Consider the following 50,980-nt stretch of genomic DNA (forward strand, 5'->3'; position numbering starts at 1 on the left):
CTCCGCAGCCCCGCCCGCGGAGGCTGCGCTTCTTTGCGACCGCCCCGCCCCGGCACTGCCGCACGGAACCCGCATGGCGCGCAATTCGCCGAAAACGTCCGCTTCGGGAGGGGCCGCTTCGGCACAGCCCGCACCGCGGCGGCTCTGCGCACGGCCTATCGGAAACGGCCTCCCGACATACGTTTTGCGCGGAATTTGCAGGCGGAGGATTCGAAAACGGCGGCGGAACCTCCGCACACGACATGCAGCGGCGGATGTTTTCCCCGCCTTCGGCTCCGCCTCAGGAGCTCGCACCCGACAAAATGCAAATGAATTTGCTTTTGCCCCCGACTTATTCGTACCTTTGTCCCGCAATGATTACCTACGAACGACATCAGCTCGCCAACGGCCTCACGGTCGTGGCCAACCGCGACCGCACCTCGCAGCTCGCGGCGGTGAACCTGCTCTACAAGGTCGGAGCCCGCAACGAGAATCCCGAACGCACGGGCTTCGCCCACCTTTTCGAACACCTCATGTTCCGCGGCACGCGGCGCATCCCCGACTTCGACCGCCCCGTGCAGATGGCCTGCGGCGACAACAACGCCTTCACCAACAACGACTACACGGACTACTACATCACCCTGCCGGCCGTCAACGTCGAGACGGCCCTCTGGCTCGAAAGCGACCGTATGACGGGACTCGACATCTCGGCGCGCAAACTCGCGCTCGAAAAACGGGTGGTGGTCGAAGAGTTCCGCCAGCGCTATCTCAACCAACCCTACGGCGACCAGACGATGCTCCTCCGCGCGCTCGCCTACCGCGAACATCCCTACCGCTGGGCCACGATCGGCCTCGCACCCGAACACATCGAGGAGGCCACGCTCGACGACGTGCGGGCCTTCTACCGGCGCTGGTACCGCCCCTCGAACGCCATTCTCTCCCTCTCGGGCGATCTGCCCGAGGAACGGATGTTCGCGCTGGCGGAGAAGTGGTTCGGGGGAATCGAAAATCCGGCGGACACGCCTTCGGCCGCTCCGCTGCCCGCGGAACCCGAGCAACGCGAACCGCGACGCATGGAGGTCGTGCGCGACGTGCCGGCCACGGCGATCTCCATCGCCTTCCACATCGGCGGCCGCACCTCGCGGAGTTTCTTCGCGGGCGATCTGACGAGCGACCTGCTGGCCGGCGGCGACTCGGGGAGGCTCTACCAGACACTCGTGAAGGAGCGGCGGCTCTTCGCTTCGGCGAACGCCTACGTTTCGGGCGACGTCGATCCGGGGCTCTTCGTCTTCACGGGGCATCTGCTTCCCACGACCGCGCCCGAACAGGCCGAAGCCGCCATCTGGGACGAAATCGACCGCCTCAAGAACGATCCCGTGCCTGCGCGCGAAACCGAGAAGGTGAAGAACAAGTTCGAGGCGAACACCCTCTTCGGCGAACTGAACGTGATGAACAAAGCCCTGAACCTCGGGTTTTACGAGATGCTGGGCGACCTCTCGCTCGTCGACCGCGAAGTGGAGCTCTACCGGTCGATCGGCGCGGAAGAGATCATGGAGTTCGCGCGCAGGGTCTTCCGCCCCGAGAACAGCAGTACGTTACTTTACACAGCCAAGCGATGAAACAGCCGCCTTTACAGATTCCCGACACCATCGACCTGCCGGCCGCCGAGCGCGTAGCGCTCCCCAACGGCACGGCGCTCTACCTGCTGCCTGCCGACGAGTTCGAGGTGCTGCGCGTAACGTTCGTCTTCCGCGCGGGCACCGTCCACCAGCGCGTACCCTTCGCCGCATCGGCCACGGCCAACCTGCTCGCCGAGGGCAGCGACCGTCTCACGGCCCGCGAAATCGCCGAGCAGCTGGACTACTACGGCTCCTATTACGACGTCTCGGTCGACCGCGACTTCGTCTACCTGAGTTTCGCCACCCTCTCGCGCTACTTCCGCGAAACGCTCGCGACCGCCGCCGAGATCCTCCTGCATCCCGCCTTCCCCGAACCCGAGCTGCGCACCTACTGCGCCAAGCGGCGGCAGGAACTCGCCATCGAACGCACGAAAGTCGAGACGGAAGCCCGCGAAGCCTTCGCCCGCTGTCTCTTCGGCGCGAACCATCCCTACGGCGTTTCGAGCCCGGCCGAGGCTTACGACACCCTCGCGCGCAGCGACGTCGAAGCCCACTACCGGAGGCTCTACACGGCCGAGAACTGCTTCGTCGTATGCAGCGGCCGCATCGGCGACGCCGAACGCGCGGCCGTAGCCGCACTGGCCGGACGGCTGCCCCGCGGCACACGGGCCGAAGTCCTATTTCCCGCCCCGGAAACGACGCACGAAGCGCGCATCGCGCATGCGGGCGCCGTGCAGTCTTCGATCCGCATCGGACGGCTGCTCTTCCCGCGGCAGCACCCCGATTTCCTCGGCATGCAGGTCGTGGCGGCCGCACTCGGAGGCTACTTCGGCTCGCGCCTGATGCGCACGCTGCGCGAAGAGCACGGCTACACCTACGGCGTCTCGGCCGCCATGGTCAACTTCGAACGCGAAGGGTACTTCGCGCTCGCCACGCAGGTCGGGACCGAAGTTACGGAGGACGCCCTGAAGCTGATCTACGAGCAGATCGAACGGCTCCGCACCGAGCAGATGGAGGAGGCGGAACTCGCGCTGGTGCAAAATATCCTCGCAGGCGAGATGATGCGTATCCTCGACGGTCCGTTCGGGATCGCCGACGCGACGATCGAAAACATCCTCTGCGGTACGGACAACTCGGCGATCGCCGAAAACCTGCGCCGCATCCGGGCCGTCGCCCCCGCCGACGTGCAGCGTCTCGCGGCCCGCTACCTGCGGCGCGAGGATCTGGTAACGGCAGTCGCCGGAGAGCTGTCCGGCAAATAGCGCATGCGCCGCCCGGCCCGGCAGACCGCTCAGCGCCCTACGCCGGGACGGAAAGAAGGGGCTGCGACCGGACCGCACCTCCGGCTTGCGGACAAAGGCGTTCGCGGCGACGGAATGCCGCCCCGACCGCCCCCCCGAACCGGCGCGGCCGGCAGGCAGAGCTCCGAACTCCCCGATAGCTCGGGCAACCGGAGTCGCAAGACGATGTATCGGCCGGATGCGACGGAAGCCGACGAGAGGCTGTTTTCACAAAGCCGGACCTCGCACGTGTACCCCGCACGAACAGTCCGCACCGAGGCATTCCCCTACTCCCGCGGCCCCGACGGCATACTGCCGCGCGGCGTATTTCCGTTCTATATCCGGTAAAAATACCTATCTTTGTAAAATGGATTTCAAACTCGCATCGGATTACGCGCCGATGGGCGACCAGCCCGAAGCCATCGCCCAACTGGTCGGCTCCATCGAACACGGATCGAAACACAATACCCTGCTGGGCGTTACGGGTTCGGGCAAGACCTTCACGGTGGCCAACGTCATCGCGCAGGTGAACCGTCCCACGCTCGTGCTGAGCCACAACAAGACCCTCGCGGCGCAGCTCTACGGAGAGTTCAAGAACTTCTTTCCGGAGAATGCCGTGGAGTACTTCGTCTCCTACTACGACTACTACCAGCCCGAAGCCTACCTCCCCTCCACGGACACCTACATCGAAAAGGATCTTTCGATCAATGCCGAGATCGAAAAGATGCGCCTGAACACCGTCGCCACCCTGCTGTCGGGCCGGCGCGACGTGATCGTCGTATCGAGCGTATCGTGTCTCTACGGCTGCGGCAATCCCGCGGATTTCCACGCCACGGCCATCACGGTGAAGGTCGGGCAGATCGTCAGCTACAAACACTTTCTCTACAAACTGGTCGAGGCTCTCTACACCCGCACGGAACGCGACCTCGAACCCTCGACCTTCCGCGTGAACGGCGACACGATCGACATCATGGCCGCCTTCGGCGAGTTCGGAAGCCAGTGCTTCCGCGTGATGTTCTACGACAACGAGATCGAGGCGATCTGGATCGTCGATCCCGCCACGGGCCAGCGCATCCAGTCGCTCGACACGCTCACGATCTACCCCACCAACCTCTTCGTTACCACGCGCGAACGGATCAACGACGCCGTGCAGCAGATCTATCTCGACCTCGGCCGGCAGGTCGAATGCTTCGAGCGGGAAGGACGGATGCTGGAGGCGCAGCGGCTCAAGCAGCGGGTGGAATACGATCTGGAGATGATCAAGGAGCTGGGCTACTGTTCCGGAATCGAGAACTACTCGCGCTACTTCGACGGACGTCCCGAGGGGTCGCGGCCTTTCTGCCTGATCGACTACTTCCCGAAGGACTACCTGCTCGTCGTGGACGAAAGCCACGTTACGCTGCCGCAGGTGCATGCCATGTACGGCGGCGACCGCGCCCGCAAAGAGAACCTCGTGGAGTACGGATTCCGCCTGCCGGCGGCCAAGGACAACCGCCCGCTGACCTTCGCGGAGTTCGAACAGTTGCAGGGCACCTCGATCTACGTGAGCGCCACGCCTGCGGACTGGGAGCTGATGAAGAGCGAAGGCGTAGTCGTCGAACAGCTGATCCGCCCGACGGGACTGGTCGATCCGCCGCTGGAGGTGCGCGTAACCCTCAACCAGATCGACGATCTGATCGAGGAAATAGACAAGCGGGTGAAGAACGACGACAAGGTGCTCGTAACGACCATCACCAAACGGATGGCCGAAGAGCTGTCGAAATATTTCGACCGCGTGGGTATCCGCAACCGCTACATCCACTCGGACGTGGACACGCTCGAACGCATCCAGATTCTCGAAGACCTCCGCAACGGGCTTTTCGACGTGCTGGTGGGCGTCAACCTCCTGCGCGAGGGGCTCGACCTGCCGGAGGTGGCGCTGGTGGCCATCCTCGATGCCGACAAGGAGGGATTCCTGCGCAACGTGCGTTCGATCACGCAGATCGCAGGCCGTGCGGCCCGCCATTCGCAGGGAAATGTGATTCTCTACGGCGACACCTGCACCGATTCGATGCGCTTCGCCATCGAACAGAGCAACCGCCGGCGCGAGAAACAGGTCCGTTACAACATCGAGCACGAAATGCTGCCGCGCCGTGCGCAGAAAAGCGGCACGGGGCAGAGCACCCTGCTCGCCGGCAAAACGGATACGCCGCAGATCGACATGAACGTCTACGGCACGGAGATCGACCAAGCCTCACTGCCGATAGCGGCCGACGTGCAGAAGGGGTATGCCGCAGGCGGGAACCTCGACGCACTGATCGCCCGGGCTAAAGAGGATATGGAGCGGGCGGCCAAGTCGCTCGACTTCCTCGCGGCGGCCAAATTCCGAGACCGCATGTACGAGCTGCAAAAACTGCGGGACGAGAACGGGAAATAACCGTCTTTGTTTTCCCGTACCTTAATTATATTCGGAGGCACGCAAGATGAATTTCACGTTTTGCAGACTGTTTTCGAAGAGAAAGCCGCCGGCGCCGGCCGAGGGCCGGCAGGTGTTCCGGACGGTTGCCGCCCGCTGCGGCGGACGGCAACGAACTTCCGACATCGCCTCCGCAACGACGAAGAACGAAACGTGAAAAAGGGAAAATACGTCTTTCCGAATCCCCCCTAACCATTGAAGATACCGAACCCGATCGGAAAGCAGGAAGCCGCGGGGACAACCGCCGGGCGAGCCGAAACGGACGGCTTCGCGGATCTGCGAACGAGCGCAGCAACAGGCGCCTGTTGCGGACGGTCCGCTCTTCGCCGAACCGCCTGCCCGCAAAGAGAGAAAAGCGACCGTCTCGGTGTCGGGCCGGCGAGGATCGGACGCTCCGACATTCGGCCGCTTTTCGGGCACCGTCAGGCGGAGCAAAAGCCGCAGCCGCGAAAACGCGGCCTTTATTCCTTCGGGCAGCAAAAGACGGAATCGCAGTCTCGGGGCCCCGCCGAAGAGAACGGACAGCAGGCTCCGGCAGCAAACGGCACGCACGGTTCCCACGAGACGGAATCCGAAGAACGGCGAAGATCGCATACCGTATTCTCATCAAACCGGGCACTCCGGAATTCCGTCCGACCTTCGCCGAGGCGGGAAAGGATCGAATGATTTGCAACCTTCCCGTTAAGCCGAAAACGATCCGGGTTTTGCCCGAAGAGTGCCGAAGCGAGCAAACGACTGCCCCGAAGCGGGCGTTTCCGGCAAACCGGCGCAGAGCAAAACCCTGCTCAAAAGTCGCCTCGCCGAAAAGACGACGGCTGAAAACAGACGCCCGCCGCCCGGAGCAGACGCGGCGCCTCATTCCACGGCGTGGCGGAATGTAAAATATTTAGCCGTGAGATAGCTGTAAATCACCGTAATGACGTTCGTAAGAGCCTTCGACGGCGTCGGCCAGATGCCGCAAAGTTCGACCAGAAGTTTCATGCATCCATAAGTCAGCAGAATCGAACCCACGACCGAAAGTCCGTATCGCCAGAGCTGCGTACCGGCCGCGAGCGGCGAAGTCCGGAACGCGACATGGCGGTTGAGCCAGAATCCCGTGAAAAACGTGATCGGGAAAACCAGAAACAAGGCGGCGATATGGGGCGAGAGAACGATCGGGCCGAGGCTGAAATCGACGCGGTCGAAGACGAAATTGTAAAACAGCGCATACCACACGGCATCGAGCCCCAGCGTCATCAGACCGCACGCCGCATAACGAAAGGTCTGACGCGGCAGCAGAACGGCGACGGGACGGACGTAGAAAAAATCGAGCGCCCGTATTATCGGCTCCGCAAGACGCATCACTTGGCCCGATAAGTCCACAGATCGGGGTAACGGTCCGCATAGGCACGCACGAAGGCGATGCTCTGTTCGGATGTTTCGGACGAGAACATGGAGACCATGTACTTGGGACCGTAAAGGTAGATTCGTCCATGCAGGGCAGGTTCGCGCCGCTCCAGCTCCCGCAGTGCCCGACGGGCGTTTTCCAGCGAACTGTATACCCCTTGCACCACGTAGGTGTGCCCCGAAACGAGCCGGGCGGCCTGCATCGGGTCGGACGAAACGGCTTCGGACGAAGAACGGCCGGTACTCGGACGGCCTGCGGCCGGAACACCGGCGGACGAAGCACCCGCACCGGGGCCCGGGGCACCCGCAGCATGCCGATCCGAATGCGCAGATTTTCCGGACGGCGTCGCACCGGCGAAGGATTCCGACGCACGGACCGCACCGGCGGCATCCGCACCGACGTTTCCTGCAAGGAGGGAACGGTCGGCTCCGGCACCTGCCGAGGCGGCGGAAGCTGCCGCCCCCCCACTCTTCATAGCGCCTCCGCTGCGGGCCCGCTTCTCCGTTCCGGCATCAACGGCGGCGGAAGAGCGGTCTGCCCCACCCGATGCGGATACCGCCGCCAGCCGGTTATCGGCCGACGCCTCGTCTGCCGGTGCGAAACCGGAAGATCCGCCGCCGGTCCTTCTCTCCGAAGAAACGCCGGATATTTCGTCAAGGCCCGCGGAGGAATTCAGACGGTCGTAAAGAATCCAGCCACAGGCGCCCAGACCGCAGAAGATGGCGAAGGCAGCGACGGTCCACAAGAGCCAATGTCCGCGGGCGCCGCGAAGTTTCAGGGGTTCGTGCCCCTGCGGATTGAGCAGTTTGTCGAACGCCGCGTCCATCGTAAAACTCTTCTCCCGCAGGATGCCGACCCCTCCGATCGTAAGCACCTCCTCCGTGCGTACCTGTGCGAGCCAACGCCCGCAAATCTCCGCAGCCCGCCCCTCGTCGCATCCGGCGGCGCGGGCGACGGCCGCCGCAAGCGAGGTGCCGACAGGCTGGGAGGTGAACTCCACCATGCGGCAGGGCGGGACGATTTTGCGGGACGATATTCGACGGGCCCCGTGCCGCACGACGCGGAGCGATCCCGCACCGGGGATGCAGACCGCCCCTTCGGCGATCAGCAGGTTGGCGACGATCTTGTCGACCTCTCGGATCATGGGGCTTGCGTTCATCGTTTCGAATATTTGGTTTTACGTCGTCCGGATACGTTCACGACCTCGGCCGCCTTCCTCTGCGGCGATGCGTTCGCCGCAACGGCAGGGCGTTTCAGCCCCCGCCGGATCATACAGACGCCCAGCACGATAAACGGGATGCTGAGCCACTGCCCCATGTCGAGCAGCATGTCCTTTTCGAAGGCTTCCTGTTCGGTCTTGATGAACTCGATGAAAAAGCGCGTGAGGAAGACGCCGATCAGACCGACGCCGAAGAGAATGCCGGGACGGCGTCGGGCCGTATCCTTTTTATAATAGAGCCAGCAAAGCAGGCCGAAGGTCGCCAGATAGCACAGCGCTTCGTAAATCTGCGTCGGATGCACGGCGGCGGGAGCGAATTCGTAGCGCCATTTGTTCGAACGGACGAACTCGAACCCCCATGGCAGAGCGGTCGCCGTACCGAAAATCTCCGAGTTGAAGAGGTTGCCCAGACGCACCAGCGCACCGCCGATACCGACGGGGATCATAATGCGGTCGAGCGACCAGATATAGGGAAGTTTGTTCTTGCGCGAGAAGAGCCACAGACCGATCAGAAGGCCGATGGCTGCACCGTGGCTGGCCAGACCGCCGTCGCGGAATCCCGTGATGATCGTCCAAGGTTCGCGCAGATAGTCCATCGTGTCGTAGAAGAGACAATGCCCCAACCGGGCGCCGACGATCGTGGCTACGGTGCCGTACCAGAAGATCGAATCGGCGACTTTCGGCGGCAGGCCCTCGCGTTTGCAGAAACGGTCGAAAAAGATGGCGCCGATGAGGATGGCCAGCATCCACATCAGGCCGTAGTAACGGATGTCCAAGCCGAAAATCCGCAGAAAGACGGGATCGAAATCCCACGTTATTGTCAGTAAATGCATCATTCGTACGTGTTTGTCCGCCGACTGCATCCTGCGTCGCGGCACCGGAGGTTAAACATTCTGTTTTCGGGTCCTTTATCGTCTCGGCAACACCCCGAACGAACTCGGACGACACACGGCTCAGCGAAAATGGGTCCGTGTTACGGCTCCTTCGGAGCCGCGCGGTCCGAAGCCCCGCCGCCGGAGGCCCCCTCGGCGCGGACGTGTTCCGCATGTTGCGGTCCGCCCTTTTCGCAGCCGGAAGAGCTCCGAAAAAATCCGCGAAACGTCCGCCTCTCCATCTTCATCCACCTGCGGCATCGACATTGCAAAATCCGATGTCGGCAGCCGACCGCCGCGCCGATGCGGCGGACCGCACGCCGCCCAATGTCGCGCCGCCCTTCTGCCGCAGGCATCGAAGAGCGAACGCCTTCGCTACGGACGGAGAAGAACTCCGAATTCCGTCCGCCCTTTCCCGTCCCGGCAGAGCTCGAACGGGGGTCGGCTCCGCCGGCCGGAGCGGCGGAACGGCTCTATTTCACGTCCTGCAAGTTCACCTTTTTGAGCGTGAACGAGAAGGTGGTACCCGCCCCGACCTCGCTGCGCACGGAGATATGTTCGCCGTGAGCCTCGATGATGTGCTTGACGATGGCCAGCCCGAGACCCGTGCCGCCCTGCTCGCGCGAACGTCCTTTATCCGTTCGATAGAAGCGCTCGAAGATGCGGGGAATATCCTCCTTGCCGATTCCCTGACCGTTGTCCTCCACCTCGACGAGGATCTTATCGAGCATGTCGCGGAACTTGATACGGGTCTGTCCGCCCTCCTTGCCGTAGTGGATCGAATTGATGATCAGATTGACCATCACCTGACCGATGTAGTGTTTGTCGGCGTAGACCCAGAAGGGCGAAGGCAGATTGTCGGCCCCCTTGACGACGATCCGGATCCGTTTGCGGCCCGCCTCCATCTCGGCCTGCTCGGCGATCTCCTTGGTAAGAGCCACGATATCGAATCGCTCCATGTCGAGACGGTTCATATTGCTCTCCAGCTTGGAGATGGTGTCCAGATCGTTGACGATGTTGATGAGGCGGTCGATGCTCTTTTCGGCCCGTTCGAGGTACTGACGGTTGATCAGATCGTCCTCCAATCCGCCGTCCAGCAAGGTCGAAATATAACCCTGAACATTGAATATCGGGGTCTTCAGCTCATGGGCCACGTTGCCCAAATACTGCTTGCGGAAACGCTCCGTCTCCTTCAGGCGGGCGATCTCCTTGTCGTTGGTATCGGCCCACGCCGTCAGTTCGTCGCCGATATTTTCGACATGCTTGTCCTTCAGTTCGTCGAGGATTTCGTCCGTGCGCACATTGCGCGAAAAGACGATCGAGTAGATCGGTTTCAGCTTATAGGCCACATACTTGCGGATGATGAACAGCGCAGCGAACAGTACGACGCAGAATGTGCCGAGCACGATTGCGGCCGCCGCAGCCCAGCGCAGACCGCCCGTCATGTCGCCGAATGTCAAAACGACGACGGCGACGATCGCGGCCGCCAGCAGGGCGATGCGAAGCGACGCACCCTCCTTGGTTTTGATTGCCAACATCGTCCGTCTATTTATAATTTTCCATCAACCGGGCGATGTACTTGCCCACGATGTCGAATTCGAGATTCACGACCGATCCCACACCGATGCGGCGGAAATTGGTGTGCTCGTACGTATAAGGGATGATCGCCACGCGGAAACTGCCCGGCTTCGAGTCGCAGACCGTGAGGCTCACGCCGTTCACGGCTACGGACCCCTTCTCCACGGTGCACAGTCCGCCGCCCTGCGGTTCGTACTCGAAGGTGAAATACCAGCTTCCGCCGGCATCCTCCACGGCGGTGCAGACTGCCGTCTGGTCCACGTGGCCCTGAACGATATGACCGTCGAGCAGCGCATCGGGTTTCATCGAACGTTCGAGATTCACCAGATCGCCCACGGCGAGCGAACCGAGATTGCTGCGGTCGAGCGTCTCTTTCATAGCCGTTACGGTGTAGGTGTCGGCCGCGATGTCCACTACCGTCAAACATACGCCGTTATGTGCTATACTCTGGTCGATCCTGAGCTCGCCGCAGAAGTCCGCCCGGAGCACGAAATCCTTATTTTGGCGGTCGCTGCGGATTTCCACGACCTCCCCCGTTCGTTCCACGATACCCGAAAACATAGGTCTATTGCATTAAAATCAGTTTGCCGACGACCTTGTACACAGCTTCTATATCATTGGCACCGAGCACAATATCATCGAATTTCGTATTGTCGGCCGCCGCCAGACGCCAGCGTTTGCCGTCCGTTGCGGGGAAAACCGTACGCAAAGTTACTATTTTTCGGCTGACAATCACATATTCCGCCCCGGGAATCATCATCTCTTTTTCGGCGGCGGCAAGCAATACGATGGTGCCGGGCGGAAGGGCTTCGCCCATTTCGCTCCCGTCGTAGCGCATGGCGAAATCGCACTGCGAAAGACCCGGAATGATGAAGTTCCATGCCGGCACCAGCCGCTCGCGCAAGAGCATCCCCTGTCCCACTTCGATATTATAATAAGGTATCTGCGCTCCGCGAAGCTCGGTAGATGCGAACATCTGCCCCTCGCCCGTGAGCACCCAGAGTTTGTCGATCTGGGGAAATTTGGCGACGATGCGGTTGGCCACGTCGCGGGAGATGCCGTTGTTGCCGCGCTTGATCTGGTAGAGGTTTTCACCGCGCGGAAGGCCGATGTAACGTGCAAAATAATTGGTAGACATGTTCGCCCACTTTATTATGCTCTCGATTCTTTGCCAATTATCTTGTTTTTCTCGCATATTTCAAAATTTTTTGTATCTTTGTGCCCGAGGTCCCGTAGTTCAATGGATAGAATTTAAGATTCCGGTTCTTACGATGAAGGTTCGAATCCTTCCGGGACTACTCGAATGGGTACACTATTCAACGGTAGTATACCCATATTTTATTTTTCGAATCAGTAGCATTTTCGGCAATTCACCATAGCATTTTTCGCATCCGGAATAGCTCATCCGGACACCTTCGTCGAACAAAAATAGTAACAAATTTTGATTGTACAATAAAAAAAACGGTATATTCGAGCGGCCGAATAGCATATTCGGACACACCGCACCGCATCAATAGTTGAATCGCAAACCGATGCGAAGATCGAGAGCTGCCGCCGAATCGGTATAGGCCGTTCGTAACGAGGTGTGGGTCAGATAACGGGTAACCGAAGGTTCGAAATAGAGGCCGACCGAACGTCCCAGCAGGTATTGCGCGCCCACAACACCCGACAGCGACCACAGCACGCGGCGCTCGGTCATCTTTTCGGCACCGAAGCGTGCGCTGACGCATTTTTCGGCCATGCCGCCCGCCCCGACATACATCGAAAAACGTCCCGCGTGCAGGAACTGCCAGTCGACCCGCAGAGGAACTCCCACCAAATGAAGTTGCTGCCGAATCTCCCGTACCTTACCCGTAACGCCCACATCCGAGCGGAGCAGCGTATAGTTGAGGCCCGTTTCGAGCGAAAGCCCATATCCGAACTCCTTGCGGAAAGTGAGACCGAAGCTGAGCGGCTGCTTGTGTTCGAAAGAATAGCTCTCATATGCATCGCTGATGTGCACCACCTGCTTCTTTTCGACCAGCACAGCGCTGTACGACGGCCCCTCCGGACTCCTTCCGCTTCCCGCACCGGCAATGATTCCGGCGACGAATACCCCGGCCGCCCCTCTGCGTTTACGCACCGCAGGGGCGGCATCCGCAAAAAGACCGTCGTAGTCGTCCGTCCGGTAGCGGGACACGCCGCTCTTTCCGGAAGTTTCACGGTCCGGCGCACCGCCGGAGTGCGCCCCGAAAGGCGCCGGCGAGGGCATCCCGGCCCACTCCACGCTCTGCAATTCCGCAAGCAGTTCACGACCGGCACGGCCCGCATACAAGCCGTCGCTCCTCTTGCGGATGCCGAACGCATCCGCTGCCGTCGTTCCCGGCATCCCGCACGGAGCGGTCTTCGCATCGGGAAATCCGGCGCCTGCCGTCCGGCTGAGGTATTCCCCCGCCGACAGGATGTCTTCCGCATCGTTTCCGCTGCCGGGCGGATGTCCGGCAGCGGCACGAAGACCGGCGGACGCCGCACGATCCCGCGAGGACCGTCCGATATGCGAAGAGGGTCCCGGAACACTTAGCGTTCCGGTTCCCTCTTCAGACCCGCCGGCAGCCGCTCCGGATACCGAAACAACCCCATTATTCATCACATTATGATTCATTCGCAGAACTTGCACTCCGATCGAAACACAAATCAGCACCGAAGCGGCTGCGGCGGCATATCCTATCCATCTTCTTTTCCGGGCCTGCGCCGACAGAGAAAACCGGATATCCGCTTCCCGTTCGAGGCGTCGCCAGCCTCCGGACGGCAACGCCTCCTCCTCCGCTTCGCGCAACGAGTTTCCCACGACCTCCGTCCACTCCGCCTCATCTTTCCGTCTCATGCCCTGTTCTTTTCCAAATACTCCTTTATCTTCGCCGCTAAAGCCGCCTTGGCCCTCGTCAACTGCGACGAAGACGATTTTTCGTTGATACCCAGCATGCGGGCTATTTCCCGATGGGAAAATCCTTCCACGCAAAAAAGGTTGAACACCGTCCTGTACCCTGCGGGAAGTTCGCCGACCATACGCATCAACTCCGCGACAGGCACCTGCACCGCCTCTTCGCCGGACGGTTCGTCGTAATCCGGCAGCGGTCTGCGCTCGTCGAGCGGCGAGAGCCTCATCCGCGCCCGGGAACGCAGGTATTCGACGGAAGTGTTGACCGCAATCCGTTCGAGCCATGCCCGAAGCGACCCCTTGCCTCTGTAAACGAACTTCCCGATCGCACCGTAAGCCTTGATGAACGTATCGTGCAGCAGATCCTCCGCCGCAGCACGGTCGCCCGTATATCGTTTGCAGATCGACAGAAGGCGTCCGGCATAGAGTTCGTAGAGCATCCTCCGGGCCGTATTGTCCCCCTGCCTGCACCTTTCGGCCAGTGTCGGTTCATCCATGCCTGTCGTTCCGTTCATTCAACAAACGGCCGCGATCGTGAAATACTGCATACGGCCGCAGATATTATTTTTCCGTTCCGGTGCAGTAAATCCGCATCCGATACGTTTTTGATAGCGCATAATGAAAATTACCGGAAAGCAAAACGAAACGAATATACGACAAAAAAATGAAAAAACAATACCTGCTGCTGTCGCTTCTCTGCCTCGCTGCTTTCATCCCGGCTTGCGACAAGGACGAAAGCGACTATCCTTCCTATATTTCTTTCGCCACGGTGGCGGTTCCGGCCCAATCCTCCCGGAATTACTATTTCGTTCTGGACGACGGAGCGACGGTCTACCCCTCGGACAAGGATCGGATCATGTACAATGCCAACGGCAAGAACGGCAACCGCGCCGTCATCTACTACAATTTCCTCGCAAGTTCCGTCCCGGGTTTCGATCACAATATCGCACTTTACGACGTTGTGGACATCACCAGCAAAGAGATCGTGATGGCCGACAACGCAGGCTCGCTGCTCACCTTGGGCGACTCTCCCGTCGGCATCGACGAAGCCCGCATCAGCGGCGACTGGCTCGACATCTGCTGCTACTATCCCGCGCAGAACGCCACTTCGTCCGCCGAAAACAGAATTTCGCTCGTCGACAACCGCACCGTCCAGCCGCCCACGGAGATGCCCCAAGGCTACACCTATCTCGAACTGCGCCTCAAAACCAACGGAGAAACCTCTCCGCTCAACATCCGCCGAAGCTGCATTTCCTACCGTCTCGGCGAGTACGGCTCCGCATCGACAGGCGGCAAAGGGCTTTACCTCAAGGTCGTGCCGCCCGACGGGGAGCCGACCTATCTGCAACTCGACTACGACCTCAAGACGGAATAGAAATCCTCAACCGCAGCAAATGCCTCCGGGCCTTTCGGGCAAAGGACACTCGGAACGGGTTTTCGCAGCCGCTTCATACGACCGCCGGATTCGGTCCGACCGGACGGCAACCGGAAATTTCCGAATGAATGCGCCTCAGTCCCGCACCTGATGCGATTTTCGCCCCCATCCCCGGCTGGCGGCGCCTCGGCAAAATACGAGTAAACTTGTTTTGCACTCGGCTTGCACTACTTTGGCTTCGCCTTAGATAGGCGGCGCCTCGGCAAAATACAAGTAAACTTGTTTTTGCGCTCGGCTTGCACTATCTTTGTCTCGTTATGTCCATCGTACGAAATACCGAAAGCGATCTCGAATTCGAGAATAAGATACGCCCGCAACAGCTGGGCGCCTTTGCCGGACAGGAGAAGATCGCGGAGAATCTGCGCATCTTCATCCAAGCCGCACTGATGCGGGGCGATTCCCTCGACCACGTATTGCTGCACGGCCCTCCCGGGCTGGGAAAGACCACGCTGGCGAACATCATCGCCAACGAAATGCACTCGCAGCTCAAAGTAACCTCAGGTCCCGTGCTGGACAAGCCGGGCGATCTGGCGGGGCTGCTGACGAGCCTCAATCCGGGCGACGTGCTTTTCATCGACGAGATCCATCGCCTCAGCCCCATCGTCGAAGAGTATCTCTATTCGGCGATGGAGGACTACAAGATCGACATCGTGCTCGACAAGGGACCATCGGCCCGCTCGATCCAGATCGAACTGGCTCCCTTCACGCTCATCGGCGCCACCACGCGCAGCGGACTGCTGACTTCGCCCCTGCGGGCGCGGTTCGGTATACAGTGCCATCTGGAGTACTACGACGCACAAGTGCTGGCGGGCATCGTCGCACGTTCGGCCCGCATCCTCGACGTTTCGATCGACGACGACGCGGCCCGCGAAGTGGCGCTCCGCTCGCGCGGCACGCCCCGCATCGCCAATGCCCTGCTGCGCCGCGTGCGCGACTTCGCACAGGTCAAGGGCGAGGGACACATCGACCTCGCCATCACGAAGGTGGCGCTCGCGGCCCTCAACATCGACGCGCGCGGGCTCGACCGCATGGACAACCGCATTCTCGGTACGATCATCGAGAAGTTCAAGGGCGGCCCCGTGGGACTGAACACCATCGCCACGGCCGTGGGCGAGGAGGCCGGCACGATCGAAGAGGTCTACGAGCCGTTCCTCATCAAGGAGGGCTTCCTCAAGCGCACGCCCCGCGGCCGCGAAGCGACCGAGCTGGCCTACCGGCATTTGGGCTTCACGGCCCCGAACGACAGCGGGACGCTGTTCTGATCCGGCATCGGACCATACGCAGAGCTCCCGTTTCCGATACCCACGGAATATCTACGAAGAACGCCCGACACTTCCGGCAGGAGCCGAAAACGGAACCGGGACGCCGCACGAACGATCGGACGGTTCTCCGGCCCCACACCGCTCTGCACATCGGCCCGAGACCCGGAACCTGCACCGCTTAATTTTTGATGACGCCTCCGATTCGGGCCGTTACGGACTCGACCGCCGTACCGAATCCGTTTCCGAAGAGGATGCAGTCGCTTCCCGGCTCCGCCGCTGCCGCCGGCCGGCGCAGCGACATCCGTCGCACGACCGAGCCCGCATGGACGGAAATTTGCTGCGGAAGTACATCCGACAACATCGAGACGGAGCTCTGCAACCGTCGAATCCCATCGGCCGGAGATCGAGACGCAGACACCGACACAGCTCGGAAAAAAGGACATAAAAAACCGACATCATGACTTTCACACTCGAAATCGACGCCGCGACCTGCATTCGGTGCGGCAAATGCGCGAAGGTATGCCCTTCGCAGGTCATCGTACAGCAGGAGCCCGGCGGCCCCGTCTCGGTGCCGCGGCCCGCGGACTGCATCCGGTGCGGCCACTGCGTAGCCGTATGCCCCACCGCATCGGTGCGGCACGGTCTCTTTCCGCCCGAAACGGTCCATCCCGCCGACCGCACGCTGCTCCCGTCGCCCGAAGCGCTGATGCTCCTCTGCCGCACCCGCCGTTCGAACCGGGCCTTCAGCCGCAAACCCGTGCCGCACGAAAAGCTGCTGCAAATCCTCGAAGCCGCCCACCGGGCACCGACGGCCAGCAACCGCCAGCAGGTCGCATTCACGCTCGTAACCGATCCCGCGAAACTGCGTTTCGTGAGCCGTTTCACGCTCGACACCTTCGCCGCAGTGGCCCGCAAGCTGGAAAATCCGCTGCTGCGGCCTCTGCTCCGGCGGATCGCACCCGATGCTTACCGATACCTGCCCTCCTTCCACCGGATGCAGCGCGAATACGAACGCGGAAACGACATGATCCTGCGCGGCGCCACAGCCCTCATCCTGATCCATACGCCGCGCGACAATGCTTTCGGCACGATCGACTCGAACCTCGCCTACCAGAACGGATCGTTGATGGCCGAGGCGCTCGGCGTCAGCCAGTTCTGGACGGGTTTCGTCTACATGGCCCTGCGCCACGGCAAAGCGGAACGCTTCCGCCGCGAGCTGGGCATCGACGGGATCGTCCATGCAGGCATGGCGCTCGGCATGCCGCAGTTTCTCTATCCGAACTACATCGACCGCCGGCCGATCGACCTGCAAGAGGAGTAACCGCATCCGGCGGCGGCCGTCGCCGACCGCCCCTTTCCCTTCTGAGGGGCTGTTCCGCAGAAGGAGCGGTTATCCGGCCGCAAACCTCCCGTCGGACCGTCCCGCCGATGCCGTGCCCCGAAATCGAGGGAAAGGCTGAATCCGTATCGAAAAACATAGCAGGAAAGGCGTGAATTTTGTATCTTTACGGCGCAAACAGAAACACACGATGGAAAAAGATTATAAACAGCAGGCCCTCGCCTATCACAGCGAGGGTCGCCCCGGTAAGATAGAGGTCGCACCGACCAAACCCTACGCCACGCAATACGACCTATCGCTCGCCTACTCGCCCGGCGTGGCGGCTCCCTGCGTGGAGATCGCCCGCGATCCGAACCTGAGCTACACCTACACCGCCAAAGGCAACCTCGTGGCCGTGATCTCGAACGGTACGGCCGTGCTCGGCCTCGGCAATATCGGAGCCGCGGCCTCGAAACCCGTGATGGAGGGCAAGAGCATGCTCTTCAAGACATTCGCCGACATCGACGCTTTCGACATCGAGATCTCGGCGACCGATCCCGACACCTTCGTCGAGACGGTGAAAAACATCGCCCCCACTTTCGGAGGCATCAACCTCGAAGACATCAAGGCTCCCGAATGCTTCGAAATCGAAGCCCGCCTGCGCGAAGAGCTGGACATTCCCGTGATGCACGACGACCAGCACGGCACCGCCGTCATCACCTCGGCGGCGCTGATCAACGCACTCTACATCACCGGCAAGAAGATCGAAGAGCTGGAAGTGGTCGTCAACGGCGCCGGCGCAGCAGCCATCGCCTGCGCACGGCTCTTCCGCTCGCTCGGCGTACGCCGCGACCGCATGGTGCTGTGCGACAGCCGCGGCGTGGTGAGCACGCGGCGCGACGACCTCAATTCCCTGAAACGGGAGTTCGCCACGGACCGTCCGGCCGCAACGCTGGCCGAAGCGATCCGCGGAGCCGACGTCTTCCTCGGTGTCTCGAAAGCCGGAGCCCTCACCGCCGAGATGGTCCGGTCCATGGCCGACAACCCGCTCATCATGGCGCTGGCGAACCCCGTCCCCGAAATCGACCCTGCCGAAGCCCGAGCCGCACGGCCCGACGCCATCGTCTGCACGGGACGTTCGGACACCCCCAATCAGGTGAACAACGTACTCGGATTCCCCTATATTTTCCGCGGTGCGCTCGACGTGAGAGCCACGACGATCAACGATTCGATGAAACTCGCCGCCGCGGAAGCCATCGCCGAACTGGCACGCACGCCCGTGCCGGACGAAGTGCTGGCGGCCTACGGTCTCACCTCGCTGGAATTCGGACGCGACTACCTCATCCCGAAGGCGCTGGACCACCGGCTGTTGTGGAACGTGGCGCCCGCCGTGGCGCAGGCCGCCGTAGCCACCGGCGCGGCACGCCGCACCCTGCCGGACTGGAACGGGTACCTGATGGCGCTGCGCGAACGGATCTGACCCCTCAGGGTTCAGCCGCAGAACGCGACGCCGGAGCGGGACAACCAAGGCGAAAAGCGAAGGGTTCCTCTTCACGCGGCACGGCACATCAGCGCAAAGGGCAGACCATCACATACTCCTCGTCCGTTTCGGCGACGACCGAAAAACCCTCGCGCCGATAGAGATTCACGGCCGGATTCGCTTTCTGCACCGAAAGCGAAATCCGGTCGTATCTTTCACAGCGTAACCGCCGCAGCATTCCGCGCAGCAGCGCGGTGCCGATCCCCCGGCCGCGATAACCGTCATAAACGGCCAGCACACACTCCGGCACCCCGTCGGCAATGTGGCCGAAACCGCGGATACACCGCACCCACACGGCACCGACGACACAGCCGCCGGCCTCGGCCACGAGGCAGCGATCGTCCGGCCGGCTGCCGAATCCGGCCACATATCGCCACAGCGCAGGCTGCTGAAGCACCGTCCGCGGCACGGGCGGCTGCCCCGCCCCGCGCCATATAGCTTCGTATAGAAATTCGGTCAGCAAGGGCTCTTCGCCCTTCCGCAGCGGACGAACGATCGGATCCGGCACAGGATTCTCCCTCCCGCAAGCGTCCGACGGACCGCAGCGAAAATCCGACACGGCCGCCGGACGGGCCTCAGCACCGACAGCGCTCCCGAGAACGGCACGGACGGCACCGCATAAAGTAGCACCGCCCGGAACATATATTCCCCTGTCCGAAGCACAAGCGGCAGAATCGGCTGCAATCACTGCCACAGAGCCATCCGACCGGCCGGAATCCGAAACGGACACGGCCGCCGGACGGGCCTCAGCACCGACAGGCATCGAAGCATCCTGCTGCGCCGCGTCTCCGGCGACAGCCTCTGCACGGACGTCCGCAGGCAATCCCCGCACGCAATCCTCCCGTTCCGCTCCTTCATGCGCCGCCCCGGCCCCGACGGCTCCCATGAGCGCCCGGAACTCCCCGAGCGGCATATCGCACACCGTACACGAACCGATACCGGTCGGCAGCACCACGTGCAACGTCCCGCCCTCGCGTTTCTTGTCCGCAGCGACAGCCTCCAGCATCCGATCCATCGACACGGGCGGCGTCAGTCGGAATCCGAGCCGCCCGAGCGCTCCCGCAATCCGGCGGCACTCCGTCTCCGCGAGCATCCCCAGCCGCACGGCGGCCCGGGCCATGAGCACCGTCCCGACGGCAACGGCCTCGCCGTGGTTCATCCGTCCGGACGTACGTTCGATGGCATGGGCCAGCGTATGGCCCAGATTGAGTTTGCGGCGCTCGCCCGCCTCGCGTTCGTCGCGTGCGACGACGGCGACCTTCACTCCCACGGCACGCCCGACCACCCGTCGCAACAATGCCTGATCGCTCCGCAGCTCCCCGAAATCCGCCTCCTCGATCGCCGCGAACAGCTCTTCGTCGGCGATGATGCCCGCCTTGACCGCCTCGGCCAGCCCCGCGCGGAACTCGCGGTCGGGAAGCGTCCGGAGCAGCGCCGGATCGCAGACGACGAACTGCGGCTGGGCGAAGGTGCCCGCCATATTCTTATATCCGTCGATATTGACCCCGTTCTTGCCGCCCACAGCGGCATCGACCTGTCCCAAGAGGGTCGTCGGCACGAATCCGAAGGGCACGCCGCGCATGTAGGTCGAAGCCGCGAAACCCGCAATGTCGGTAACGATGCCGCCGCCGACCCCCAGTATGAACGTCTTGCGGTCGGCGCCCGCAGCGATCAGACGCCGATGGATATTTTCCACGGTGGAGAGGGTCTTGATCCGCTCGCCCCGACCGATCAGCACGGTCTCGCACGCAGCCGGCAGTCCGCCGTGCAGACGATCCGCTTCGGTGTCGGAAACGACGACGACTCGGCCCGCAGGAAGCACCTGCGGCAGTATCTCCGGGACGGCCCCCAAATATATCCTGCTGCAATGTCTGATGTCGAACGCGCACTCCATCGGCCGAAAGAATTGGTTGCTGAACGGGAAGGATACAAAATTAGCATAAATTCGGCGATTATTTCGTACCTTTGCGCCATAAAATTCTCTTCTATGCAAAAACTCCGCAATATAGCCATTATTGCCCACGTAGACCACGGAAAAACCACGCTCGTAGACAAGCTGATCCTCGCGGGGCACATCCTGCGCTACAACGCCAAGCAGGCTGCCGGCGAACTGATCCTCGACAACAACGATCTCGAACGCGAACGCGGTATCACGATCCTCTCGAAAAACGTATCGGTCATCTATAAGGACTACAAGATCAACATCATCGACACCCCGGGCCACGCCGACTTCGGCGGCGAGGTGGAGCGCGTGCTCAACATGTGCGACGGCGTGCTGCTGCTCGTGGACGCCTTCGAAGGCACGATGCCCCAGACGCGCTTCGTGCTGCAGAAGGCCCTCGCACTGGGCAAAAAACCGATCGTCGTGGTGAACAAGGTCGACAAGCCCAACTGCCGGCCCGAAGTGGTCAACGAACAGGTTTTCGACCTCATGTTCTCGCTCGACGCCACCGAGGAGCAGCTCGACTACAAAACCATCTACGGCTCGGCCAAACAAGGCTGGATGTCGCACAAGTGGAACGAACCGACCGACTCGATCGTGCCGCTGCTGGATGCCATCGTCGACGAAATACCCGAGCCGGCGACCGTCGAAGGCACGCCCCAACTGCTGATCACCTCGCTCGAATACTCCCCCTACACGGGCCGCATCGCCGTGGGCAAGCTCACGCGCGGCACGCTCCGCACGGGTCAGAACGTAACGCTCGCCAAGCGCGACGGCACGACGATGCAGAAGACCCGCATCAAGGAGTTGATGGTCTTCGAAGGACTCGGCAAGAAAAAGGTGGACGAGGTGGCATGCGGCGAAATCTGCGCCCTGATGGGTATCGACGGTTTCGAGATCGGAGACACGGTGTGCGATTTCGAACATCCCGAACCGCTGCCTCCGATCGCCATCGACGAACCCACAATGTCGATGCTCTTCACGATCAACAATTCGCCTTTCTTCGGCAAGGACGGCAAATACGTAACCTCGCGCCACATCAAGGAGCGCCTCGACCGCGAGCTGGAGAAAAACCTCGCACTGCGCGTCGAATCGGGCCCCTCGGCCGACAGTTTCAACGTCTTCGGCCGCGGCGTGCTCCACCTCTCGGTCCTGATCGAGACCATGCGCCGCGAGGGCTACGAACTCCAGATCGGCCAGCCGCACGTGATCGTCAAGCAGATCGACGGCCGGAAATGCGAACCCGTCGAAGAGATGACCGTCGACTGCCCCGAGGAGTGCTCGGGTACGGTGATCGAACTGGCGACCAAACGCAAAGGCACGCTGACGAACATGACCTCGAACGGCGACCGCGTGCGTCTGGAATTCACCATCCCCTCGCGCGGCATCATCGGTCTGAGGTCGAACATGCTCACCGCCACGGCGGGCGAGGCCATCATGACCCACCGTTTCCGGAGCTTCGAACCGTGGACGGGCGAGATCGAGATGCGCACCAACGGCTCGATCATCTCCGGCGAGACGGGGACGGCCTACGCCTACTCGATCGACAAACTGCAAGACCGCGGCCGGTTTTTCATCTCGCCGATGGACTCCGTGTACGAGGGACAGGTGATCGGCGAGCACACCCGCGCGAACGACATCACCGTGAATGTTACCAAATCCAAGCAGCTCACCAACATGCGTGCTTCGGGTTCGGACGACAAGGCGGTGATCGTGCCCCCCAAGATCTTCACGCTCGAAGAGGCGCTCGAATACATCAAGGAGGACGAATACGTCGAAGTAACGCCCCGCGCCATACGCTTGCGCAAGATACTGCTGCACGAAGTGGACCGCAAACGGGCGGGAAAATAAGCCGCCGCTCCATAATCCCGAAGACAGGACCGAAGGCAGACCCGAAAGCCGGCCCGAAACAAGGGCGGGCTATGCTGAGACGGGAAACGGACGGAAAGAACCTCAATCGCTCCGCAACCACGAAAGCCGGCCCGAAACAAGGGCGCGCCATGCTGAGGCGGGAAACGGACGAAAAGAACCTCAATCGCTCCGCAACCCCGAAAGCCCGCCCGAAACAAGGGCGGGCCATGCTGAGGCGGAAAACGGACGAAAAGAACCTCAATCGCTCCGCAACCTCGAAAGCCGGCCCGAAACAAGGGCGGGCCATGCTGAGGCGGGAAACGGACGGAAAGAGCCCCAATCGCTCCGCAACCCCGAAAGCCCGCCCGAATACAAGGGCGCGCCATGCTGAGGCGGGAAACGGACGAAAAGAACCTCAATCGCTCCGCAACCCCGAAAGCCGACCCGAAACAAGGGCGGGCTATGCTGAGACGGGAAACGGACGGAAAGAACCTCAATCGCTCCGCAACCCCGAAAGCCGGCCCAAAACAAGAGCAGGTCATGCTGAGGCGGGAAACGGACGGAAAGAGCTCCAATCGCTCCGCAACCTCGAAAGCCGGCCCGAAACAAGGGCGGGCTATGCTGAGGCGGAAAACGGGCATTAAGAAATTCAACGCGATCCGCATTCGCGGAGAACCGAATCCGTCCATTCGAATCCCGGACTTTTTCACCTCTCGCTCGCGGCCGGAGGACTCGACGGATGTGCGACGGGATCCCGACGACAGGCCCAAGCCGGCCTTCCCGCTTCTTCCGCCCTCTGCATTTTCTCTTTTCGCCGGCGTGCCGATCTTCGCAGCAACCTGCCCTATGCCACCGTCGCCGCCGGCCGGCGGCATAGCCGCGGCACCGATGGCCGATGCGCCCCGTCGTGCCGGCCTTCGCCGTCAAAAAACGCAGGACCATGACCATCATCGCGCCGAACGCAGACCGCGCAGGGCTTCCGTCCGACGGAGCGCTTTTCGGGTTCGGGGCCGCACGTCCGAAACCCTAAGACTTCCGATTCACCGCCGCATACGATGCAAAAAAGACAGAACACGAAAAGAGGAGGTCTCGCAAGCCGCAGACCCCCTCTTTCCATTCGTATTCCTATTAAACTATTTCAATTCTCAGACAGTTAAATATTCGTCAAACACCCCCTTTCATCCGTACTCCATCGAGACCTTTTCCGAACATATAACGCACGGGGAGAGTCGACACGACCTCTTTTTCGCATACGGAAAACGAATCTCTATTCGTAAGCATACTCCACTTCGCCGTCGAGCGGACAGGAGACGACGTTGTTCACCACGAGCTTTTGCTCCGTCTCATCCGTCGTAACGAAAAGCAACAGACGGCAGGCACTCTTCACCCATTTCTCATCCATCTCGATCACGAACACGTGTTCGCCGGTCTTGCCCGCTTCGATCTGACCGAGCGCATAGCCGCTATAATCAACCGACGACACTTTGCTGTCGGCCATACGGATCACATTGTTGTGCGTATCGAAATCGCCTTGTAAACCCGTATAGTTGCTTTGTTTGCCGTAAATGCCGTCCTCCAACAGCCATGCCCCGACACGGAAATCACGGGTCTCGCCGGCTTTCACGCCCACGTGTACGACCAGCGTATTGTCGTTGAGCTCGGCTTTTGCGCAGATGCCCGCCAGAGCTTCCGAACGTGCATAGGAGTCGTCCACGACTCTCTTGAGGCCGATCAGGCTGTTGTAATTATTGAAGCCCATGTACATATCGGCCACGACGTAGGGAAAACTGCTCACACCCATCGCCTGATCGAGACGCTGGCTCAAATAGCACGGATCATCCGAATTGAAATTGTGAGCGGCGGCCAACTCCACTTTCGAGGCATAGTCCTCCTCATCGAGCATCTGGCCCATGATCGTTATCATACCCGGGCACCATCCGCATCCCGTACCCGTGAACTGGGTGAGCAGCACCTTGCGCACAAAAGCGCGTCCGTCGGGCTTCGGGTCCGCCGGAAGTTCCGGCACGGGGAAGGCGATCGCCGTCAAAGTAACTCTTGCGGAATTGCTGGCCTCGTAGGACGCCCAGAAAGAGTAGGTGCCCGTCTCGGTCGTAGTGAACGTCAGTCCCGAGAGCGGTTCGTTCGTTTGTGCATTGTAAATGGTAACTCCTTCCGTAACCTGTTCTCCATTGACGATAACGATGAACTCCGCGGCATCCTCGCCGTTTGCGTGTATCACCGAACGGTCGAGCGAAAGTTCCACATCGCCGCTCGGTTTGGGCGGCTTCGGACCGGGATCCGGCTCTGGATCGGGATCGTTGCCGCTGCACCCCAGCGTCAGCGCGACGGCGGAAAATATCAGAAGATATTTAAGTATTTTCATTTTATTGTGTCTTGTTTCGTTTTGTTCGAATCATGTCGATCGTCGTTTGCGATATCGTCCGGGACATTTCCGGCAGGGAAACGTCCGCACAGCATCGCTCCGAGATTCAGAAGATATCGCGGCAGGAGCGCTGCTCCTGCCGCGATATTCAGGAAGCAACTATCTTCTGCGCGAGTTCTCGGCCCGCTGCTTGACGGCCTCGATCATCGCATTCTTGAACATATCCTGCGTTACGGGCTTCATCTCCACCTGCTTATACTGCACGGGGGCACCTTTCGCCACGCGCGTTCTCGCATGCGGACGAACCTTCGGCATCAGTTTGACGCCGTTCACGGAAGGCATGGCCACATCCGCACCGGCCGCACGGCCCGCAGAGTAAACCTTCGCCGCAGGTGCGGTTTCGGTCCATCCCTTCGTCAGTACGATGTCGGAAACGACCTTGGCGTTCCCCGGATAGTAGCTGTTCGCGCTCAGATAAGCGGGCGTCGGATAGAAGTTGTCGTCCTCCCCTGCAAGGTTTTTCCGCACGATCGGTTTCACCGTGAGGGTCGCTTTATCCGCCGATACGGTTACGGGGAATGCAGGCCATGCCTCGGTCTCCTTGCCGGTATCGTCGGTCGCCGGACCTGAGAAAGCGCTGTCCGATCCCATACCCACGAGGTAGTAGGTGTTGTAGTCCCAATTAGCCATCGGATCGAGCTTATTCATGTTCATGGGCACGCTGACGGTACCGTCGGCTGCGATCTGCAAGAACCACTTCGGACCGAAGTCATAGAAGAGCGCCTCGGTATTCCAAGCGTTATAGGACGGATTGATGAACAGGTCGTATGGCGACTGGAAGGCGAACGACGTAGTGGTCGTGTTGCCATAGATGTCGAAGCCCGAGCAGATCAGACGGTTCTGTCCGCGCACCTTATTCTTGTACGTGTCGGAAAGCTCCTTGAATTCGGCATAGAGTGCATCCACCTCCTCTTTCTCCATGGTGGGATAGAGGTCGTACACCTCTTCGGGCAGCGTCTCGGGATAGGACGGGATGGCACCGATCGAGACCTTGAACTTCGTGGCTTCGGTGTCGGGCACCCATTCCCGCGTGTCGGAATCGTACCGGCTGAGCGTTGCGGAAGCGGTCCAGTCGCCCGCAAGGCTCGTGAAGAGTTCGGACTCCACACGCTCGGCATCGGGCTGCGCGATCGTACGCTTGCGGCCCACGGCAGGCGAATTCTCCTCGTCGGGATTATTGCCTGTGCCCTCGTCGTTGGAACCGATGACTACCAGTACGGTCTCGGCATCTTCGCGCGACGAGAACGACATGTCCAAACCTTCGGACGAATTGATCTTGTCGATCTCTTCCACTCCGAAATCGACACCGTAGGAATCGACGAGCATCGAATACGTATAGCCCATATTGAGCATCTCGCCCATATCGCGGTCGTAGTTGGCTACGTATTTGGCCGTCAGAACGTCCTTGTTAGGCGCTTTCACATTGAACCACACCTCGTAGGGCGACTCCTCGCCGTTCGGATTGTCGATGCCCTTCACCTCGACCACCGGAGCGGGCTTCGTCGGCTGGGGCAGCGTGAACGTGTAATCCATGAAACACTGCGACGTACCGTTCTCATCCCCCATACCGGTAAGGAGCACATGATAAGTAACGTCGGGTTCGATATAATAATAGTCCTCCACTTTGATCTGAGCGGGCTCCTTCAGAGTCATGGCCCCCAGCTGCACGAACGCATAATACGACGTGGGGAACCACTGGAGATATTTCTCATTGTTCTCGAGTATCTGCTCCTTGATTTGCAAATAGGTCGCATGATCGGTCAGCAGCAGACAGTACTGTTTGATCGCTTCGTCGGGCGTGATGGTCAGCACCGCGGAAATCGGCGAGAGATCCTCCGTGATCGTGAATTTGGCGTTGAGTTCGGTCGGCTCCGTCGCGGAGATGCGCAGACGCTCGAAATAGCCCGTCCAAAAATCGTCCTCGTTCACGGCACGTGTCGAAGAGGGAGCGAGCAACTCGCCGCCGCCTCCGCCGCCTGCTGCGACGTAACCGTCGAAATCGAAGAGGGCCTTATACCAGCCTTCGCCCCAGCCGTACGTCGACTCGCCCCAAGTGAATTCGCCGGCCATGAAGACGATGGGCTGACCGGGAACGATCGGATCGTAACGGGAGATCGGCATCCCCGATTCGTCGAGGATCGGTTCTCCGTTCTCATCGGTTTCGTACATATGATCCTCGTCGTAATAGAGCGTGGTCGACTCATCGAGATAATGCTGGCCGTTGGCTTCGAGCATGGACGCATCCATATTGGCCATCCATCCCATCTTGTTCATGTTGTATACCACAAGATCGGTCAAAGCATATCGGAGCACGTTGCCCCTCTGCTCGGTCTCCTGAGGCATCTTCACATGAATAGCTATGCTCTTACCCGTGAGGTCGGTTACGGTCAGCGTCTCCGTATAGTCGATCGTCGTGAATTCTGCCGTCAGGATCTTGTCGAAATAACCGCCTTCGACAGTCTTGGCAGCGAGGTATACCTTATATTTAGTATTCGGTTCCAGTTTCTTGACCGCGATCGTATTATCCCCGTCCTCGCAGGCTGCGCCCGTTCCGTTGGCGAAGATCACGGCCGGATCGGTCATTGCCGCACTTCCGTCTGATTGGGTTACATAAGCGTACTCGGTCAAATGCTGGGACTTCAGCACCAATTCGGCAGTATTCGCTTCTACCTTACTTACAGCGAGTTCGCCAGTCGGCTCCACAGGCGGGAGGGGGGGGGAATCGGGGTCATCCGAACAACTCGCTACGCTTCCCCCGACAAACAGCAGGCCGAGAAGCGCCCAAACATTGAAAAAGTGTTTCATAACCTTAAATAATTTTAGAGTGAAACATGTTTTGCGTTTACGTTTACAATAATACATATTTTTTCCTAAAAATCACGTATCATCGGCATTATTTTTTTTAGCCCACATATCATACGCAAAAAAATATAAAAATTTATTAAAAAAATAAAAGAAACCGTTGTACGATATCTACGAAAAACACGGATTTGCAACGACGAAGATGCGGCATCGTATCCGCAGCGGACACGCACCGAGCCCCGATCGCCCGCGCAACACGGCCGCAAACAGCAGAGAAATGCAGCGAAACGACGCCTATCCATGAGATCGCAGCAAACCGATCCGGCACGAAAAGAGACAGCACGCTTCACGCTACCGCACGGCATGAGCCTCCGGACGGGATGCGGAAGCCGCCCGCCCGAAACGGTCCCGAACCGGCGGACAAACACTCGTACAGCCGGCCTCTACGGCCGGGGGGAGGGCGATCCATTCATCCGGGAACCGTCCTTCTCGTCCGCAACCGATGTTCCGCCACAAACGACACAATCCCGTAAACCGCCCCTCCCGATACCGGCACTGCACGCTTCGTTCCGACTTCCGAACCGATCTTTTGCGCCGGAGCGACGAACCGCCACAGCAGCCGGTCCGATCTTCCGCGGCGGACGAACGGCACGGCCGCGGACCCGATGCCCCGTCGCGCCGACCTGCGCCGGCAGGAGGCGCAAGGCCGCGCCCGCCCCATTCCGCCGATGCCCTTTTCCCGGGCGAACGCCCGGCCCCGCCTCGGACTTCTTCCGGCCGGTTCGTCCGACTGCGGAAATCGACGCAGCCGGCAAACGGGCGAAAACGAGACGCAGCTCCCGGACGGCGGCACTCCGCCGAAACGCGGCCTCGCGCAAACCGTCTCTGCGGGCATGTCTTCCGCAAGGGCGGTTCTCCTCGCAACGAGCGGGCGGACCCGGACCGTGGGCCTCGCCGCAGCCGGCGCAAAGCGAAGGCGGCCTGTACGTTCCGCCGCCCGAAAAAACGAGTTCCGCCGTCCTTTTGGACGGCGGAACGCATAAAAACGCCGAAGCGGCCCAACGGTCAGAAGCGGAAGCTGACATAGACGCGCACCGATCCCGTCTTGAACTTGGCCTTGCCCGTCTCGACGACATCCGACACGTCTTCCATCCCCTCGTCCAGAGCACCCAGCGAGAAGTTGTTGTAGCTGGCACGCCCCCAGCGCCCTTCGACACCGATCGAAATGACGTTGAACGACACGGCACCGCCCGCATTGAAGAAGGTGGCATAGCCCGCGTTCACCTCGTCGTCGAGCACCATCAGCGACGCCGACGGCACGACGTGGAAATAGGCGCTGATCTTGAGCCGGCTGACCGGATTGATCGTGATCGACGGTCCGACCTGCATGCCGTACTCGAACTGGTGAGCCCCCAGATCGAGCTCCGGCTCGCCGTATCCCGAAGGTCCCGACGTCGTCTCGGGAATCGAATATTTCGCATAGTTCATATCCATCCACGCGAAGTCGATGCCGAACTTGATCATGCGGGCCAGCGGTTTCTTGTGCAGATAGTACGTCCGGCCCCAGACGAGCGAAAAGCCCATGTCGCTCTTCCAGCTGAGGTCGCCCGAAACGTCCATCGGCGTCAATTTCTGACTGGCATAGCCCAGATTGAAAAATTTGGCGCGATCTTTCCAAATGGCGCGGTCGCGCTCGGCAGCCTCCGCGGCACGCACCTGCTCGTTCAGGTCGTCGACCACGCGCTGAAGCGAATCGACGTCCTGCATCGGCGTCTCCTGCGCCACGGCCGCCCCGCAGCATAGCATCGCGGACGAGAAAATGAGAAAGAAAAGTTTTTTCATACGCAATAATTGGGTTTGAGTTGGAAGTTTGTATTTCATTACAAAAATACAAAATTCCATGCTCAAATCCCCCCCCCGAAAAAATTGCGGAATTTTCCGGGCGGTCATCCCGCACACCTATATGAAATATCCGAATACGAGACCCGTAAATTCATTCCTCCGGCAAATCGCCGCCGCGGCGCAGCGTGGCGTACGACAAGATGTGCCGCGACACTCCGACGGCGACGACGAGCAGAAGCGCCTGCGCCCACCACCACCGGACGAGCAGTCCGAAAACGCAGTAGAGCATCGTGGCCCACATGACGGCGAGCGATACGATCTTCACGCGCAAGGGAATGGCGCGCTGCTCCCGGAAATGGCGGATGTACTCCCCGAGCCAGCAGTGGGACAGCAACCACGCATAGAGGCGCGGCGAACTGCGCACATAGAGCGCCGCGGCCAGCAGCAGAAAGGGCGTGGTGGGAAGCAGCGGCAGGAAGATGCCCGCAACTCCCAGCCCCACGCAAACCGATCCGCCGACGATACCCGCTACTTTTCGCATAACGGCTCCTGTACCTGCAATCTCCGCTCCATATCCGCACATCGTCTGCGCACGTCGTCGTAAGCCACGTACCACTCTTCGGTCTTCGTGTTGCGTCCTTCGGTTTCGCGCTTGATGCGGCTCCACTCGGCGGCGACGTACATATCGTTCAACCGGGAGGTCCGGTGCAGCTGCTCCGCGAGCTGCCGCTCCTGTTCGGGCGTCGCGCCGTCCGCCGCGAGCGACTGCGCGAACTCCGCAGCCAGCAGGGCCGTGCGTCGCGCCGCCTCGATCAGTTCGCGGTCGCGGTCGAAATGGGCGTGGAGCAGCGTCTCGAAAGCGGCGGCGGCCTCGATCGCACCGCCCGCCGTCCGCGCAGCGGAGGCCGCATCGAGACGCATACCTACCGGCGACGCATGCACCAGCAGGCGGCGCATGGCATCCTGCTGCGCCTTCATCCGTTCGAGCCGGTATCTGGTCGTGATGTCCACGATGTTGCGGCCTTTCTGGATGCGCCGCGAGAGGACGACGTTCGAAATGCCGAGCGACAGCGTAACGGCAATGGTCAGACATTGCAGAATACAGAGCAGCAGATCGGCCTGCGGAATTTCTTCGAAAAAAGTCATAGGGAACAACCGTTTTTCGCAAAGATAGGGATTTATGCCGAGTTTTTCACTATCTTTGCTATGCGTGAAACGACACTTAAAACACACGGCATATGAAAAAGCAAATAGGCATCGCCAGCGACCATGCGGGCTATGAGATGAAAGAGTTTCTGGTGGGATGGCTCGGCGCCAACGGCTGGGACGTGCACGACTTCGGGACCGGCTCGGAACAGAGCGTGGACTACCCCGATTATGCGCACCCGCTGGCCGAGGCCGTCGAGCGGGGCGAACTGGAGTGCGGCGTGGCGCTGTGCGGCTCGGGCGAAGGGATGACCATGACGCTCAACAAACATCAGGGTATCCGCGCCGGGCTGTGCTGGACCCCTCAAATCGCAGAGCTGATCCGCCGCCACAACAACGCGAACGTGATCGTTCTGCCCGCGCGGTTCATCTCGAACGACGAGGCGGTGAAGATGCTCGAAACCTACTTCGCCGCCGAATTCGAGGGCGGCCGCCACGAGGCCCGCATCGCCAAGATGCCCGCAGCGGCATGCGGCGAGTAGCCCGCCGGTCTCCGGCCCTCCCGGGGCTGTCCAGCAAGTTTTTTCAACCCTCTGAGAATTGCGTATCCGGAAAACTTCTCAATAGCAAGTACGAATAAAAAAGGGCTGTCCAAGATTTGTTAGACAGTTCCTTTTATTTATATACGATGGAATTTCCTCCCGCCTCTTCCGCTCCGGAAAGAGCTCGGACAAAATTCGGCCCTGCGCACGGTCCGACGAAAAGGCCGGATTTCTTCCGTCCATTTCCCGCCCCGGAAGAGCCCGGACGAGTTCCGGCCCGCATTCGGACTGATGAAACGGCCGAGTTTTCGCCGTGCCTTCCGGCAGGACAACATCGTAAACTACGAGATCGACCGCTACGAGCGGCAAAAGAATGAATCCGCCATTTGCTCTTTCCGCTCGATCGTAAAAACGCCCGACGGGGCATAGCTTTCCCAAAGAGTAAATCCCGTCGTCTGCGCGACATCGCCTCCGCAATGCCGGCGGCTTGCCTCCGGCGGGCAGCGCGTCGCCTTGCGCAGGACGAATCCTGCTTGCCGGCTCCGAAGCGCCCCGCACCCAAAACGGCTGAGAAACGGGCGTGCATCCGCCACCGCATACAGTCCCGACAAACTCCGCGAGAAATTCGGACCGGGCCGAAGACCGTCCGCGGGAAACAGCGGGTTACAAGGTAAAAACATACGGCGACAGCTCCGCCGCGACCGGTCCCGACCGCCGAGGATCGAAGAGCCCGTAGACGGCCGAACCGCTGCCCGACATCGAAGCATAGAGGGCGCCCGCGGCGAGCAGCCGCTCCTTCGCGTCGCGGATGGCCGGATGAACGGCGAAGACCGAAGGTTCGAAATCGTTGCCGATGCACCCCTGCCACTGCTCAAGCGGTCGTGCGAGGCGCTCGGCCAGCGGCACGGACGGCACGGACGGACATACGCCCGCATAGGCTTCGCGTGTGGAGACCGCCTCGTCGGGCTTCACGATCACGAGTTGCAACCCCGCGAGATCCAGTTCGACGGGCCGCATCACCTCGCCCCGCCCCGTGCAGAGCTGCGGCGTGTTGCGAACGAAAAAAGCCGTATCGCTGCCGAGCGCCGCGGCACACCCGACGAGCTCCTCTTCCGCGAGGTGCAGTCCGCAAAGTTCGTCCACGGCGAGAATCACCGCCGTGGCATCGGACGATCCTCCGCCCAGCCCCGCGCCGAAGGGCACCCGCTTGTCGAGCACGACCGAGATGCCCCCCACGCCGTAGCGCGCCCGCATCAGCCGCACGGCCCGCATGCACAGATTGTCGTCCGCCGGACAGTCGAGGGCGAGGCCCGTCGCACGGAACGAATCCTCCCCGGCGCATTCGACCTGCACCCGATCGAACAACCCCGGCACGGGCACCATCACCGTCTCCAGATCGTGATAACCGTCTTCGCGGCGACGGAGCACGTCGAGACCGATATTTATTTTGCAGTTGGCATGTCGGATCATGCCGCAAAGGTAGTACAGGCGAAGGGCAAATGCAAACGCGTCCGCTTTGATCCCGATGCGTTCCGACCTTCGGGTCCGCCTCAGGTACTTCCGTTCGGCAAAAGCAAATAAATTTGCTTTTGCACCCGACTTGTTCGTACCTTTGCCGCATGAAATTCCGTACCGAAATCGAAATCGAGCCCTTCCCGCCCGAAGCGCGGATCGGCTACGGCAACCGCATGCTCGCCGTCGGTTCGTGCTTCGCCGAAGAGATGACCGCCCGTCTGCGGCGGCTGGGGTTCGCCTGCACGGTCAATCCGTCGGGCGTGCTGTTCAACCCCGCCTCCGTGGCGGCGGCGCTCCGCTCCTATGACGCGGACGAACCCGTCGGACGCGAGGAACTGCACGAGCAGGACGGGCTGCGGTTCCACTTCGGGTTCCACAGTTCGTTCGCGGCCGCCGATGCGGATGAAGCGCTGGCGCGGATGAACGCCGCCCGCCGTGCGGGCGCCGAAGCGCTCCGGAAAGCCGACCGCGTGCTCGTTACCTTCGGCACGGCATGGGTCTACGAACGCGAAGGGCGGATCGTCGCCAACTGCCATCGCCGCCCCGCGTCCGAATTCGTGCGGCGCAGGCTCTCCGTCGGGGAGATCGTCGCCGATTACGACGAGCTGCTGCACACGACGCTGGCCGGCAAGCAGGTGCTCCTCACCGTCAGCCCCGTGCGGCACACGGCCGACGGACTGACAGGCAACTGCGCGAGCAAGGCCGTGCTCCGCCTCGCGGCCGAGGAGCTGGCCGGACGGCACGACCGCATCCGCTACTTCCCCGCCTACGAAATCCTCACGGACGACCTGCGCGACTACCGGTTCTACGCCGACGACCTCGTGCACCCTTCGGCTCAGGCCGCGGAATATGTCTGGGAAAAATTTTCCGAGGCCGTACTCGACCGGCGGGCGCAGCAGATCGTCCCGGCCGCGGCGCGGATCGCAGCCGCGGCGGCCCACCGCCCGCAAAATCCCCGCAGCGAAGCCTTCCGCGCCTTTTGCCTGCGGCAGATAGCAGCCATCGCCGCACTGCCCGAAGCGGATTTCAGCGAAGAGAGAGCCTATTTTGAACAATATTTACAATAAAATCGTAAATTTGCGGTTCAAACCATGTATATGACCAAAATTCTTTGCACCGCAATAGCACTGCTCGGCGCGCTGGGCAGCCTCCATGCCCAGCAGCCGAGGCTGGTCGTGCAGATCGTCGTCGGCTCGATGCGGGCGGACGACATCGACCGCTACGCCGCCAACTTCGGCGACGGAGGGTTTCTGCGGCTGCAACGCGGCGGCGCCGTCTTCACCGGCAGCCGCTACGACTACCAGCAGACCTCGACGCCCGTATCGCTCGCAACCCTCACCACCGGAGCCCAGCCTTCGACCCACGGGGTGATCGGCCTGCGCTGGCGCGACTATGTGCAGAACGAAGTGGTGGACCTCGTCCGCAGCAAGGAGGGCATCTCGCCCCGCAATCTGATCGCTCCGACGCTGGGCGAAGCGCTGCTGGCCGAATCGCCCGAAAGCCGGGTCGTTACGGTGGCCGCCGAACCGGTCTCGGCCGTCGTGATGGCCGGCCGCGCGGGACAGGCTTTCTGGATGGATCCGATGTATTGCAACTGGACCACCTCGGCGTGGTACGACCGGGTGCTTCCCGAGTGGATCCAGCAGTTCAACCGCGAGCGTTTCAACCTCTCGTACCTCGGGGACGAATGGAGCACCCTGCTCGACCGCGGCGAATACCGCAACACGCGCCGATTCGACATCGTGCCGCAACCTCGGACCAAAGAGGAGAAACGCGAAAAACGCACGCCCGAGCTCCGATTCGCCGACGACCTCGATCGAATGCTCCATACGCCGGCCGGAAACGCGGCCGTGCTGGGCTTCGCCAAGCTCGCCGTGGCGCAATACAAGCTGGGGGCGGACGAGGCGCCCGATCTGCTGAACATCTGCCTCGATGCACCGCGCCGCATCGCCGAAGCCTACGGGCCGGAATCGGTCGAGGTCGAAGACATGTACTATCGGCTGGACCGCGATCTGGCCGATTTCCTCACGTACCTCGACGCACAGGCCGGCGAAGGCAACGTGGTCGTGGCGCTCGCCTCCGACCACGGCACCAGCCCCTCCTACGATGCCGGCGCCGAGGAGTGCGACCGCTTCAATCTGCGGCAGTTCGAGGTAATCGTCAACAGCTTCCTCAACGTCCGCTACGGCGTGGGCAAGTGGCTGCTGGAGTACGAGGACAAGTGCGTCTACCTCGACCACAACCTCATCTACGAGAAAGGTCTCGATCTGGCCTCGGTGCAGAACGAGGTGGCGATCTTCGCCATGCAGTTCCGCGGCGTCTCCCACGCGCTCTCGGCGACGGCCATGCGGACGAGCTACTTCGGCAGCGGATACGCCCGCAAGATGCAGAACAGCTTCTATCCGCGGCGCTCGGGGGATGTGATCCTCAACTTCCAGCCCGGGTGGATCGAGGAACGCGAACGATGCCGCTCTTCCTCGGGTTCGATGTACGGCTACGACACCGAAGTACCGCTCATCTTCTACGGGACAGGCATCGCTCCGCAGTGCGTGGGCCGCGAGGTGGACATGATCGCGGTAGCCCCCACGCTCGCCTCGCTGCTCGGCGTGCGCAAACCCGCCGCCGCGGAGGGCTCGCCGCTGCCGGAAGTAACCGGCGAGGGGTAGGAGACCGCCGAAGACGGACCACGGCGACGGTCCGCGAACAGGCTCCGGTCCACCCCACAAGAAACGGAGCGATGCGAGGGGGGGGGCCGAGGCCGGCCGCCTTCCCGGCGACGCCCGCGCAAGACGCAATACGACCGGCGGAATTTACACAACGGTGCGGCATGAAAGAGGGCCGCCGAAAACAATATAACGAATGAAAGACAAAGTGCAGGAGGAGATCATCGAAGAGTTCTCCGTATTCGACGACTGGCTCGACCGGTACGACCACCTGATCGGACTGAGCGACACGCTCCCCGCGATCGCGCCCGAACACCGCACGGAGCAATATCTGATCGAGGGCTGCCAGTCGCGCGTCTGGATCGACGCCGAATTGCGCGACGGCCGCGTCCGCTTCACGGCCGACAGCGACGCCATCATCACCAAAGGCATCATCGCTCTGCTGATCCGCGTGCTCGACGGACGCACCCCGCGCGAAATACTCGACACGGAACTCTATTTCATCGACGCCATCGGTCTGGGGGCCAACCTTTCGCCCACGCGGGCCAACGGCCTGCTGGCGATGGTCAGGCAGATGCGTCTCTTCGCGCTGGCCTTCGAAAGCCGGCTCGAAAAGGAGCAGCACGCTTAGCCGACGTCCGGCCCCGTCCGCGTGCCCTCGTTCGGGGGGGGGCGAGGAAACGGACGCAGAAAACGAACAGCACGATGAGAAGTCCGGAACCGTGAATTTCCGGAACGTTCAAGCATACAAGATTGCCTAACCGCCATACAATTTTTCAGGCATGATGACGCCAGAAGAGATTCTACGGGTCGAAAAGGAGATCGTAGCGACCCTGAAAAACATCTACGATCCGGAGATTCCGGTCAACATCTACGATCTGGGGCTGATCTACGAGATCGACTTCACGCCCGACGGCGCGGCTACGATCCGCATGACCCTCACCGCCCCCAACTGCCCGATGGCCGACCTGCTCGTGGAAGACGTGAACCGCGAAGTGGCCAAGGTCCGGGGCGTGGAGTCGGTGAACGTCATCCTCACGTTCGACCCCGTGTGGGACAAGAGCATGATGTCCGAAGAGGCGCTGCTCGAACTCAACATGTTCTGAGGCGATGCAGGACCGCGACGAACGGATGCTCGACCGGCTGAAGACCGGCGCCGGAGCATTCGCCTGCGGGGAGTACCTCGCGGAGCTGGACACGCTGCACCGCAGCGAGATTCTCAAGGATGCGGCCTACGACCGCCTGCGCCGCAAGATCGCCGCGGTCGAGGAACTCTTCGAAGAGGCCGAGCGCAACTGGAACCAGACCTTCTACCTGATGTTCTTCCGCACGCTGGGCGACAAACGCAATCAGCGGGCCTACCTCGATCTGGCACGGCGGGCTACCTACGCCATGGTCCTGCGCGAACGAGCCGTGCCGCGCAACGTCGAGGCACTGCTGCTCGGCGCCTCGGGACTGCTCGGCCTCTACCGCCACGACACCTACACGCTCGATCTGGGACGCGACTTCGTCTACCTCGCCTCGAAATACGGCATCGAACCGATGGACGCCTCGGCGTGGGATTTCACGCGCATCCACCCGGCCAACCACCCCGTGCTGCGCGTGGCGCAGGCCGCAGCCTTCTTCGCCGGCCACGACTTCGTGATGGAGCGCATGCTCGACTGCCGCACGCCCGAGGATGCGGCCCGTCTGTTCGGGGTCGAAGCCTCGGCCTACTGGTGCACGCACTCGCTGCCGGCCGTGCGCTCGCAGGAGATGCCCAAGCGCATCGGCACCTTCAAAGCCAACCTGCTGGCCATCAACCTCGTCTCGATCCTCCAGTTCGCCTACGGCAGCCACACGGGCAACGACCTGTTGCGCGACCGCGCCGTAACGCTGCTCGAACGCACGCCGGCCGAAGAGAACGTCTACATGCGCGGCTGGCGCAGCGCGGGCACGACGCCCCGCAACGCCTTCGAATCGCAGGCGCTGCTCCAGCTCGCCACCGAATACTGCCCCAAACGGCGGTGCGCGGAGTGTCCGATCGGAGCGCGCCGAATAAAAAGCCGCGCAGAGGATTGATATATTGCAAAAAATACCTATTTTTGTAAGATTTCATTCACGAAAAACAAAAGACATTTTCAATGGATATAGCAGCAGGCATCATTAAACTGTTCTTCGGCTCGAAAGCCGACAAAGACCGCAAAGAGATACAACCCTACGTCGACCGGATCAAGACCGTCTACCCTACCGTCGAGAAACTCACGAACGACGAACTCCGCGCACTGAGCCGCGATCTGATGAAGCGGATCGCCGACTTCATCGCTCAGGACGAGGCCCGCATCGTCGAGCTGAAAACCAAGCTGGAACTCACGGAGACCACGCTCGAAGAGAAGGAGAAGATCTCGAAGGAGATTGACGCGACGGCCAAGCGCATCGACGAACGGATCGAAGAGAAACTCGACGAAATCCTGCCCGAAGCCTTCGCCGTGATGAAGGACACGGCGCGCCGCTTCGCGCAGAACGACACGGTGGTCGTTACGGCCACCGACTTCGACCGCGAGCTGGCCGCAACGAAGGATTTCGTAACGATCGAAGGCGACAAAGCCGTCTATGCCACCCACTGGCTCGCCGGCGGCAACGACATCAAGTGGGACATGATCCACTACGACGTGCAGCTCTTCGGCGGCGTGGTGCTCCACAAAGGCAAGATCGCCGAAATGGCCACGGGCGAAGGCAAGACCCTCGTGGCGACGCTGCCCGTATTCCTCAATGCACTGGCCCGCAAGGGAGTCCACCTCGTAACGGTCAACGACTACCTCGCCCGCCGAGACTCGGAGTGGATGGGTCCGATGTACCAGTTCCACGGGCTCTCGGTCGACTGCATCGACCGCCACCAGCCCAACTCCGAGGCACGCCGCAAAGCCTACATGGCCGACATCACGTTCGGCACCAACAACGAGTACGGCTTCGACTACCTGCGCGACAACATGGCCTCGTCGCCCAAGGATCTCGTGCAGCGCAAGCACCACTACGCGATCGTCGACGAGGTCGACTCGGTGCTGATCGACGACGCCCGCACGCCCCTGATCATTTCGGGTCCCGTCCCCAAGGGCGACGACCAGCTCTTCGAGCAGTACCGTCCCGCGATCGAACAGCTCTACAATCTCCAGAAAAACTTCGTAACGAACCTCGTGGCCGAAGCCCGCCAGCTGCTCGGCGACGGCAAGAACGAGGAGGGCGGCATCAAGCTCTACCGCGCGCACAAGGGGCTGCCGAAATACAAGCCGCTCATCAAATTCCTCTCGGAGACGGGCATCAAGGCCCAGATGCAGAAAACGGAGAACGTCTACATGGCGGACAACAACCGCCGCATGCCGGAGATCACGGACGACCTCTACTTCGTGATCGACGAGAAGCTCAACTCCGTGGAACTTACGGACAAGGGCCACGAAGTACTCTCCAACTACTTCAACGAGGAAGGATTCTTCGTGCTGCCGGACATCGGGGCCGAGGTCGCCGAACTCGAAAAGAGCGACCTTTCGGTCGAGGAGAAGGCGCAAAAGCGCGATGCGGTGATCAACGACTACTCAGTCAAATCGGAGCGCGTGCATACGGTGATCCAACTGCTGAAGGCATACGCCATGTTCGAAAAGGACGTGGAATACGTCGTCATGGACAACAAGGTGAAGATCGTCGACGAGCAGACGGGCCGTATTCTCGACGGCCGCCGCTACTCGGACGGACTGCATCAGGCCATCGAGGCCAAGGAGCGCGTGAAGGTCGAGGCGGCGACGCAGACCTTCGCCACGATCACTCTGCAAAACTACTTCCGCATGTATCACAAGCTGGCCGGCATGACCGGTACGGCCGAGACCGAGGCATCGGAGTTCTGGAGCATCTACAAACTCGACGTGGTGGTGATCCCGACGAACCGTCCGGTCATCCGCGACGACCGGCAGGACCTCATCTACAAGACCAAACGCGAGAAGTACAACGCCGTGATCGAAGAGATCGTGCGCCTCGTCGGCGAGGGACGCCCCGTGCTGGTGGGTACCACTTCGGTCGAGATCTCGGAGCTGCTGAGCCGCATGCTCAAGCTGCGCGGCATCAAGCACAACGTCCTCAACGCCAAGCAGCACCAGCTCGAAGCGCAGATCGTGGCCGAAGCGGGCCGTTCGGGACAGGTTACGATCGCCACCAACATGGCGGGCCGCGGTACCGACATCAAGCTCACGCCCGAGGTGAAGGCCGCGGGCGGTCTGGCCATCATCGGCACCGAACGGCATGAGAGCCGCCGCGTGGACCGCCAGCTGCGGGGCCGCGCAGGCCGTCAGGGCGACCCGGGTTCGTCGCAGTTCTTCGTCTCGCTCGAAGACGACCTGATGCGTCTGTTCGGCTCGGGCCGCATCGCCGCCATGATGGACCGCATGGGCCTCAAGGAGGGCGAAGTGATTCAGGCGAAGATGATGACCAAAGCCATCGAACGCGCCCAGAAGAAGGTCGAGGAGAACAACTTCGGCATCCGCAAACGCCTGCTCGAATACGATGACGTGATGAACTCGCAGCGCGAGGTGATCTACACGCGCCGCCGCCACGCGCTCTACGGCGAGCGGATCGAGATCGACCTCAACAACATCATGTACGACTATGCCGACAACTTCGTGGAGACCAACCGGGGCATCGACTTCGAGGATTTCCGCATGGAGCTGATCCGCGAGGTGGCGACCGACCCCTCGTTCGACGCGGCGATCTACGAAAACGCCAAGCCGGCGGAGCTGGCCGAGCGGATCGTCAAGGACCTGAAAGCGACCTACGACCGCCGTGCGAAGGCCGTGGCCGACATGGTGCGGCCCGTGATGGAGCGCGTCTACGAAGATCGCAAGGAGCAGATGGATTCGAACATCTACTTCCCGCTGACGGACGGACACCTCGGCTTCAACGTGCCGGTGAATCTCCGGCGCTGCAGGGACACGGACGGCGCCGAGATCTACAAGGTCTTCTCGAAGGTGGTGATGTTCACTTCGATCGACGACGCATGGCGCGAACACCTGCGCGAGATGGACGACCTGCGCCAAAGCGTGCAGAACGCCACCTACGAACAGAAGGACCCGCTGCTGATCTACAAGTTCGAATCGTTCGGTCTCTTCTCGAAAATGCTCGTCAAGGTCAACCGCGAAGTGCTCTCGATCCTCAACAAGGCGTACATCCCCGTGCGGGAGCAGAACCCCGAGGCCGTGCAGCGCCGGCAGCAGGAGCGTGCCAAGGTAGACGTCAACAAGTTGCAGGCTTCGCGCATGCAGGCCGCCGCACAGGCCGGTCAGGCCGAGAAACAGAAGCCGATGCCTCTGCACGCCGAAAAGAAGGTGGGACGCAACGATCCCTGCCCCTGCGGCAGCGGCAAGAAATACAAGCAGTGCCACGGCAAGGGATTGTAGGCGGCGAGGGCCGCACAGACCCGTCATGGCCCCATGTTCCCGAAACCGCGGAAGATCCTTTGCAGGAGGGTCTCCGTTCCTTTGGTGCAGTACGTTCCCGTGCATAAAGCAGAAAACTCCGGAAGGAAGCGGGTACAGCTCGGAAGGGCGCACAACGGTCCGGTCGGGGCGAGGGGGGGGCGAGAGGCAGGAAAGGTTGCGAGGCAAGAACTTCGCCGAACGAACCGAATCGGATGTTCCGCACGAGGCGGGAGAAAAGAAAAGTCGTCTCTCCCCGACGATACGGACTGTCTGTTCGTCCTGTGCAGCCTCACTCCGCGAATTACGGCAATCCGGAAAAACGGCATTGCCGACGAAGATCGAAACATATAATTTCACCTTCAAAAAGATGGGCTATCAGGAAGAGAAACAGCGTCAGCTCGACATACGCTATCTGCGGATGGCACGCATCTGGGCCGAGAATTCCTATTGCGTGCGCCGTAAGGTGGGGGCATTGATCGTCAAGGACAAAATGATTATCTCCGACGGTTACAACGGCACACCGTCGGGCTTCGAGAACATCTGCGAGGACGAGACGGGCAAAACCAAGTCCTACGTATTGCACGCCGAGGCCAACGCCATCACCAAGGTGGCCAAGAGCGCCAACAACTGCGACGGCTCGACCCTCTACATCACGGCTGCCCCCTGTATCGAATGTTCGAAACTCATCATACAGGCAGGTATCCGGCGCGTGGTCTACTGCGACGAATACCGCTCGGAAGAGGGCCTCGACCTGCTGCGCAAAGTCGGAATCGAGTGCGTGCAGCGCGAGATCGAAGAGTGAGCGCCGGATATTGAACGACGATGCAGACGGCGCCGCATCTCCACATGACGCAGCGATCGCACAAGGAGGAGGCGGGGCATGCAGAACCGGAGCCTGCGGCAGAGGCCGGAACGACCATGGGAGAAGGTGCCCGCCTCGCCTCTCGGAACGGCCGAGTAAAACGGCGGCACGAGTTGTCGGAACCTTTTGACGCCGGTCATTGCACGAAGGGTCGACGGCAGCGAAATCGTACAGCCGAATATCGTCCGGTTGAACGAACCGCGTTGCGCAGCGGCCGAATCGCTGCGACGACACGACCTCTTGGGTGCGATCCGGGCTGCATCGGAACCGTACCGAAACTTTCCAACAGCCGAAACGGCAGGTGGAACGGCAGGTGGAACGGACACGACAGTCCGATAGCCTCTGTTTCGGCGACGGATGCAAGGCGCGGCGACGGCCGAGACCGCACGATAAGGGAGGGGCACACTTGGGACAAACGAACCGATATATCGAAAGATCATGAAAAAGAGTACACTTCTTTTGCTGGCTCTGTGGATGGGCGGAACGCTCAGCGCACAGCCTACGCAACCGGCGATGCCGAACCGTCCGCCGACGGACGGACAGCCTGCACGGGTTTCGGAAACGACGCAGACGCCACAGGCCGCAACGGCTCCGGCTGCGATGCAGCGGCATCCGCAGACGGGCGCCATCATGGCCAAGCCCGAACGTTACCTCTATGCCGAACTGATCGGCAGCCATCTGCCCTCTTGCAAAGGGGACGGAGTGATCTTAGATTTCGGACAGTCGGCCGCTGCCCTGAATTGCAACTGGATCACCGATGAAAAGGGACGTAAAATCCTTTTCAACTCGATGGTCGAAGCACTCAATTACATGATTCGTCAGCGGTGGGAATTCGTACAAGCTTACACCTCCGGAAACGACAACGACAAAACGCATTATCTGCTGCGCATCCGCACCGAGGAGATTCCCGACCGGCTGCGCTCGCAACTGCCCCCGCCGCCGGTCGGTACGGATGCCGAATCGGTGGCGTGTGCCGATGACCGCCCCACGCCCGACGTCCCGGCAGCGCACTAAAGCAGACCGTTCAGCAGGGCGACGAGCCGCGGCCGGCCGCGGTATGCCGAACCTTGCCGGACCGCAGCGAACCGCAGCGAACCGCACGAGGCCGACGAATCGCCCCCCCCCGATCGCAGCGGACCGACAGAAGCCGACCAAGACCGGGAACGGTCGCAGAATACGGGAATGTTCGGGAAAAGGTGGAGAAACTGCGCATGCGCCGGCCACTCCGATCGTTTCCGCCCGGCCGAAATACAGCCCGGCCGTTTTCCGGACCGCATGCCACGACGGACCGCACCGGCCGTCTGCCGATGCGGGAGGAGCGACACAGGAACCGAAGGGGGGGGCAGAAGGCGGAAAGGATGCGTCGCAGACGGCGAAGCCCTGAACCGGAATCGGGCCGACGCGCAAGGCAGGGATCCGTATCGCACAGGGGACTTATCCGAATGCAGCCGGCATTCACGGACATTTCACACCGACGGCCGGAGGCGTCGGTTCCGTTGCGCGGAAACATCATGCTCCCCTTCATCATGGAGCGGATTTTGCATCCGCGAGGACAGAGGGACAAGTCATGCGGTGCACAGCCGACCTCGCCTGCGGCACGCCGTTCCGGAGCGGACTGGCCGGCGAGCGACCTCGACGCCACGGGCAGCGGCCGGCCGATTCGCACGCCGGACCTCCGATCCGGACAGAAAGCGCATCAGCGACTGCGAACCGGAGATTTACGCAGGTGCGGACAGGCTCGTCTGCGGAACCCGGAACAGGACGAAACGCCCCATCAAAAAACGGGACACGGCGACGATCCGAAAAACAAACAACCGACACTTCGGAAACACGACCATACGATGATGCACTCTGAATCCGCCGAAAGAGACGATCCCGCCATCCGGATCGTCATCATGGGAGCCACTTCGGGCATCGGGCTCGAAACGGCCCGCCTTTGCATGCGCAGGGGATGGCGCGTCGGCATCGCCGGCCGCCGCACGGAACCGCTCGAAGCCCTGCGGGCCGAAGCTCCGGCTCAGGTCGAAACCGCCGTCATCGACATTACGCAGGACGATGCGCCGCAGCGGCTCGCCGAACTCGCGCAGCGTTTGGGCGGGATGGACATCTACCTCCATTGCTCCGGCATCGGAAGCCAGAATCCGCAGCTCGTGCCCGCCACCGAAATTGCGACGGCCGAGACCAATGCCGTAGGGTTCGTCCGCATGACGGCGGCGGCTTTCGACTGGTTCCGCTCGCACGGCGGAGGCCGTCTGGCTGCCGTCAGCTCCATCGCCGGCACCAAAGGACTGGGAGCCGCGCCCGCCTACTCCGCCACCAAACGGATGCAAAACACCTATCTCGATGCACTGGCCCAGCTGGCCCGCATGGAGCGGCTGCCCATCCGGATCACCGACATCCGTCCGGGATTCGTCGCCACGGCTCTCCTCGACGACGGACGCCGCTACCCGATGCTCATGCGGCCCGAGCGGGTCGCGGCGCAGATCGTGAAGGCCCTCGAACGCGGACGCCGCCGCACGGTGATCGACCGTCGTTACGCCCTTATGGTCTTCGGCTGGCGGCTTATCCCCGAATGGCTGTGGGAGAGGCTCCCGATCCGCAACCGCCGACGCACGACACTCCGATGAACCGCGGCACTTGAGCGACTGCGCCGCACGCACGCCGCACTGCTCTCGGACCGCAGGCTTCCGCAATCCGCCGGCCGCAAATAAAACACGCGAAACATGCAGCTTACGACGCCTCTTCCGGCCGTCGCCGATCTCGAACGGTCGTTTCGTTTCTACCGCGGCCTTTTCGAACAGGAGGCGGTGCTCGATCTGGGAGGCAACCTCAGCCTCAGCGGAGGATTCGCCTTACAGCAGGATTTCGACCGTCTGGCCGGCATCCCGAAGGATTCGGTGATGCGCCGCTCCAACAACATGGAACTCTATTTCGAAACGGAGGATTTCGACGGATTCGTCGCACGCCTCTCCGCCCGCAAGGACATCGACTATGCGCATCCACCCAGAAAACACCCTTGGCAGCAGCGCGCGGTACGCATCTACGCCCCCGACGGCCAGCTCATCGAAGTGGGCGAATCCATGCGGACCATCGCACGCCGTTTCCACGAGGAAGGCCGCCGGCCGAGGAGATCGCCTCACTGATGCACAGCCCCTCTCTCTTATATCCGGACGTTCTTGTAGGAATAGGGCGCTCTACGCCATCCTCGCACGTCCGGTCTCCGGCCGGCAGGAAAACCGCGGGATGCGCCCGCCTCCACACAAACCGGCATACGGTTCCGATGCACGTCTCCCCGCTCTGTCGCCACGATCCGTGCTGCACGACACGCTCTTCACGAACCGACATGCCGGCCCGGCGCACGACTTTCCGATCCGTCGCCACTGCAATCCGCCCTCCCTGCACGGCGCAGTCCCTCTCCGCCCCCCCCGTGCCGCCGCACATCCTCCGGGCATAAAGCGGCCGGAAACGCACGAACCTCCCCGTGCATCTCCGGCCCCGTATATACGAATCGGAATAAAACGGGAAACGATTCGCCGGAATCTTCCCCGCCTCGATTCAAGACGATCTTGATACGCTCCGACAGAAGACATACATGCCCCGCACCCCATGTCTTCCTGCAACTTCGGCCAAACGGCCGACAGCCGCCGGCCAAACGGATGCGGCTCCGACCGCAATGCCCCATCCTCCGATCGGGAGGCTGCCCCGGCGATGCCGCCGGTCCACGGTCGCCCGATACGGCGGACGGATTTCAGACACCGTGCGGGCGGCTCGGATCTCCACCGCAGGCGGACGATGTACGGTACGGGGCGGAAGAGAACGAAAAACAAGACACCTCAGTATATCGTTCTCCTTCCGTGCACAGCCGGCGGCGAACGACCCGCGGTCAGCGGCATCGCCGAACGACCGCCTCTATGCCGAACGGCTCTCGCTTGATCCGAGACACGAACGCCCCATCAGCCGCTCGCATCCGACAGAGAGGCCGAATTCCGAAGAGGATTCCAATCGCGGCTCTTCGGCCGTACACGCGCTTTCGAACCGCCTGTTTCGCAAGGCTGCCAGTCCCGGCATTCGCCCGTCAGACGCCTTCGGACACCGAGCGCCCCCTGCCGGTCCTGTTCCGCAGTACGCTTGTCCGGCCGCCGAAACCCGGAGCCCGGGCGACTTCGAAGGCCGCACTGCCGGAAACAAAACGGAAAGCCGTCCGAAACTATCGACGGACAATCGTCCGAAGCATACCCCGGCCGCCGAAACCCGGAACCCGGGCGTCCTCGAAGGCCGCACTGCCGGAATCAGAACGGAAGGCCGTCCGAAACTATCGACGGACAATCGTCCGAAGCATACCCCGGCCGCCGAAACCCGGAAACCCGGGCGTCCTCGAAGGCCGCGCTGCCGGAATCAGAACGGAAGGCCGTCCGAAACTATCGACGGACAATCGTCCGAAGCATGCCCCGGCCGCCGAAACCCGGAGCCCGGGCGACTTCGAAGGCCGTGCTGCCGGAATCAGAACGGAAGATCGTCCGGATCGTCGGCAGGCACCGACGGTGCGGCAGGCTGCCCGTAAGCGGGAGCAGATTGTCCATAGGACGAAGCCGTCGGTCGGGTTTGTCCGCCCCCGAAGGAAGCGTTCTGCCCACCGCCGTATGCCGGCGCCTGCTGCCCGCCGCCGAACGAAGAGCCGCCGGACGCACCGCCATACGAAGCCCCTCCGGCAGAGGCGCCGTCCGAGGCGGGATTGTCGCTGCGACGCCCCAGCAGATTCATCGTATCGGCCAGAATCTCGGTCGTGTAGCGCTTGTTGCCGTCTTTGTCGGTCCACTCGCGGGTGCGGAGACGTCCCTCGATATAGAGCTGCGTCCCCTTGCGGACATAGCGGTCCACGACATCGGCCAGACCGCGCCAGAGCGTGATCGTATGCCACTCGGTGTGTTCCTTGGTCTCGTTGGCCTGTCGGTCGAACAGGCGTTCGGTCGTCGCCAGACGCACGCGGGCCACTTTCGCACCCGATTCGAGGGTGCGCACTTCGGGGTCGATGCCCACGTTGCCCACCAGAATCACTTTATTTACCATCGTTTTTCTTTCGTTTGTATCTGAATATTCGTCGCGCGCGCTCCTCTTCGGGGAGAAACCGGCCGCACCGTCTCCCGAGGGAGCCATGCACCACGGCGCGCGAACCGCACGTTACAACCCCTTGACCATCTCGCGGAAGAGCACGGCCATCTTCTGTCCGGCCTTCCGGCCCTGACGCTGCACGTCCTCGTGGTCGCCCGCCTCGTCCGAAAGGCCGCAGTTCGTGATGACCGAAACGCCGAAAACGGGAATCCCCATATGGCGCGCCACGATCACCTCGGGCACGGTGGACATGCCGGCCGCATCGCCGCCGATGGCCTTGAAATAGCGGTATTCGGCCTGCGTCTCGAACGTCGGGCCCGTCCCGCCCACATAAACCCCGTACTGGAGTTTGATCCGCTCGCGCTCGGCGATGGCCGTGGCCCGTGCGATGAGTTCGCGGTCGTAGCAGTTGTGCATGTCCGGGAAACGGGGTCCGAGTTCGGCCAGATTGGGACCGATGAGCGGATTGGGCATGAGGTTGATATGATCGGTGATAATCATCAGATCGCCCACGCGGAACGAGGTATTGATGCCGCCCGAAGCGTTCGACACGAAGAGACACCCGATACCCAGCAGTTTCATCACCCGCACGGGAAACGTTACCTGCGTCATGGCATAGCCTTCGTAGTAGTGGAACCGCCCCTGCATCGCCACCACGCGGCGGCCTTCGAGCAGACCGAAGATCAGACGGCCCTTGTGTCCTTCGACCGTCGAGACGGGAAAGCCCGGAATATCCTTGTACTCGAGCGCGTATTTCACGTCGATCTGCTCGGCGAAATCTCCGAGTCCCGTGCCGAGAATGATGCCCGCCTCGGGACGGAACTGCTGCGTCCGCGCGTCGATGAACGCCGCGGTCTTCTTAATTTCCTCTAACATCCTGTTCCAGTTTTTGAAGAAGATCCGTCGCCGAATCCTCCGTGAATGAAATATTGATCGGTACGTAGTAGAGCGCACGCCGCACCGCTTCGGGAATCTTGTCGCGGTTGGTGAGTTTCACGGCATCCTTCTCGGTCGTAACGACCGCGGCGTCGGGATACTGCCCCAGCAGGGCCGCGAGCTGTTTCATGTCCTTCACGCGGTAGATGTGATGGTCGTCGAGCGTCAGCTCCGCCACCACGTCGTAGCGTTCGCGCAGCGACTCGAGAAACGGCTTCGGATTGCCGATGCCCGAGAGCGCGATCACCCTGCGGTGCAGCGCCACGCCCTCGCTGCCGGCTTCGTCGGCATAAAGCGGCTGCGGCATGAAGCTCTCGAAGCGGGTGAAGTAGACCTTCTGATAGGCCACCTGAACGAGCACCTTGCTCAGAATGCGCCGGTCGATCGGCGCCATCTTCTCGGGACACTTCGTAACCACGAAGTAGTGGGCCCGGTGAAGCATCTCGGGCAGGTCGCGCAGCGTCCCCTGCGGCAGCATCTTGTCGTGCTGCACGGGACGTGTGGCGTCGATCATCACGATGTTGACCTTCGGCTCCACGTAGCGGTGCTGGAAACCGTCGTCCATCACCACGAGATCCGTCTCGGGATGTTCGGCCAGCAGACGGCGGATGCCCTCGGCCCGCTTCTCGCAGACCGCGACGACCACGTCGGGAAACTTCAGTTTGATCTGCAAGGGTTCGTCGCCCACGTCGCGGTAGTGGGAATCGGGCCGCACCTCGCGATAGCCCTTGGTCCGGCGGCCGTAGCCGCGCGAGATGAGCGCCACATGGTGCGTACGGGTCATGTAGCCCACCACCATTTCGGCCATCGGGGTCTTGCCCGTCCCGCCGACGGTGATGTTGCCGATGCAGACGACCGGAACATCGAACTTTTCGCTCTTGATGATCCCCCAGTCGAACAGATGGTGCCGGAAGGTTACTCCCAACTTATACAGATATGCCGCAGGGGCCAAAAGCCAATTAAACATCATCGCATTCGGTTAACTGCACAACTTTTCAAAGGTAGCAATAAATCGCCGAACAGCAAAACGAAACGGACAAATATTGGCCGGGAAAGACGAACATGCGGCAAAAGCGCCCGAATAACCCGTTTTTCCGACCTGCGGCTCCGCCTCGGAGCCCACGCCCGGCAGAACGAATCGGCCGCTTGTGCATGCGGCATTGCCTTGCCTTCGCGTCGCCTCGGATACTCCCGTTCGGCGAAAGCGGATTTATTTGCTTTTACGCCCGACATTTCGTATCTTTGGCTCCGTCTTGGATACTCCGTCCCGGCAAACCGAATGAAATTCGTTTTTGCGGCCGACTTTTCGTATCTTTGCCAATAGCTATGAAACGTATCGCATACCTGACATTTTGCGCTCTCGCGCTCGCCGCGGGAGCCTGCTCGCAGAATGCCGCCTCCACGGAAGAGGAGACCGCCGACGAGCCGCAGAACATCCTGTACGGCATCAATGCCGACAACTACCGTACCGAGAGCGCCGAAATCCGCAGCGGCGAGACGCTCGGCAAGATACTCGGCAGCTACGGCGTCTCGGCCGCCGCGATCGACCGGCTGGACAAAGCCGCGGCGGACGTATTCCCGCTGCGCAACATCCGCGCGGGGCACAAGTACGTCGCGTTCATCCACGAAGATTCGCTCTTCACCCCTCATCTCGAATACCTCGCCTACGAACGCAGCGCCACGGACTACGTGGTCTTCGGTTTCGCGGAGGATTCGATCATGGTGTGCGAAGGCGCCAAGGAGATCTCGCTCCGGCGCCAGAAGAAGAGCGCGACGATCGACTCGTCGCTCTGGGGAGCCATCATGCATGAAAACCTGCCCTACTCGCTGGCCGCCGAACTCGAAGACATCTATCAGTGGACCGTAGACTTCTTCGGCATCCAGAAAGGGGACCGCTTCACGGTCATCTACGACGAAAAGTTCATCGACGATACGATCCCTGCGGGTATCGGCCGCATCTGGGGCGCCAAGTTCGTCCACGGCGGCAAGGAGTATTACGCCGTGCCGTTCCGACAGAACGAGAAAATACAGTACTGGGAATACGACGGCGGCAGTCTGCGCAAGCAGCTGCTCAAGGCGCCGCTCAAATACACGCGCATCAGCTCGCGTTTCACCTATGCCCGCAAACACCCTATTTATAAAGTATACCGCCCCCACACGGGCGTGGACTACGCTGCACCGAAGGGTACGCCCGTTCATGCCGTGGCGGACGGTACGGTTACGTTCAAAGGCTGGGGCGGAGGAGGAGGCAACACCCTCAAGATCAAACATGCGGGCAACCTCATGACCGGCTACCTCCATTTGAGCGGCTACGCGAAGGGCATCCGTCAGGGATCGCGTGTCGTGCAGGGACAGCTCATAGGCTATGTCGGCAGCACGGGCGCCTCGACGGGGCCCCACCTCGACTACCGCATCTGGAAGAACGGCAAGCCGATCGACCCCCTGAAGATCCCGCAGGAGCCTGCCGAACCGATCTCGAAGGCCAACCGCGCTCAGTTCGAATTCGTCCGCGACCGCATCGTGGCCGAGCTGGAGGGCGATGTGAAGGAGGAGGAGAAGATCGTACAGCTCGACTCGATCGTCCTGCCGCAGAACACCGCCGCACCCGCCGCATCCTAATCTCCGCATCGCCATGACCGCACGCACGGGAGTGATCGTCGTCGCCGGAGGAAGCGGCCGCCGCTTGGGCGGCGACGTGCCCAAGCAGTTCCGCCTGCTGGGGGGAATGCCCGTATTGGCCCGCACGATCAATGCACTCGCCGCGGCACTGCCCGGAGCGCCGATCGTCGCAGTGCTGCCCGAGGCGCACATCGCCTACTGGCGAAACCTCGCCGCACGCTTCGACGTGGCCCGACATACGGTCGCAGCCGGAGGTGCCGAACGATTCCACTCCGTCCGCAACGGACTGGCCGCCCTGCCGGAGACGGTGGAGCTGATCGCCGTCCACGACGGCGTACGCCCCATGGCGAGCGCGGAACTGATCCGCCGGACGACGGAGGCTGCTGCGACACACGGAGCGGCGGTCCCC

39 protein-coding genes and 1 tRNA gene are annotated in these 50,980 nt (G+C 61.4%); 22 read left to right on the top strand and 18 right to left on the bottom strand.

Going from position 1 to position 50,980, the window contains the following annotated elements; all coding sequences use genetic code 11:
* Positions 1-353 precede the first annotated feature (353 nt).
* The 3 genes from BN3659_RS03810 (at position 354) to uvrB (ending at position 5,294) form a co-directional block, all read left to right on the top strand.
* The gene (locus BN3659_RS03810) at positions 354-1,598 is read left to right on the top strand and encodes a M16 family metallopeptidase (protein WP_091534760.1); all 1,245 of its coding nucleotides are present in this window, start codon (positions 354-356) and stop codon (positions 1,596-1,598) included.
* Positions 1,595-2,860, top strand: a complete 1,266-nt coding sequence (locus tag BN3659_RS03815) for a M16 family metallopeptidase (protein WP_091534704.1) — start codon at positions 1,595-1,597, stop codon at positions 2,858-2,860. Before BN3659_RS03810 ends, BN3659_RS03815 begins: the two co-directional genes overlap by 4 nt.
* 385 nt (positions 2,861-3,245) lie before the next feature.
* Positions 3,246-5,294 (top strand): excinuclease ABC subunit UvrB, encoded by a 2,049-nt coding sequence (uvrB, locus tag BN3659_RS03820; RefSeq protein ID WP_091534706.1) that lies wholly within the window; start codon positions 3,246-3,248, stop codon positions 5,292-5,294.
* An 894-nt stretch (positions 5,295-6,188) separates the two neighbouring features.
* Here the strand turns inward: uvrB and BN3659_RS03830 are convergent.
* The 6 genes from BN3659_RS03830 to BN3659_RS03855 all read right to left on the bottom strand — a co-directional run bounded on the left by BN3659_RS03830 (position 6,189) and on the right by BN3659_RS03855 (position 11,527).
* Positions 6,189-6,674, bottom strand: a complete 486-nt coding sequence (locus tag BN3659_RS03830) for a GtrA family protein (protein WP_091534708.1) — start codon at positions 6,672-6,674, stop codon at positions 6,189-6,191.
* Positions 6,674-7,879: a hypothetical protein gene (locus BN3659_RS03835; RefSeq protein ID WP_141682483.1), complete on the bottom strand. Its 1,206-nt coding sequence runs from the start codon at positions 7,877-7,879 to the stop codon at positions 6,674-6,676. The genes BN3659_RS03830 and BN3659_RS03835 overlap by 1 nt, the downstream gene beginning before the upstream one ends.
* On the bottom strand, positions 7,876-8,775 hold the full coding sequence (lgt, locus tag BN3659_RS03840; protein WP_091534762.1) for a prolipoprotein diacylglyceryl transferase: 900 nt from the start codon (positions 8,773-8,775) through the stop codon (positions 7,876-7,878). The genes BN3659_RS03835 and lgt overlap by 4 nt, the downstream gene beginning before the upstream one ends.
* 509 nt (positions 8,776-9,284) lie before the next feature.
* Positions 9,285-10,349 (bottom strand): sensor histidine kinase, encoded by a 1,065-nt coding sequence (locus BN3659_RS03845; protein ID WP_091534710.1) that lies wholly within the window; start codon positions 10,347-10,349, stop codon positions 9,285-9,287.
* A 7-nt stretch (positions 10,350-10,356) separates the two neighbouring features.
* A complete protein-coding gene (locus BN3659_RS03850; protein WP_091534712.1) occupies positions 10,357-10,950 on the bottom strand; it encodes a riboflavin synthase in 594 nt (197 codons plus the stop codon).
* Positions 10,951-10,954: 4 nt separating this feature from the next.
* A complete protein-coding gene (locus BN3659_RS03855) occupies positions 10,955-11,527 on the bottom strand; it encodes a S24/S26 family peptidase (RefSeq protein ID WP_224757804.1) in 573 nt (190 codons plus the stop codon).
* 88 nt (positions 11,528-11,615) lie between these two features.
* Here BN3659_RS03855 and BN3659_RS03860 point away from each other — a divergent pair.
* A tRNA-Arg gene (locus BN3659_RS03860) sits at positions 11,616-11,687 on the top strand.
* 212 nt (positions 11,688-11,899) lie between these two features.
* Here BN3659_RS03860 and BN3659_RS12795 read toward each other — a convergent pair.
* Both BN3659_RS12795 and BN3659_RS03870 read right to left on the bottom strand, forming a co-directional pair.
* Positions 11,900-12,757, bottom strand: coding sequence for a hypothetical protein (locus BN3659_RS12795; protein ID WP_141682484.1), 858 nt, complete (start codon positions 12,755-12,757; stop codon positions 11,900-11,902).
* Between the two features lie 491 nt (positions 12,758-13,248).
* Entirely contained in the window at positions 13,249-13,803 is a 555-nt protein-coding gene (locus tag BN3659_RS03870; protein WP_091534716.1) for an RNA polymerase sigma factor, read from the bottom strand.
* A gap of 167 nt (positions 13,804-13,970) precedes the next feature.
* Between BN3659_RS03870 and BN3659_RS03875 the strand changes: the two genes are divergently transcribed.
* From BN3659_RS03875 to BN3659_RS03895, 4 genes are all read left to right on the top strand, one after another.
* Positions 13,971-14,681, top strand: coding sequence for a NigD1/NigD2 family lipoprotein (locus BN3659_RS03875; RefSeq protein ID WP_091534718.1), 711 nt, complete (start codon positions 13,971-13,973; stop codon positions 14,679-14,681).
* Positions 14,682-14,998: 317 nt separating this feature from the next.
* Entirely contained in the window at positions 14,999-16,003 is a 1,005-nt protein-coding gene (gene ruvB / locus BN3659_RS03880) for a Holliday junction branch migration DNA helicase RuvB (RefSeq protein ID WP_091534720.1), read from the top strand.
* Positions 16,004-16,460: 457 nt separating this feature from the next.
* Positions 16,461-17,324, top strand: a complete 864-nt coding sequence (locus BN3659_RS03890) for a nitroreductase family protein (protein WP_091534723.1) — start codon at positions 16,461-16,463, stop codon at positions 17,322-17,324.
* Positions 17,325-17,532: 208 nt separating this feature from the next.
* Positions 17,533-18,801 carry a malic enzyme-like NAD(P)-binding protein gene (locus tag BN3659_RS03895; RefSeq protein ID WP_091534724.1) on the top strand — a complete coding sequence of 423 codons (1,269 nt, stop codon included), beginning with the start codon at positions 17,533-17,535 and terminating at the stop codon, positions 18,799-18,801.
* Between the two features lie 88 nt (positions 18,802-18,889).
* On the opposite strand, the gene aroB is transcribed toward BN3659_RS03895, so the two are convergent.
* Positions 18,890-20,755: a 3-dehydroquinate synthase gene (gene aroB, locus BN3659_RS13290; protein ID WP_091534726.1), complete on the bottom strand. Its 1,866-nt coding sequence runs from the start codon at positions 20,753-20,755 to the stop codon at positions 18,890-18,892.
* Between the two features lie 93 nt (positions 20,756-20,848).
* Between aroB and typA the strand changes: the two genes are divergently transcribed.
* Positions 20,849-22,654, top strand: coding sequence for a translational GTPase TypA (gene typA / locus BN3659_RS03905; RefSeq protein WP_091534727.1), 1,806 nt, complete (start codon positions 20,849-20,851; stop codon positions 22,652-22,654).
* Positions 22,655-23,921: 1,267 nt separating this feature from the next.
* Here typA and BN3659_RS03915 read toward each other — a convergent pair.
* From BN3659_RS03915 to BN3659_RS03940, 5 genes are all read right to left on the bottom strand, one after another.
* Entirely contained in the window at positions 23,922-25,037 is a 1,116-nt protein-coding gene (locus BN3659_RS03915) for an Omp28-related outer membrane protein (RefSeq protein ID WP_091534731.1), read from the bottom strand.
* 159 nt (positions 25,038-25,196) lie between these two features.
* Complete coding sequence (locus tag BN3659_RS03920; protein WP_141682485.1) at positions 25,197-27,743, bottom strand: hypothetical protein; 2,547 nt, start codon at positions 27,741-27,743, stop codon at positions 25,197-25,199.
* 1,221 nt (positions 27,744-28,964) lie between these two features.
* Entirely contained in the window at positions 28,965-29,741 is a 777-nt protein-coding gene (locus tag BN3659_RS03930) for a hypothetical protein (RefSeq protein WP_091534736.1), read from the bottom strand.
* Between the two features lie 151 nt (positions 29,742-29,892).
* A complete protein-coding gene (locus BN3659_RS03935; RefSeq protein WP_091534737.1) occupies positions 29,893-30,282 on the bottom strand; it encodes a YbaN family protein in 390 nt (129 codons plus the stop codon).
* Positions 30,270-30,887 carry a hypothetical protein gene (locus tag BN3659_RS03940; RefSeq protein ID WP_091534739.1) on the bottom strand — a complete coding sequence of 206 codons (618 nt, stop codon included), beginning with the start codon at positions 30,885-30,887 and terminating at the stop codon, positions 30,270-30,272. Before BN3659_RS03940 ends, BN3659_RS03935 begins: the two co-directional genes overlap by 13 nt.
* A gap of 92 nt (positions 30,888-30,979) precedes the next feature.
* Between BN3659_RS03940 and BN3659_RS03945 the strand changes: the two genes are divergently transcribed.
* On the top strand, positions 30,980-31,429 hold the full coding sequence (locus BN3659_RS03945) for an RpiB/LacA/LacB family sugar-phosphate isomerase (protein WP_091534741.1): 450 nt from the start codon (positions 30,980-30,982) through the stop codon (positions 31,427-31,429).
* Positions 31,430-32,092: 663 nt separating this feature from the next.
* On the opposite strand, the gene ispE is transcribed toward BN3659_RS03945, so the two are convergent.
* Complete coding sequence (ispE, locus tag BN3659_RS03950) at positions 32,093-32,899, bottom strand: 4-(cytidine 5'-diphospho)-2-C-methyl-D-erythritol kinase (RefSeq protein ID WP_091534742.1); 807 nt, start codon at positions 32,897-32,899, stop codon at positions 32,093-32,095.
* A 149-nt stretch (positions 32,900-33,048) separates the two neighbouring features.
* Between ispE and BN3659_RS03955 the strand changes: the two genes are divergently transcribed.
* The 10 genes from BN3659_RS03955 (at position 33,049) to BN3659_RS04005 (ending at position 45,050) form a co-directional block, all read left to right on the top strand.
* Positions 33,049-34,011, top strand: coding sequence for a GSCFA domain-containing protein (locus BN3659_RS03955; RefSeq protein ID WP_091534744.1), 963 nt, complete (start codon positions 33,049-33,051; stop codon positions 34,009-34,011).
* Between the two features lie 30 nt (positions 34,012-34,041).
* Complete coding sequence (locus BN3659_RS03960; RefSeq protein ID WP_091534763.1) at positions 34,042-35,610, top strand: alkaline phosphatase family protein; 1,569 nt, start codon at positions 34,042-34,044, stop codon at positions 35,608-35,610.
* Positions 35,611-35,803: 193 nt separating this feature from the next.
* Positions 35,804-36,238, top strand: a complete 435-nt coding sequence (locus BN3659_RS03965; protein WP_091534746.1) for a SufE family protein — start codon at positions 35,804-35,806, stop codon at positions 36,236-36,238.
* Between the two features lie 154 nt (positions 36,239-36,392).
* The gene (locus BN3659_RS03970; protein ID WP_091534765.1) at positions 36,393-36,713 is read left to right on the top strand and encodes an iron-sulfur cluster assembly protein; all 321 of its coding nucleotides are present in this window, start codon (positions 36,393-36,395) and stop codon (positions 36,711-36,713) included.
* Between the two features lie 4 nt (positions 36,714-36,717).
* Entirely contained in the window at positions 36,718-37,668 is a 951-nt protein-coding gene (locus BN3659_RS03975; RefSeq protein ID WP_091534747.1) for a DUF2851 family protein, read from the top strand.
* A 62-nt stretch (positions 37,669-37,730) separates the two neighbouring features.
* Complete coding sequence (gene secA, locus BN3659_RS03980; protein ID WP_091534749.1) at positions 37,731-41,024, top strand: preprotein translocase subunit SecA; 3,294 nt, start codon at positions 37,731-37,733, stop codon at positions 41,022-41,024.
* Positions 41,025-41,412: 388 nt separating this feature from the next.
* Positions 41,413-41,847: a deoxycytidylate deaminase gene (locus BN3659_RS03985; protein WP_091534767.1), complete on the top strand. Its 435-nt coding sequence runs from the start codon at positions 41,413-41,415 to the stop codon at positions 41,845-41,847.
* 498 nt (positions 41,848-42,345) lie between these two features.
* Positions 42,346-42,921 carry a hypothetical protein gene (locus BN3659_RS03990; protein ID WP_141682486.1) on the top strand — a complete coding sequence of 192 codons (576 nt, stop codon included), beginning with the start codon at positions 42,346-42,348 and terminating at the stop codon, positions 42,919-42,921.
* Positions 42,922-43,748: 827 nt separating this feature from the next.
* Positions 43,749-44,534 (top strand): SDR family NAD(P)-dependent oxidoreductase, encoded by a 786-nt coding sequence (locus BN3659_RS04000; RefSeq protein WP_224757803.1) that lies wholly within the window; start codon positions 43,749-43,751, stop codon positions 44,532-44,534.
* A gap of 96 nt (positions 44,535-44,630) precedes the next feature.
* A complete protein-coding gene (locus tag BN3659_RS04005; RefSeq protein WP_091534754.1) occupies positions 44,631-45,050 on the top strand; it encodes a VOC family protein in 420 nt (139 codons plus the stop codon).
* Between the two features lie 1,357 nt (positions 45,051-46,407).
* Here the strand turns inward: BN3659_RS04005 and BN3659_RS04010 are convergent.
* The 3 genes from BN3659_RS04010 to lpxK all read right to left on the bottom strand — a co-directional run bounded on the left by BN3659_RS04010 (position 46,408) and on the right by lpxK (position 48,919).
* Positions 46,408-46,974, bottom strand: coding sequence for a single-stranded DNA-binding protein (locus BN3659_RS04010; protein WP_091534756.1), 567 nt, complete (start codon positions 46,972-46,974; stop codon positions 46,408-46,410).
* A 111-nt stretch (positions 46,975-47,085) separates the two neighbouring features.
* The gene (locus BN3659_RS04015) at positions 47,086-47,892 is read right to left on the bottom strand and encodes a purine-nucleoside phosphorylase (RefSeq protein ID WP_091534758.1); all 807 of its coding nucleotides are present in this window, start codon (positions 47,890-47,892) and stop codon (positions 47,086-47,088) included.
* The gene (lpxK, locus tag BN3659_RS04020) at positions 47,876-48,919 is read right to left on the bottom strand and encodes a tetraacyldisaccharide 4'-kinase (RefSeq protein ID WP_091534771.1); all 1,044 of its coding nucleotides are present in this window, start codon (positions 48,917-48,919) and stop codon (positions 47,876-47,878) included. Before lpxK ends, BN3659_RS04015 begins: the two co-directional genes overlap by 17 nt.
* A 359-nt stretch (positions 48,920-49,278) precedes the next feature.
* Between lpxK and BN3659_RS04025 the strand changes: the two genes are divergently transcribed.
* Together BN3659_RS04025 and BN3659_RS04030 are read left to right on the top strand one after the other, a co-directional pair.
* Positions 49,279-50,571, top strand: coding sequence for a M23 family metallopeptidase (locus tag BN3659_RS04025; RefSeq protein ID WP_091534759.1), 1,293 nt, complete (start codon positions 49,279-49,281; stop codon positions 50,569-50,571).
* A 13-nt stretch (positions 50,572-50,584) separates the two neighbouring features.
* Positions 50,585-50,980: IspD/TarI family cytidylyltransferase (locus tag BN3659_RS04030; protein WP_171847693.1), on the top strand; the 396-nt coding region annotated here is incomplete at its 3' end.

The organism is Alistipes sp. CHKCI003 (genome assembly GCF_900021155.1).
In the GTDB taxonomy this organism is placed as follows: domain Bacteria; phylum Bacteroidota; class Bacteroidia; order Bacteroidales; family Rikenellaceae; genus Alistipes; species Alistipes excrementavium.

Bases quoted from the DNA above. Each gene is read 5' to 3' on its own strand.
- BN3659_RS03810 (WP_091534760.1), top strand. From the start codon at position 354: ATGATTACCTACGAACGACATCAGCTCGCCAACGGCCTCACGGTCGTG.
- BN3659_RS03815 (WP_091534704.1), top strand. From the start codon at position 1,595: ATGAAACAGCCGCCTTTACAGATTCCCGACACCATCGACCTGCCGGCC.
- uvrB (WP_091534706.1), top strand. From the start codon at position 3,246: ATGGATTTCAAACTCGCATCGGATTACGCGCCGATGGGCGACCAGCCC.
- BN3659_RS03830 (WP_091534708.1), bottom strand. From the start codon at position 6,674: ATGCGTCTTGCGGAGCCGATAATACGGGCGCTCGATTTTTTCTACGTC.
- BN3659_RS03835 (WP_141682483.1), bottom strand. From the start codon at position 7,879: ATGAACGCAAGCCCCATGATCCGAGAGGTCGACAAGATCGTCGCCAAC.
- lgt (WP_091534762.1), bottom strand. From the start codon at position 8,775: ATGATGCATTTACTGACAATAACGTGGGATTTCGATCCCGTCTTTCTG.
- BN3659_RS03845 (WP_091534710.1), bottom strand. From the start codon at position 10,349: ATGTTGGCAATCAAAACCAAGGAGGGTGCGTCGCTTCGCATCGCCCTG.
- BN3659_RS03850 (WP_091534712.1), bottom strand. From the start codon at position 10,950: ATGTTTTCGGGTATCGTGGAACGAACGGGGGAGGTCGTGGAAATCCGC.
- BN3659_RS03855 (WP_224757804.1), bottom strand. From the start codon at position 11,527: ATGTCTACCAATTATTTTGCACGTTACATCGGCCTTCCGCGCGGTGAA.
- BN3659_RS12795 (WP_141682484.1), bottom strand. From the start codon at position 12,757: ATGCCGGGAACGACGGCAGCGGATGCGTTCGGCATCCGCAAGAGGAGC.
- BN3659_RS03870 (WP_091534716.1), bottom strand. From the start codon at position 13,803: ATGGATGAACCGACACTGGCCGAAAGGTGCAGGCAGGGGGACAATACG.
- BN3659_RS03875 (WP_091534718.1), top strand. From the start codon at position 13,971: ATGAAAAAACAATACCTGCTGCTGTCGCTTCTCTGCCTCGCTGCTTTC.
- ruvB (WP_091534720.1), top strand. From the start codon at position 14,999: ATGTCCATCGTACGAAATACCGAAAGCGATCTCGAATTCGAGAATAAG.
- BN3659_RS03890 (WP_091534723.1), top strand. From the start codon at position 16,461: ATGACTTTCACACTCGAAATCGACGCCGCGACCTGCATTCGGTGCGGC.
- BN3659_RS03895 (WP_091534724.1), top strand. From the start codon at position 17,533: ATGGAAAAAGATTATAAACAGCAGGCCCTCGCCTATCACAGCGAGGGT.
- aroB (WP_091534726.1), bottom strand. From the start codon at position 20,755: ATGGAGTGCGCGTTCGACATCAGACATTGCAGCAGGATATATTTGGGG.
- typA (WP_091534727.1), top strand. From the start codon at position 20,849: ATGCAAAAACTCCGCAATATAGCCATTATTGCCCACGTAGACCACGGA.
- BN3659_RS03915 (WP_091534731.1), bottom strand. From the start codon at position 25,037: ATGAAAATACTTAAATATCTTCTGATATTTTCCGCCGTCGCGCTGACG.
- BN3659_RS03930 (WP_091534736.1), bottom strand. From the start codon at position 29,741: ATGAAAAAACTTTTCTTTCTCATTTTCTCGTCCGCGATGCTATGCTGC.
- BN3659_RS03935 (WP_091534737.1), bottom strand. From the start codon at position 30,282: ATGCGAAAAGTAGCGGGTATCGTCGGCGGATCGGTTTGCGTGGGGCTG.
- BN3659_RS03940 (WP_091534739.1), bottom strand. From the start codon at position 30,887: ATGACTTTTTTCGAAGAAATTCCGCAGGCCGATCTGCTGCTCTGTATT.
- BN3659_RS03945 (WP_091534741.1), top strand. From the start codon at position 30,980: ATGAAAAAGCAAATAGGCATCGCCAGCGACCATGCGGGCTATGAGATG.
- ispE (WP_091534742.1), bottom strand. From the start codon at position 32,899: ATGATCCGACATGCCAACTGCAAAATAAATATCGGTCTCGACGTGCTC.
- BN3659_RS03955 (WP_091534744.1), top strand. From the start codon at position 33,049: ATGAAATTCCGTACCGAAATCGAAATCGAGCCCTTCCCGCCCGAAGCG.
- BN3659_RS03960 (WP_091534763.1), top strand. From the start codon at position 34,042: ATGACCAAAATTCTTTGCACCGCAATAGCACTGCTCGGCGCGCTGGGC.
- BN3659_RS03965 (WP_091534746.1), top strand. From the start codon at position 35,804: ATGAAAGACAAAGTGCAGGAGGAGATCATCGAAGAGTTCTCCGTATTC.
- BN3659_RS03970 (WP_091534765.1), top strand. From the start codon at position 36,393: ATGACGCCAGAAGAGATTCTACGGGTCGAAAAGGAGATCGTAGCGACC.
- BN3659_RS03975 (WP_091534747.1), top strand. From the start codon at position 36,718: ATGCAGGACCGCGACGAACGGATGCTCGACCGGCTGAAGACCGGCGCC.
- secA (WP_091534749.1), top strand. From the start codon at position 37,731: ATGGATATAGCAGCAGGCATCATTAAACTGTTCTTCGGCTCGAAAGCC.
- BN3659_RS03985 (WP_091534767.1), top strand. From the start codon at position 41,413: ATGGGCTATCAGGAAGAGAAACAGCGTCAGCTCGACATACGCTATCTG.
- BN3659_RS03990 (WP_141682486.1), top strand. From the start codon at position 42,346: ATGAAAAAGAGTACACTTCTTTTGCTGGCTCTGTGGATGGGCGGAACG.
- BN3659_RS04000 (WP_224757803.1), top strand. From the start codon at position 43,749: ATGATGCACTCTGAATCCGCCGAAAGAGACGATCCCGCCATCCGGATC.
- BN3659_RS04005 (WP_091534754.1), top strand. From the start codon at position 44,631: ATGCAGCTTACGACGCCTCTTCCGGCCGTCGCCGATCTCGAACGGTCG.
- BN3659_RS04010 (WP_091534756.1), bottom strand. From the start codon at position 46,974: ATGGTAAATAAAGTGATTCTGGTGGGCAACGTGGGCATCGACCCCGAA.
- BN3659_RS04015 (WP_091534758.1), bottom strand. From the start codon at position 47,892: ATGTTAGAGGAAATTAAGAAGACCGCGGCGTTCATCGACGCGCGGACG.
- lpxK (WP_091534771.1), bottom strand. From the start codon at position 48,919: ATGTTTAATTGGCTTTTGGCCCCTGCGGCATATCTGTATAAGTTGGGA.
- BN3659_RS04025 (WP_091534759.1), top strand. From the start codon at position 49,279: ATGAAACGTATCGCATACCTGACATTTTGCGCTCTCGCGCTCGCCGCG.